This window comes from Bradyrhizobium sp. CFUWI (genome assembly GCF_056429085.1).
Genome location: NZ_JBWJZE010000010.1, coordinates 280,092 through 326,868, shown reverse-complemented (window position 1 = coordinate 326,868; position 46,777 = coordinate 280,092). Strand labels below are relative to the sequence as shown.

Annotated in this window: 40 protein-coding genes and 1 pseudogene (1 of these 41 running past the window's edge); 15 read left to right on the top strand and 26 right to left on the bottom strand. The window is 59.1% G+C overall.

Going from position 1 to position 46,777, the window contains the following annotated elements; all coding sequences use genetic code 11:
- Positions 1-517 precede the first annotated feature (517 nt).
- Both AC066S_RS23370 and AC066S_RS23365 read right to left on the bottom strand, forming a co-directional pair.
- Positions 518-901, bottom strand: coding sequence for a nuclear transport factor 2 family protein (locus AC066S_RS23370; RefSeq protein WP_135171768.1), 384 nt, complete (start codon positions 899-901; stop codon positions 518-520).
- 18 nt (positions 902-919) lie between these two features.
- Positions 920-1,348 (bottom strand): lipocalin-like domain-containing protein, encoded by a 429-nt coding sequence (locus AC066S_RS23365; protein ID WP_135171769.1) that lies wholly within the window; start codon positions 1,346-1,348, stop codon positions 920-922.
- A 283-nt stretch (positions 1,349-1,631) separates the two neighbouring features.
- Between AC066S_RS23365 and AC066S_RS23360 the strand changes: the two are divergent.
- Positions 1,632-2,668: pseudogene (locus AC066S_RS23360) on the top strand (IS110 family RNA-guided transposase).
- Between the two features lie 273 nt (positions 2,669-2,941).
- On the opposite strand, the gene AC066S_RS23355 reads toward AC066S_RS23360, so the two are convergent.
- Positions 2,942-4,639, bottom strand: coding sequence for a winged helix-turn-helix domain-containing tetratricopeptide repeat protein (locus AC066S_RS23355; protein ID WP_478270692.1), 1,698 nt, complete (start codon positions 4,637-4,639; stop codon positions 2,942-2,944).
- Between the two features lie 228 nt (positions 4,640-4,867).
- Between AC066S_RS23355 and AC066S_RS23350 the strand changes: the two genes are divergently transcribed.
- Positions 4,868-5,728 (top strand): alpha/beta fold hydrolase, encoded by an 861-nt coding sequence (locus AC066S_RS23350; RefSeq protein WP_135171771.1) that lies wholly within the window; start codon positions 4,868-4,870, stop codon positions 5,726-5,728.
- Positions 5,729-5,923: 195 nt separating this feature from the next.
- Here AC066S_RS23350 and AC066S_RS23345 read toward each other — a convergent pair whose 3' ends face one another.
- A complete protein-coding gene (locus tag AC066S_RS23345; RefSeq protein ID WP_135171772.1) occupies positions 5,924-7,486 on the bottom strand; it encodes a winged helix-turn-helix domain-containing tetratricopeptide repeat protein in 1,563 nt (520 codons plus the stop codon).
- 139 nt (positions 7,487-7,625) lie between these two features.
- Between AC066S_RS23345 and AC066S_RS23340 the strand changes: the two genes are divergently transcribed.
- Both AC066S_RS23340 and AC066S_RS23335 read left to right on the top strand, forming a co-directional pair.
- The gene (locus AC066S_RS23340; RefSeq protein ID WP_478270698.1) at positions 7,626-7,901 is read left to right on the top strand and encodes a DUF1127 domain-containing protein; all 276 of its coding nucleotides are present in this window, start codon (positions 7,626-7,628) and stop codon (positions 7,899-7,901) included.
- 222 nt (positions 7,902-8,123) lie between these two features.
- Positions 8,124-9,149: a methyltransferase gene (locus tag AC066S_RS23335; RefSeq protein WP_135171773.1), complete on the top strand. Its 1,026-nt coding sequence runs from the start codon at positions 8,124-8,126 to the stop codon at positions 9,147-9,149.
- A 274-nt stretch (positions 9,150-9,423) separates the two neighbouring features.
- Here the strand turns inward: AC066S_RS23335 and AC066S_RS23330 are convergent, their stop codons facing one another.
- The gene (locus AC066S_RS23330; protein WP_135171774.1) at positions 9,424-9,882 is read right to left on the bottom strand and encodes a cupin domain-containing protein; all 459 of its coding nucleotides are present in this window, start codon (positions 9,880-9,882) and stop codon (positions 9,424-9,426) included.
- 221 nt (positions 9,883-10,103) lie between these two features.
- On the opposite strand from AC066S_RS23330, the gene AC066S_RS23325 reads away from it, so the two are divergent.
- On the top strand, positions 10,104-10,679 hold the full coding sequence (locus AC066S_RS23325) for a c-type cytochrome (protein WP_135171775.1): 576 nt from the start codon (positions 10,104-10,106) through the stop codon (positions 10,677-10,679).
- A 405-nt stretch (positions 10,680-11,084) separates the two neighbouring features.
- Here the strand turns inward: AC066S_RS23325 and AC066S_RS23320 are convergent, their stop codons facing one another.
- The 7 genes from AC066S_RS23320 to AC066S_RS23290 form a co-directional block, all read right to left on the bottom strand.
- The gene (locus AC066S_RS23320) at positions 11,085-12,092 is read right to left on the bottom strand and encodes a methyltransferase (RefSeq protein ID WP_478270691.1); all 1,008 of its coding nucleotides are present in this window, start codon (positions 12,090-12,092) and stop codon (positions 11,085-11,087) included.
- 311 nt (positions 12,093-12,403) lie between these two features.
- Complete coding sequence (locus AC066S_RS23315; protein WP_167767834.1) at positions 12,404-14,173, bottom strand: adenylate/guanylate cyclase domain-containing protein; 1,770 nt, start codon at positions 14,171-14,173, stop codon at positions 12,404-12,406.
- A 217-nt stretch (positions 14,174-14,390) separates the two neighbouring features.
- Positions 14,391-14,867, bottom strand: a complete 477-nt coding sequence (locus tag AC066S_RS23310) for a hypothetical protein (RefSeq protein ID WP_347338990.1) — start codon at positions 14,865-14,867, stop codon at positions 14,391-14,393.
- A 666-nt stretch (positions 14,868-15,533) separates the two neighbouring features.
- Complete coding sequence (locus AC066S_RS23305; protein WP_135171805.1) at positions 15,534-15,911, bottom strand: hypothetical protein; 378 nt, start codon at positions 15,909-15,911, stop codon at positions 15,534-15,536.
- A 68-nt stretch (positions 15,912-15,979) separates the two neighbouring features.
- Positions 15,980-16,897, bottom strand: coding sequence for a fatty acid desaturase family protein (locus tag AC066S_RS23300; protein ID WP_478270690.1), 918 nt, complete (start codon positions 16,895-16,897; stop codon positions 15,980-15,982).
- Positions 16,898-17,814: 917 nt separating this feature from the next.
- Positions 17,815-18,207, bottom strand: coding sequence for a DUF4118 domain-containing protein (locus tag AC066S_RS23295; protein WP_135171791.1), 393 nt, complete (start codon positions 18,205-18,207; stop codon positions 17,815-17,817).
- A 411-nt stretch (positions 18,208-18,618) separates the two neighbouring features.
- Positions 18,619-18,813: a helix-turn-helix domain-containing protein gene (locus tag AC066S_RS23290; protein ID WP_135171792.1), complete on the bottom strand. Its 195-nt coding sequence runs from the start codon at positions 18,811-18,813 to the stop codon at positions 18,619-18,621.
- Between the two features lie 305 nt (positions 18,814-19,118).
- Between AC066S_RS23290 and AC066S_RS23285 the strand changes: the two genes are divergently transcribed.
- Both AC066S_RS23285 and AC066S_RS23280 read left to right on the top strand, forming a co-directional pair.
- On the top strand, positions 19,119-19,508 hold the full coding sequence (locus AC066S_RS23285) for an MAPEG family protein (RefSeq protein WP_167767827.1): 390 nt from the start codon (positions 19,119-19,121) through the stop codon (positions 19,506-19,508).
- A 198-nt stretch (positions 19,509-19,706) separates the two neighbouring features.
- Positions 19,707-21,023 carry a cation:proton antiporter gene (locus AC066S_RS23280; protein WP_135171794.1) on the top strand — a complete coding sequence of 439 codons (1,317 nt, stop codon included), beginning with the start codon at positions 19,707-19,709 and terminating at the stop codon, positions 21,021-21,023.
- Here AC066S_RS23280 and AC066S_RS23275 read toward each other — a convergent pair.
- On the bottom strand, positions 20,978-21,217 hold the full coding sequence (locus AC066S_RS23275) for a hypothetical protein (RefSeq protein WP_135171795.1): 240 nt from the start codon (positions 21,215-21,217) through the stop codon (positions 20,978-20,980). The genes AC066S_RS23280 and AC066S_RS23275 overlap by 46 nt on opposite strands.
- Positions 21,218-21,882: 665 nt before the next feature.
- Positions 21,883-22,500, bottom strand: coding sequence for a PAS domain-containing protein (locus tag AC066S_RS23270; RefSeq protein WP_347338989.1), 618 nt, complete (start codon positions 22,498-22,500; stop codon positions 21,883-21,885).
- 599 nt (positions 22,501-23,099) lie between these two features.
- On the opposite strand from AC066S_RS23270, the gene AC066S_RS23265 reads away from it, so the two are divergent.
- Positions 23,100-23,291 carry a hypothetical protein gene (locus tag AC066S_RS23265; RefSeq protein ID WP_478270689.1) on the top strand — a complete coding sequence of 64 codons (192 nt, stop codon included), beginning with the start codon at positions 23,100-23,102 and terminating at the stop codon, positions 23,289-23,291.
- 240 nt (positions 23,292-23,531) lie between these two features.
- Here AC066S_RS23265 and AC066S_RS23260 read toward each other — a convergent pair whose 3' ends face one another.
- Complete coding sequence (locus AC066S_RS23260; RefSeq protein ID WP_235885031.1) at positions 23,532-23,933, bottom strand: MarR family winged helix-turn-helix transcriptional regulator; 402 nt, start codon at positions 23,931-23,933, stop codon at positions 23,532-23,534.
- A 750-nt stretch (positions 23,934-24,683) separates the two neighbouring features.
- Positions 24,684-24,947, bottom strand: coding sequence for a hypothetical protein (locus AC066S_RS23255; protein WP_135168495.1), 264 nt, complete (start codon positions 24,945-24,947; stop codon positions 24,684-24,686).
- A 268-nt stretch (positions 24,948-25,215) separates the two neighbouring features.
- On the opposite strand from AC066S_RS23255, the gene nhaA reads away from it, so the two are divergent.
- The 3 genes from nhaA to AC066S_RS23240 all read left to right on the top strand — a co-directional run bounded on the left by nhaA (position 25,216) and on the right by AC066S_RS23240 (position 28,143).
- Entirely contained in the window at positions 25,216-26,556 is a 1,341-nt protein-coding gene (nhaA, locus tag AC066S_RS23250; RefSeq protein WP_135168496.1) for a Na+/H+ antiporter NhaA, read from the top strand.
- A 10-nt stretch (positions 26,557-26,566) separates the two neighbouring features.
- Positions 26,567-26,800, top strand: coding sequence for a hypothetical protein (locus AC066S_RS23245; RefSeq protein ID WP_135168497.1), 234 nt, complete (start codon positions 26,567-26,569; stop codon positions 26,798-26,800).
- A gap of 122 nt (positions 26,801-26,922) precedes the next feature.
- Positions 26,923-28,143, top strand: a complete 1,221-nt coding sequence (locus AC066S_RS23240; RefSeq protein WP_478270688.1) for a cytochrome P450 family protein — start codon at positions 26,923-26,925, stop codon at positions 28,141-28,143.
- An 80-nt stretch (positions 28,144-28,223) separates the two neighbouring features.
- Here the strand turns inward: AC066S_RS23240 and AC066S_RS23235 are convergent, their stop codons facing one another.
- The 4 genes from AC066S_RS23235 to AC066S_RS23220 all read right to left on the bottom strand — a co-directional run bounded on the left by AC066S_RS23235 (position 28,224) and on the right by AC066S_RS23220 (position 30,373).
- Positions 28,224-28,400 carry a KUP/HAK/KT family potassium transporter gene (locus AC066S_RS23235; protein ID WP_430644547.1) on the bottom strand — a complete coding sequence of 59 codons (177 nt, stop codon included), beginning with the start codon at positions 28,398-28,400 and terminating at the stop codon, positions 28,224-28,226.
- A 197-nt stretch (positions 28,401-28,597) separates the two neighbouring features.
- Positions 28,598-28,834 carry a hypothetical protein gene (locus AC066S_RS23230; protein ID WP_478270687.1) on the bottom strand — a complete coding sequence of 79 codons (237 nt, stop codon included), beginning with the start codon at positions 28,832-28,834 and terminating at the stop codon, positions 28,598-28,600.
- Positions 28,835-29,125: 291 nt separating this feature from the next.
- Complete coding sequence (locus AC066S_RS23225) at positions 29,126-29,191, bottom strand: transporter permease (protein WP_235885048.1); 66 nt, start codon at positions 29,189-29,191, stop codon at positions 29,126-29,128.
- Positions 29,192-29,890: 699 nt separating this feature from the next.
- Positions 29,891-30,373: an SH3 domain-containing protein gene (locus tag AC066S_RS23220; RefSeq protein WP_209311834.1), complete on the bottom strand. Its 483-nt coding sequence runs from the start codon at positions 30,371-30,373 to the stop codon at positions 29,891-29,893.
- 691 nt (positions 30,374-31,064) lie between these two features.
- Between AC066S_RS23220 and AC066S_RS23215 the strand changes: the two genes are divergently transcribed.
- Positions 31,065-32,891: a lytic transglycosylase domain-containing protein gene (locus AC066S_RS23215; RefSeq protein WP_235885032.1), complete on the top strand. Its 1,827-nt coding sequence runs from the start codon at positions 31,065-31,067 to the stop codon at positions 32,889-32,891.
- Between the two features lie 590 nt (positions 32,892-33,481).
- On the opposite strand, the gene AC066S_RS23210 is transcribed toward AC066S_RS23215, so the two are convergent.
- The 4 genes from AC066S_RS23210 to AC066S_RS23195 all read right to left on the bottom strand — a co-directional run bounded on the left by AC066S_RS23210 (position 33,482) and on the right by AC066S_RS23195 (position 39,139).
- Positions 33,482-35,719, bottom strand: coding sequence for an alpha,alpha-trehalose-phosphate synthase (UDP-forming) (locus AC066S_RS23210; RefSeq protein ID WP_235885033.1), 2,238 nt, complete (start codon positions 35,717-35,719; stop codon positions 33,482-33,484).
- Between the two features lie 595 nt (positions 35,720-36,314).
- Positions 36,315-36,638 carry a BA14K family protein gene (locus AC066S_RS23205; protein WP_235885049.1) on the bottom strand — a complete coding sequence of 108 codons (324 nt, stop codon included), beginning with the start codon at positions 36,636-36,638 and terminating at the stop codon, positions 36,315-36,317.
- Positions 36,639-37,382: 744 nt separating this feature from the next.
- Complete coding sequence (locus AC066S_RS23200) at positions 37,383-37,754, bottom strand: hypothetical protein (RefSeq protein WP_135168503.1); 372 nt, start codon at positions 37,752-37,754, stop codon at positions 37,383-37,385.
- Between the two features lie 749 nt (positions 37,755-38,503).
- Positions 38,504-39,139 (bottom strand): Crp/Fnr family transcriptional regulator, encoded by a 636-nt coding sequence (locus tag AC066S_RS23195; protein ID WP_235885034.1) that lies wholly within the window; start codon positions 39,137-39,139, stop codon positions 38,504-38,506.
- A 419-nt stretch (positions 39,140-39,558) separates the two neighbouring features.
- On the opposite strand from AC066S_RS23195, the gene AC066S_RS23190 reads away from it, so the two are divergent.
- The 3 genes from AC066S_RS23190 (at position 39,559) to AC066S_RS23180 (ending at position 45,237) form a co-directional block, all read left to right on the top strand.
- On the top strand, positions 39,559-41,544 hold the full coding sequence (locus tag AC066S_RS23190; protein ID WP_235885035.1) for a sensor histidine kinase: 1,986 nt from the start codon (positions 39,559-39,561) through the stop codon (positions 41,542-41,544).
- Positions 41,516-42,178, top strand: coding sequence for a response regulator (locus tag AC066S_RS23185; protein ID WP_135168506.1), 663 nt, complete (start codon positions 41,516-41,518; stop codon positions 42,176-42,178). The genes AC066S_RS23190 and AC066S_RS23185 overlap by 29 nt, the downstream gene beginning before the upstream one ends.
- A gap of 2,498 nt (positions 42,179-44,676) precedes the next feature.
- Positions 44,677-45,237 (top strand): Na+/H+ antiporter NhaA, encoded by a 561-nt coding sequence (locus AC066S_RS23180; RefSeq protein WP_430644548.1) that lies wholly within the window; start codon positions 44,677-44,679, stop codon positions 45,235-45,237.
- 458 nt (positions 45,238-45,695) lie between these two features.
- Here AC066S_RS23180 and AC066S_RS23175 read toward each other — a convergent pair whose 3' ends face one another.
- Both AC066S_RS23175 and AC066S_RS23170 read right to left on the bottom strand, forming a co-directional pair.
- Positions 45,696-46,508, bottom strand: a complete 813-nt coding sequence (locus AC066S_RS23175; RefSeq protein ID WP_478270686.1) for an aminoglycoside phosphotransferase family protein — start codon at positions 46,506-46,508, stop codon at positions 45,696-45,698.
- A 219-nt stretch (positions 46,509-46,727) separates the two neighbouring features.
- Positions 46,728-46,777: the final stretch of an ATP-binding protein gene (locus AC066S_RS23170; RefSeq protein WP_135168508.1), read on the bottom strand. 2,788 nt of this gene lie beyond the right edge of the window; 50 of the gene's 2,838 nt are visible here — the last part of the coding sequence; its start codon lies beyond the right edge, outside the window; its stop codon occupies positions 46,728-46,730.

Genomic DNA, 46,777 nt, shown 5'->3' with positions numbered 1-46,777 from the left:
AGCCTTGACGGCAGCACACCGGATCAAGCCTACTTCACCCCGCTGCCGCTCCGCACGGCAGCCTAACCCCGGCAGAGGCTCCACTTATCGACGCGGATATTCTGTTCAGACAACCGGGGCCAGCTCAGTAGACGGCGCGAAGCTCAACCAGGCTCTTGTAAGGAACGTGAGAACCTAGCCGGCGATGCCAAGGGAAAAGGCCCAAGCGGCCCCAACCGCAAGGCCGAAAGTACCGATGCGCCGGAGGGGGGCGGACTGCTCCGTAGTAGCGAGGAAGCGGCTGTAATGGTCGTGGAGCGAAGGGGGTGGGTCATCGACGATGAATCGGGCCAACTGGCAACGGGAGGAGCCCGAAGCTCAACGGAAGGCGGCAGCCTTCAATCGATGGCACGAGCCGGATGATGCGAGAGTATCAAGTCCGGATCTGTGAGAGGCTCAGGGGTGAAATTCCCTGGGCCTACTCGGCAACAGCCGACTCAGACTTTTCGAGAACGCTTCGATGTCACGGGCGCCTTCCTCAAAATACTAGGGCGCCCGGAAGCGGCGGGGGCGAACCGAAGAAACCCGCAATGCGGCAAATGCGACCATCACGATCAAACTCACCAAAATCACGTCCTTCGGCGGAAACTTGTCCGTCCGGCCCGACCATCTTCCACAAAAAATGGAATTTGCCGTGATGGTGATCGACGCCGCTAGCCAAGACAATCGTTGTCCTCGGCAAGCGCATTTGGAAGTCGGCGATATGCCGGATCAAAGCTTCCCGACCCACTACACTCGCGGTCGGGTCCTCATAAGCTCCATCCTCGCTCCAGGATATTTGCAAAAGGCGACGGCGCTCCGCTTCGTCGGCTTCTAGCCAAGCCGCCCCGTAAGCGCGGATAATTTCGAGTACATCGGTCATGCAGCCATCTCCCCCAGATCAGGCCCTTGTCCACGTAATAATGCCCCGCCCCATCCGGCCCCCAAGCATGGGGTTGGCTTGCTGAGCGGTCGTGATCGAAAGAGCATCGCCTTCCAGCTTGAAAAACCGGGTCTGCTCGGTGCCATTCCAAGCGGGGTGCCAAGCGAGATCGACATTGGTGATGAATTTGTCATCGCCTTCAGTCCTACAGGTGCCGGTGTAAGCCATCATGGTCTTGAAAAGCGCCGAGCCGTCAGCGTCTTCCTTCGGTGGCGCGCGATCCGCGCGCGTCAGGATCGCCATCACCCGTCCCTCACCGGTATGGATCATATAACCCGACGGGTTTGGGCCAAACACATCGGCGATCTCCCCCGTGTCGGCAGCTTCAAATTGGATAGATTTTAACTTCCAAAGGCCAACCAATGAGGCATGATTGCTTTGCGACATTGCCGCTTCCCTCTGAGTTTCGGCCCTGCGACGCGCACGGTTTGACCTGCTCGTCAGGGCACATGAAAGCTAGCCTTGAAAGTGTTATTTGGCTAGCGACGACCGTCCCCTCTGGGTCAATCGCGTCGGTCTGACGGTAAGCCAGCCACTTCCGGTCTACCCCCGGAAGCGGGCATCGTAACGGCCGCCCAGCATGTCTCAGAATGGGATGGACCGGCCGTGCTCCTGCCCCGAACCGCTCAGAGAGTGAGCGAGGGCCTAAGAGCACGAGGAGCGCACCGCCATGCCTTTCAAGACAGACACCGCAACCGTCCGCACGATTGGCATCGATACCGGCAAGAACACGTTGCATATGATTGGCCTGGATGAGAAGGGTACAATCGTTTTGCGGGAAAAGGTCGCTCGCGGCCGGATCGCCGCACGACTTGTAAACGTGCCGCAATGCCTGATCGGCATCGAAGCCGGCATGGCAACGCACTATGTTGCCCGCGAGCTAACTGCGCTTGGTCACGACGTAAAGCAAGTACCGCCGGCTTACTCTAAACCGTTCCGGCAAGGCCATAAGAACGACTTCCGGGATGCCTACGCGGTCGCCGAAGCCGTGCAGCGTCCCGCGACACGCTGCGTTCCAGTGAAAACCGACCATTAACTAGATCTACAGGCGCTCCATCGCGTTCGATCCCGCCTCATCCGCGATCGTGCAGCTGTGATCAACCAAATCCGCTGTTTCCTTCTTGAACGCGGCATTCCTGTGCGGCAAGGACTTCGCTTCCTGCGACGTCAACTTCCAGACCTCCTGGCTACACGTACCGACGTATTGTCGCCCCGTATGGTCAGGATTGTTGAGGACCTGGTCGGCGACTGGTCGCATCTCGATGAGCGAATCGAAAACGTGACGAGCCTTGGCGCGCGACGACGCGAGCTGTCGGCAGTTGATGACGGTTCCGGGTGTCGGCCCGATCATTGCAAGTGCAATGGTGGCTGCGATCGGCAACGGCACTGCCTTTGCAAAAGGGCGCGACTTTGCGGCGTGGCTCGGCTTGGTACCGAAGCAGATGTCCACGGGTGATCGTAGGCCGCATCACTAAACGTGGCAATCGCTATCTGCGCACGCTCTTCATGCAAGGTGCCCGCGTTATTTTGCTCAGGCCGGCAAACTGGGCAAAGCACAGTTTTGGCCGTTGGCTAACGGCCGCAGCACAACGCTTACATCATAACGTCCTGGCAACCGCACTCGCCAATAAGCTGGCGCGGATCACCTGGACTATGTTGGCGCAGGCACGCAGCTACGATGCGCGCGTCGAGCCAGGAGTGGCGTAACATCAGCGTGTTTGGGACCGCCGAGGGGATGTCCAAGGCTGATCCATCACGCAACGAGTAATGCACAGGTTCACCTGCCGAGGTCTGCGAGTTGGATTGAGGAGGTGGAGAAACGGTCTCGCCGTCGCATCCGTGAACTGGTGGCACTAGCGGCCTTTCAGGGCCTTTCTCAGAATGAGATCGGATGTGCGCGGATATCCATGATGGCCAGGAGCACAAACCCTCCGTTCAAGGGCCGGATACAGAAGCGCAAGACCAATCGTCTCCAGATCGTCAAATCCAGCTTGCAACGCACGGCCGGTCCATACAAAAGTGCCACAAGACGGACCTGTGGACGCCTCGAAGAAGATGACGAAACCGACCTTCACGCGGGCATAAAGACCGAAATCGAGCCGTCGGTCGGGCGCCCCCTATCCCGATTCGTACGCCGGATAAAGTCCTGGGGATATCTGGAGCGCATTGCGTGATGAAGTAGAACCCGCACCAATCAATCGGGAAGCCCAGCCTTGATAAAAGCTTCCATAAACTCGGCTCTGAGCTGGGGTGACCTCTCCAAGGCGGAGGCACGGCCGTCGATCGGCGCCATGCCGGTGATTGACGGATACACTCTGCCATCAGTCTCCGAGCATCATCCATGCGATCTGCACCCACATAGCAGAGGATTGCCTGCCCCATTCCAACGAGGAAGAATGGAGGAAATGCTCTGACTGCCCTGTCCGCCCAATCTGCTGCCTCGGCGTGTCGTCCAGCATTGTGATTTGCGAGCGCGATGCCCAGCATGGCGTTGTAATTGAAGGGATCGCGCGGACTCAGCATCATGGCGCGTTCGAAATCGGCAATCGCTTCATCCGACCCGCCATTCCAGGCGCGCAACAGGCCTCTGAAATTATAGGCGCGCGCGTAGTTGGGATTTGCAAGGATGGCGCGCTCGATCATTTCAGCGCCGCCATCGTAGGCGAGCTGGAACCAGAACAGGTTGAAGCCAACGACGCTTAGGGCCGCGGCATCGTCCGTGCCCATCGCCTTCAGCCGATCGGCAAGCCGCAGTAGCTCGGCGTTATCTTCGGCGACATCGCCGGGCCATTTGTTGGCGCGCCGCCACCCTAGACACGACGCAACACCGCCATAGGCGGGCGCGAAATTCGGATCAAGCGCGATCGCGCGCTTGAAGTCTTGCATGGCGGAATCATTGTTCTCGGCGCTGGTAGGAAACTCGGTATGGGGCAAGCCGCGATAGAACGCCGCAAAGGCATCGATGTTGCCGGCCGACCGCCGGCCTGCGCGTTCCATCTCGGCGCGATCGAGCTCCGGCGTGATCGCGCCGACCACCTGTCGCGTGACCTTGTCTTGCAGATCGAACATGTCGTCCAGCGCACCGTCGAAGCGATCCGCCCAAATATGGGCCGCGGTCCCGACATCGATCAGTTGTCCGGAGATCCTCAAGCGCGCCCCCGCCCTGCGCACGCTCCCTTCGAGAACGTAGCGCACGCCAAGTTCGCGTCCGATCTGCTTAATGTCGACGGTCTTGTCCTTGTAAGTGAAGCTCGATTGTCGGGCGATGACGAACAAGGACCTGAACCGCGACAGCGCCGTGATGATGTCCTCGACCAATCCGTCGGCGAAGTAGTCCTGACCGGGATCATCTGAGATGTTCTGGAACGGAAGCACGGCAATCGTAGGCTTGTCGGGCGGCATCGTCCGCATGGGCGTTGCATTTGAGTCGACCTCCCCATCGACTTCGCGAACAGCGCCCACGAAGCGGACACCCTTGCGCTGCAAGGTCTTGATCAGGCGCTGCTCGCTACCGCTATCGCCGATCGCCGCGCGTGCCGAATTGAGCCGAGTTGCCAGCGCCGCGTCTGTGACGACACGGCGTCCCCACACGGCGGCAATCAGGTCGTCCTTGCTGGTGACATGCTCGCGATTGCGGATGAGATACACAAGCAGGTCAAAAACCTGGGGCGCGATCAAACCGCTTCGGATCCGCGACGCAGCTCCCGCTTGTCGGTATCCAGCACTAAGTCCTCAAACAGGTAGCGCAACCGTCTGCTCCGATCGAACCTGGCCAAGCGGCCTGGATGTGCAAACTTAGCGGTTGAATAGGAAAAAGTAAGGGGTCGGAGAAGTGTCCGGACCGGACCTCCGTCATGCTGCAGGTGCGCTTCGACGCGCAGGACAGAGGATAGCCGGGAGATCCAGATGCTGTATGATAAGCACGGAGCTATCGATTATTGCGAGCAAGGAAAAGGACCGACCATTGTCTTCGTGCCCGGTTCCTGGGCGACACGGTCGGCTTGGGGCAACATTCTCGAGGCGTTGGACAACCGCTTCCGCACTGTAACCACCAGCCTGCCGGGGTATGGCGGCACACGGGAAAGCCGGATGCCGGCGAATTGCTCAATCGACCGGTCCTCGGAAACCGTCGAAGCGGTGATCCGTCGCGCTGGCGGCCCCGTGCATCTCGTCGGACATTCCTATGGGGCGCTGGTCTGCCTCGACCTCGCGCTCTGTGGGCTGATGCCCCTGATGAGCCTCACGCTGATCGAACCCGTGGCGTTCGGCCTTCTGCGCCAGGCAGGCGAGTTCTCGCTCCATGAGCAGTTCGCGACAATGCGCGATGACTGCGTGCGGTCATTCGAGGCCGGCGAGAGAGATGCAGCCCGGCAAATTGTCGATTATCTTGACGGCCCCGGACGCTTCGCTGCCCTGCCGCCTTGCCTGCGGGAGCAAATCATCACAAAGACGCCAACCCATATCCTCGACATGCGTTCGGGTTTCGATCCGAAGACGGAGTTGCTGCGAAATATCCTACTGCCGACCCGCGTTGTCCGGGGTGAACGAACCTCGCCAGCTCTGCGCAAGTGTGCGGATATCCTGAGCCGCGCATTGGCGAACGCATCGTTGCATACGATTGGCGGCGCGGGTCATTTCATGACGGCTACGCACGCCGCCGAACTGGCCGAACACGTTAGCGATCATGTCATGAAAACCGAATCCCTAGCGTGGGCCGACCTGAGCTTCGTTTCTCCCTTCGGGATTCCATTCCGGAACTCCACGTGAGCCGGATAGCCTTCTGCGCCGGTAACAGTTGCAAGTACCCGGCGTGAGGTCGCCTTTGGGTCAACCTGAGAAGTGCGGGCGCTCAACCGGCAAATCGGCTTTACGCCCAACACCGGACATGGCCTTGGATCGCGCAAACTGACGCTTTGTGCCAGAAGCGGTCATTCGATCACATCGTCCGTACCGCGCAGCGGGCTATTCGGGCAACCCTGCTTTCCGAAGACCCTCAATCAACAGCTTTACGTTTTTGCCGGCCCCCCGGGCGATAAGCGCCGATATTGTAAAGGCGGGATCGATCTCAAGCGCCCGCGCCGCCGCGTCGTGCGCCTCAGCGTCACGTCCGAGATGGGCGAAGGCGGACGCGAGGCAGCGGCAAGCTGGCATATAGGAGGGATTCTGACGAAGGGCTTTCTTCAATACGACGATGGCCTCGTCAAAGCGACCAAGCTCAATAAGGGCCACCCCAATGCCAAGAAACGTCATGTATAGCAGCGGGTCTACCGGGCTCATGCGAACGGCACGTTCAAAGCTCCGGATCGCTTCCTCCGGCAGCCCCGCAACTCTATAGACGTAGCCTCTGTTGTTCCATGTGCGCCATGAATTTGGGTTGAGCGCGACCGCCCGGTCAGCCATTTCGATCTCGGCTTCACTATCGCCGACCATGTACGCCGAGATTACGGCAGCCCTTGACAACGTGTCCGGATCACCATCGTCGATGCTCAATGCCAAACGAGCAAGCCGAACTGCTTCCTTGCGGTCGAACTGGGGATCGTTGGCATAGCCCAAAACGACGTTGCTCACATGACAGTCACCTGCCAGAGCCGCGGCAGAGCCGAACCGAGGGTCGAGCTCCAAGGCCCGATGAGCCAGCCTGATCGCCTCGGCGAACCCTTCGCGGGTCGCTAGGTAGTACTGCGGCAAAGCTCGGAGGAAATAATCATACGCGGTGAGGTTCTCCGGTCGCCGCCGCATCGCCATTGCAATTTCTGTTTGAAGCATCTTTGGCTCAATAGCCGAGACGACGGCGATGGTTACTTCGTCCTGGAGAGCAAAAACGTCGGTCAGGTCACGCTCGAATCTGTCCGTCCATAGATGCGCGCCTGTAACCGCATCGATCAACTGCCCTGTGATGCGAACTTTCCCCGACGCCTTCCGCACAGACCCCTCGACGACATAGCGCACGCCGAGCCTGCGCCCGACTTCCTTGATATCGACGGCTTTGCCCTTGAAGGTGAAACTCGAGTGACGTGCGATAACGAACAGAGACTTAAAGCGCGACAGCGCAGTGATGATTTCTTCCACCATGCCGTCGGCGAAATATTCCTGCTCGGGATCGCCGCTCATGTTCTCAAACGGCAGCACGGCGATGGAGGGTTTGTCGGGGAGCGCAAGGTCGGGTTTTTGAAGTTCTACCTGGTTGTCGGCAACTGCTGCGCCTGCCGGTTCCTGCGCTTCCCGGATTGCTCCGACGAAACGGAAGCCCTTGCGCGGTAGTGTTTTGATGAAGCGCTGTTCCTCGCCGGAATCGCCGATTGCAGTCCGGGCGGCATTCAGGCGGGTTGTCAGCGCCGCGTCGGATACGCTGCGCCCATTCCAAATGGCTTTGATGAGGTCGTCCTTGCTGACAACCCGCTCCCTGTTGCGGATCAGGTATTCGAGCAGGTCAAAAACCTGCGGTGTGATCGACACCGCATCCGCCCCCCGATGCAGTTCGCGCCGTTCCGTATCAAATGTGTAATCCTCGAAGAGATAGCGCAAGCTGCCATTCCTTCCCGGGGTTGCCTCTGTACTAGCGCATGAAGAGTAAGCCGCCGGTTAGAGAAATGTAAGCCACCAGTTAAGCGCGCCCGCGTATCTTGCGGCAACTTCTGCCTAGTGAACGGTCCAGACAGGACACATCCTCCAGACAGGACGCATCCTAATAAGCACGATCGGCGAGACCACTGAGCTGCGGCCGGTAACCGCAAGGCGGCAGGTCTACAGTCCTCTCGAAACATATTGGAATGCATTTCAGGAGTGGCGCAAACGCCGGAGATTCCTGGCCAACTTGTGCGACCTAAGTGACAGGGAGCTAATGGATATCGGTATTACGCGGCGAAATCGACTACCTCGCTTCGCATCGGGATTGCGATCCGCGAGGCGTCCTATCCGGCGAATGAATGTCGATATCTAGCAGCGATGGACGTTCGGAATGGTCACTACCAGAAGCGTCGTAGCGCAAATGCTGACTTCCGATATGGGTCAAGAGCGACGATTTCGCGATGTCCGCGTTGCCTCCGCTTTACCCCTGAAAGCCGACATTCATCGTAAGGTGCGGCATGTCTCAAAGGTGCCCAAAAGCCAAAGTAGCCAGTTCCTCGGCTAGCTGGTACACCATCTTTTTTGGAGATTGGTCATGGCAGTTAGTAAGTCGGACGACCTTCCGCCGCACGTTAAATTAATTCAGATGGGCCGGGGCTTTGTTGTCGCGAGAATAGTCTATGCAGCGGCCAAGCTGGGGCTGGCCGATCAACTCGCCCCCGGCCCGAAGAGCGCTGCGGAGCTTGCCGAGTCTATGCACGTGCATGCGCCTTCGTTGCACAGGCTGATGCGAACACTGGCAAACCTGGGTATTCTGACCGAGCGCACGGAACAGCGTTTTGCCCTGACCGAATTAGGCGAGGCGCTGAAGACCGGCGCGGCTGGCTCGGCACGATCATCCGTGATTTTTTCCGGCAGTCCGTCGTCTCAAAGAGGTTGGGACAATGTGGTTTATTCCATTGAGACCGGCAAACCCGGCTTTGAGAAGGCGCACGGCGAAACGTTTTTCGACTACCTTGGCCATCATCCCGAGGACGCCTCGCTGTTCAGTGAGATGATGGTCGGTATCCACAGTCAGGAGCCTGCAGCCGTCGCCGCAGCTTATGATTTCTCAGTCTTTGAAACTATTATCGACGTCGGCGGCGCGACCGGCAACATGCTCGCGGCCGTCCTCTCCCATCATGCCAGACCGCGCGGCATCCTTTTTGACCGGCCGCACGTTGTGACGGACGCTCCGACTTTGCTCGACGCCAAAGGCGTGAGTGATCGGGTGACGATTGAGGCCGGCGATTTCTTCAAGAGCGTCCCCACTGGGGCGGATGCTTACATCCTTTCGCACATCATCCACGATTGGGACGAGGATCAATGCCTGACTATCCTTGGCAATGTCCGCAAGGCAATGAACCCGGCCTGTCGTCTGCTCCTCGTCGAAATGGTGCTGCCCCTCGGCGACACCCCGCATCCAGGGAAAATGCTCGACATGACGATGCTCGTTAGTATGGGAGGTCAGGAGCGAACCGAAGTCGAATACGGGTCGCTTCTGACCAAGGCCGGTTTCCGGCTAACGCGGGTTGTCCCAACCAGCTCTGCGGCGAGCATCGTGGAGGCCGTGGTGGCTTGAGCGAGAGTGGATGTAGGACGTCCGTTGTGGGGTCAAAATCCGAAGAACTCAGGTTGAGTAAATCTGGTCCGCTCCAGCCCGGTGAGCGGACCTCTGTCGGATGCGGCGCAACTTCGCAAAGGGCCACGAACAGATATACAAACAGCTTGTCGGAATGCATGCTGCAAGGTGGCGCGCTGTTAAGCCCATCCGATCTGCAGTCGCCCTATTTTGCCAGATCGATGAGCCAGCAGCGCAGGGAGTAAGAGAAAGACCTCCTCTACAAATTCGAGCGTTATTGTTTGCGCGGATCGTCAGCTGGATTGATGTAATCGATGCCACCCGGTGCAACAAACTGAACTTGAAGTATCCCTTCTTCGCTTCCGGTCCAGGCGTAGTGCGCGTGTTTCGCGGGGTATACCCACAACGAGCCTGGCTTTAGCAGATCACCAGTCTTTTCGAATTTCTCACCATGGCTGCTTCCGACGGCGCCACTAATGACAGTAACCACTTCAGAATAGGGATGGGTGTGCGGCGGCATTTGGAAATTCGTTGGAAACTTGATGCGCAAGACAACAACGTCACCCGCTTTCGTTGGGTCGCCGACCAGAGTGGCAATCTGCACATCCTTTGGAAAGGCGGAATTCTCCTTCCATACGAGTGTGTCGGGCATTACCCGAACCTCGGTGTTTTGCGCGGCCGCCGGAATGGAGAGTGCGACCAAACTGGTTGCCATCAGAACTAATTTCTTCATGGCATATTCTCCAAGTTCTTTGCAGCAAGGGATGCAAGTCGCAATGCAGCGAACGTACGAGAGTGAGAGTAAGCTGCGCTGGGACGGCGCGTACGCCACGGAAACAACCTACCTACCCTTGCTAGAGAGCCATAAAGGCAGAAGTATTGACTTAACAGGCTAAATCGTGCCGTCATCAACGGACAATAGACTACTGATGCTCAGGTGCGCTATCATGCACCATGAGTAAGAAATCGCTGATCCTTGCTCTAGTCGCAGCTCTTGCCGCCCATGCGACGGGCGCTCTGGCCGATGTGTCGGCCGGGGAGAAAAAAGCCGAGCTATGTGTGAATTGCCATCGCGTGGACAACTCGCACAGCGCACCGCTGCTCGATGGGCTGCCGGCTGCCTATCTCCTTAAACAGTTCGCGTTGTATATATCGGGTAAGAGGTTCGGACCGGCTATGCAATCGAACCTAGCCGCTGCTTCGAGTGAAGACTTGCAAAGCATCGCTGATTACTTCTCCTCGCGCCCGCCCCTGCGAGCAGTCACCAAGATGACGGCAGATCAACAGACACAGGATGCCGGTTCGACGATGGCTCGCACTTTGGATTGTTCCGATTGTCATGGGGCGGATTATCGCGGGACAAAGGATGTACCGCGACTTGCGGGGCAATTGCGGAATTATCTCGCCTTCCAGATATCAAAAATGCAGCGCGATCACACACTACATCCGCCGATGTCGTCAACGGGACAGCTAATCCCGCAACCAGAGATCGAGGCGCTTGCGACTTATTTCGCAAGCTTAGAGCCATAGTCGGACGTTTTGCGCCAGCCGCCCCGCCATCTTGTCGCCAGCGCTCGTCAGCCAGGACGTCAAACTTTGAGTGAGACTGCCCACGTGTTCTACCGAGGACGACGTTTGGAATGGTACCGCTCCCAGTAATCGCCGTGCAATGACGATGCGTATTTCTGAGTGATTTTTCAGCGACTAAGGCGCGAGATATACCTTGTGGGCTAAAGACACCATTGGACGAGCATTTGTGGATCATGCTGGCAATTCAAAAGGACCGTTCAGGTTCTTGGTCCGCTCAGGGTCACAAGCGGCCCTTAACGAGATTGGGATGAAGGTGAGCTACGGGCCCTAAGCGGACCTCAGTATGTGAAAATGTATCTGAGCGTGCCTCTGCGGCAGCGAAGCAAAGTCCCACACTGGTTCGGCCTAGGTGGGAACTGCCTCGATGACTTGGAAGTTCGCGCCCGCACGAGCAGTGCCGCGCGTCTCGAATCCGGCTGTTCGGCAAAGCGCAGAATACTCGTCGTAGGTCCGTTCCAGCGCGCCGAGCATGACGAGCATGTTGAGGTCACTGAATTTCGAGTTTAGCCCCTCGTTCGGCGGCTCCACGACACGTTCAACGAGCAGCAATCTGGCGTCAGCCTTCATAGCGCGGCGGCATGTCTTCAGGATAGAAATGGCTTCTTCGTCGTCCCAATCGTGAATGACCGCGCGCATCACATAAGCGTCAGCCCCCTCCGGGATCTCGTCAAAGAAACTGCCCCCAACGATTTCGCATCTGTCGGCGACTCGATGTTGGCTCAGAACTTCGGTCGCATTACCGACCACGTGCGGCTGATCGAACAGCGTTCCGCGCAGGCTTTTGTGTGCGGCGAGAATTCCCGCCAGTAGCTGACCTTGACCGCCCCCGATGTCGGCGACGTGCCGGAAGCGACTGAAGTCGCAGGCGGCGATGATAGCTTCGATGGCTCCGCGAGAATTGGCCGTCATGGCTCGGTTGAAAATCGCATTCTCATATGGACGGGTGCTGCGATACGCCCATACGCTCTGACCGTTGAGATGCCGAAAGGCATTCTCGCCAGTGCGAACGCTGTGTTCAAGATGGCCCCAGGCCTGCCATGCATAAGGTCGGCCGACATATGCGGCCCACCCGTCGAGTGGAGTCGGCGAATCAGAACGAAGACACTCGCCCATCGGGGTGAGCGAAAACGTTCTGTTCTCGGCCTCATGGAAAACACCGGCTGAAGCCAGTGCCCGCAAGAGGCGATAAAGTGTCCTCGGATGGGATTCGCTGAGCCGAGCAAGTTCGTTACTGCTTAGCGGCCCGTGACTAAGATGATCGGCTATGCCGAGCCGGGCCGCGACGTGAATGGCCTGTGAAATTTGATAGCCATTGATCAGCCGCATAAGGTCCGAGAAAGCATTTGTGGTCATGGTCTCGTCTCCTTCCTGAGCTGGCCGACCGAAAAGGGGTCAGAAGCGGCCTTAACGAGATTGCCGTGAAGGTCAGCTACGGGCCAAAAGCTGACCCCAGTCGTTTGACGATTATCGGGTGCGAGAGATCGACGGACCTGTCCACGAGCAAACGCTCAAGAACGCTCTTCCCGCTCGCGATCTGTTCGTCGAACTCCCTGACTGAGTAGTCCTCACCACGCGGCTTATCCGAGGAATAGAACGCAATCCAAGCGGTAAGCCCGTCGCGACATGCTCGCGTGGAACATCCAGTAATTCGCCTTGTGGCATGGCTACGCCGGGAACCCTGCTTTGGTGTAGCCTTCTTTCAGGCGCTCGATATCAATGGCGCGGCGTAGTGGCGCAAGCGAAACCAAACCCGAGGCGGTCAGGGACGGATCGAGTTCCATCGCCTTCTTTGTTGCAGTTTTCGCCGAGACAACGTCGCCCGCCAAAGCCCTGCTGATCGCCAAAAGGCGCCAACCCACCATAAGATTTGGGCGCTCATCGATTATCCGTTGCGCGAGACGTGCCGCTTCCTCGAAGTTTCCCAAATACACATGAGCGAATGCCGAAATCATCTTTCCTTGAAGCATCGTCGGCTCACAAGGGCTGAGGCGCTCCCATTGGCGAACGTCGGCTAACGAAGATTGATGATCGCCCAACCATTGATGGGTCCAAGCGCTGTAACTCCAGCCACCAGCGTAGTTTGGGTTAATCGCGAGACCCCGCCTAATGCATTCTGCGGCAAAATCTAGCTCGCCAGCAAGATACCCAAGACAATGTCCGCCACGACACAGCGCTGTCTCGTCCGTCGGACCTAACTCAATGGCCCGGCGTGCAAGGCGGATAGCCTCCGTCGTATCTTGCGCGACATCTGCCAGCCAAAAGTTCTGCTTCTGCATGGCAAAGATTATTGCCGCCATCCCATACGCCGAGGAAAAATTTTGATCCAGGTCAATGGCCTTGAGGAAATGAACGAGAGCAACGTCGTTGCTCGACTTGGTCTGCTTCCAGTGTTCCGACAACCCTCTCCAATAGCAGTCGTAGGCGTGCAGGTTCGTACTCGGCTTTCGATTTGCGCGTTCAATCTCGGCAATTTGTACATGCGTCAATAATCGATTGAGAACACTTGTCGTTATTTGGTCTTGAAGTTCGAACACGTCGTGCAGTTCGCCATCGAACCGATCGGCCCAGATATGAGCACCGGTAGCGCTGTCTATCAGCTGACCTGTTATTCGTACTCGACCACCTGCCTTGCGAACGCTGCCTTCCAAAACATAGCGCACGCCAAGCTCTGAGCCCACTTTCCTAACGTCAACGGCTTTTCCCTTGTAGGTAAAACTTGAGTTGCGAGCGATAACGAAAAGGGTCTTGAACCGGGAAAGCGCTGTGATGATGTCTTCCACCACACCGTCCGCAAAATACTCCTGCTCTGGATCCCCGGACATGTTTTGGAACGGCAGCACTGCAATAGATGGCCTGTTGGGGAGAGCGAGCGCGGAGGGCGTCGCTTTGATGGGCGCGACACTCTTAGCTTCAGCAACGGCGAATACCTGCACCGGCCGGGCTATGTTTTTCAGGAAGACCTCACCTTTGTCGTCAAACGTGGTCTTAATGCGGTCGCGGATCTGGTCATGCACGGCGCGTGAGATAGAAATGCCACCGGGTGCAGCGATGCTTTCCAGCCGCGCCGCGATATTGATGCCGTCGCCCATTAGGTCTTCGCCCGTTACCAAAACGTCGCCGACATGAATGCCTATCCGCAGCCGCATCTTTTGGGCGTCATCGAAACCAGATGCCACTGCCTCAGTCTCTGTCTGGATTGCGAGTGCACAGGAGACCGCCTGAACCGCGCTGGCAAACTCCGCCAGGAAGCCGTCGCCCATGATCTTGAATAGGCGGCCGGAATAACGGTCAATATTGGCTTCGATGATGTCGCGCCGCAGCGTGCCCAAGCGCGACAGCGTGCCTTCCTCGTCGGCGCTCACGAGCCGGGAATAACCCACCACATCAGCAGCGAAGATTGCTGCCAGTCGTCGTTCAGCCCGTTCCGTGGTCAAAAGAGCCCCTGAAATCCAGAAGTCCGCCTTACTCCATTAAAGCATGGCGGAGCGCAATCGGGCTAGGGCCCTGAAGTCCGTTCCGGGTCAAGATGCGAAGAATTCAACCTCAGCAAATCTGGTCCGCCATGCCTCACTGAGCGGACCTCAACGAGGTGCGCCTCTACTTCGCTTAAGGGCCACAAGCTGCCCATTCGATGCTAACGCGTCACTGCGTTCACGGCGGCAGAATTGCTGCGACTGAGCCGACGGCTTCCCTGCTAGCGGCTGGCTGATAGGCTCGGACGAAAATGAAACGAGAGCTCACGGGTATATCCGCTTCAGGTCGACCGTCCTGCCCGATTAGAATTAATCCGGCGCCGCCGTTTGCCACATTCAGAATAATCGGCTCACCGCTCCAGGTTTTGATGGGGTCCATTCCGATGATGAGAAATTCGCCTATAGGTTGGTCGAAATATTGGATACGCAATTGTGGGCCAACCTCTGCCGCAGCAAGTTGAAAGCCGAGCTGCTGGACGCGCGCGTAAACGTTCGCCAAGGTCACGTTATCGGACGTGAACCCAAGCTGCGCAGGCGACAGATCGACGAGCTCCACATTTGTCTTCTGAGAGCTAACGGTGAACGTCGGCCGAGCAAGGACTTCGGCGGCCTGACCACCGACACTGCAGCCCTTGCTATCGAGCTCGTTGCGCAACTTAAGAGGGTCGGCGAAGGTACCTATTGTAATCGTCTTCCATGTCGCGACGTCGCGAGCGGACCCGATAGGCTGTTGGGACGCTGGGGCCGAGTGCGTCTTGAGCTTCAGTTGGTTCTGCAAGACATCGCGGGCTGTGCATTGAGCGGTCGCGTTGCCCGCGAAGAGAACGACGCAGGCAGCCCAGAGCATGGAAGCCAAAACGTAGCGGCAAATTCGCGTTGCGCTTGAATAGCCATTACCCGCCGGGCACCGGGCTCGGCTTCTGAAAAAAGACATGGCGGACAGCTTTTTCTGAAGCGTTGGACACAAAAAGCCCGCCTCCGAGTCAATGGGAAGAACGGAGGAAAAATGTCATCAACGAACATTCCCCCGACTTTGAAATGCGTCCGGAGGCGGGGCCTGTGGCTAGAAAGTATTCCAATTGCCAAAATGGCAGGTGGCAGTCCGTAAGCCTGGTGACCCACCCGCCCCATCAGCCCTAAAAGGGATGATGTCACTGAAAGGTAGCACTCAGAGCAAACCGACTCAACGCCAAAGTCGGCTTCGGGTCAAAGGCTGCCTTAGCCTTCTTCCAGAAGCGGGTCGGCTCACCTTCCCGAAGCGGCCGTCGCAGCGTCCTGAGCTGAGGTCAGTAACGGGCCACAAACGAAAGTACGCTGGGTCTCAGACTTGAGAGCGCGACAAGTCCAGCGTGAGGGAGACAACCACCAGCGTAAGAAGGAACAGAGCAAAGATCGATATTTTCACGCTTCGTCCCCAGTCGGTGACCGCCCGTGCCAACCACAAAATGGCGACCAGAGACAAGCAACCGGCGACACCGATGGCTGGGGCGTCCGGCTCGCGAGTAAGACCCAGCGGGAGCTTCAGTCCAATGTAGATCACGAACCCTGCCATAAAGATCGACCAAGCCATCCATCCGACCGAAAGCGCTTCCTCTAGCGATAGCCTTCGACCAAAGAACCACTGAGCGCGCGACACCATGAATGCAGAGGCGGCGAGCACGGCCGCAGAGACGATTCCTAAGTGTTCAGCAGCCGTCATGGCGTTCCTAGCGTGGAGTTGACTACATCTAGTTGTGCCAACCTAAGGGTTCGTTACTCTCGGCCATTTCACCCGGTGTGCGCTAGACACTCCCGCAACAAGCCAGTCGAGTAGCCGTGGGTGATATGCGCGTTGGCGCGGTACGTCTCGTCTCGCATCAGCGCGGTACTAAGCTTCGGCAGATTGTAGAATGGTACGCCCGGAAAGAGATGATGCTCGAGGTGATAGTTGACGTTGTGAGGAGCGAAGAAAAGCCGCTCCCACCAATAGGGGATGACGGTGCGTGTGCTGCCGAGTTCTTCTTCATAGTCCATGCTGCCGAAATGCTCTGCGACGCTGCGGATATAAAGGAACAAGAGGAACAGTGTCATGTAAGGCACAACCCAGTAGAGCAGGAATCCCTTCCAGATACCAAGCATGCTTATCAGCGTCGCCGCACCCAGATAGTATCCCAAACGCAGCAATCTATAGCGAGTTGTTTGCTTAGTTGCCGCAACTCTGGGCCAGATGTGGACCAAATCGCGCAGAGAGCTAACAGCGAGAAGGTAGCCCAAGAGGTTCAAGGACATTACCCAAGCTCTCTGCGGGAACGTAAAGGCTGTCGTGCCGAGCTTGGCCGCCCAGTCGGGGTCTCTGTCAGTGTTGGTGTGCTGATGATGCGCTAGGTGATTCTGACGATAGCCTTCTACGGTCGCTAGCATTGGCCAAGCGAAGAAAACATCGGCTATGGCATCGGCCGTTTTTCGGCTCTTGAGAAAACGGAAATGCGCTGCTTCATGCGTCAAAACACCCAACCCATGCATGCGGCCCGCAATCACTGCGGCCGCCAGGAGGTAAAACCAAACCACGCCAAAATAGCTGCTGAGGGCGATTGCGGAGGCAATCACAGCCCAATCCAGTGCGACGGCCGCGACCATCTTCCAGGGCTGGACGATCGACAGCTTCTTGAGGTTGTCTGAATCGATCGAAGCCCGATAAACATTCATGATCGCTCGCCCGTTCGCTTGGCTCGAACTCATTCCACCGCGGTGGCTGCAGTATTCTGTAAATATTTAACGTCGTCCGCAAGGTTCATTGTTTTCGCTCGAAGAATCGCTCCCGATTAGGTGGTCTCTTTCATGCTACCGGACCGACGTTGCTTGTGATCCAGGTACCTCCGTTATCTTTTTATCCCAGAGAGCCGGCCGCGGCTGGGTCCGTGGAGCTATGACCCTGGGAAATTTCCCAGATGTCAGGCCCGCAGAGTCCCGCTAAATGTCTCCCTGCAAGGTGCGGGAGCGGAACGGGGAGATGGAAGAACTAATTGCTCAGCTTGAGAAGTTCCGAGCGGAGGCAGGGTATTGTTCGCAGTTGGCCAGGACAGCACCCGACAGGCAGACGCGCGCATTATTCGAGCGGCTCGCGGAGGGGCTTAAGCAAATGATCCAGGACATCGAAACCACCATCGCGGCGCGAACGAAGCTGAGCGGTCGGTGGGAATAGCTGTATGGCCGGTCCCACGAGGAGCGGCAGGCCGTCCGCGAGCGCGTCGTCAAAAGCAGTGGGTCTCAAACCCGGCCGCGCCGCCATCTCCTTCATCACTCCAAGGAGCGGAAGCGCCGGAGGTTGTCCATCATGCCCTGCGGTGAGCTGGAGTGCCTTTCAGAGGTTTGCCCGAAGCTTAGGTTGGAAGCTTACCCTTCCCCTCCATTGTAAGCCGATCTCGCTCGGCTCAGTGCCCCTTTACTTTCGGCTGGATTCTAGAAAGGACGCCTCGGCGGAAAGCGGTCGAGATACCTGCGCGCTCAAGCTGGAGGATTCCTTGCGCTGGCGGCTAATATGCGAACGCATGTGCCGAGCGTGCGGGATTTTGCGTACGAGAACAAAACAAGAACTAGGTCGCGCGCAACTGAGCGGCCGCCGCTCAGATTGTCAGCTTGAAAGCTCGGAAGACGTCCTCCGAGGTCGCTGCCGGGGTGGCGGCCGCCGACAACCGCGCAGCGCCGAATGCGACCATAGGATTCGCGGCACCGTCGTCGGCGTAGGAATGCGAATCCAACGACCCCAGGTCCCGGCAGAGATCGGCGAAATAGACGAGCAGAACGCTCCCGAGGAAGAAAAGCTTGATGTCTTCGCAGGCTGCGGCACCGAGCGGACTGAACTCGAAGGCCGGCGGAAGAAAAGCCCACCACACCAAGGGCAACGTCACGACGGCCGCGAAGGCGCCCGCCGGCTTGCCTCCAAGGAATCCCGAGACCAAGACCGCAGGGAAGAAGGCGGCGAAAGCCAGTTCGAGACCCAAATCGACCAGGATCATCTGCGCCGCGACCGAAGCGAGGACGAGCAGTAGGCTGGCCGCGAAGCTGCGCCACGACCAGGGTTCGATCCGAGGCCATCGTTCCGGAAGAGTGACCGAGCTCCTCATCGACGCGCTCGCCGTCCTACCAGAAGTTACACCGGCGCGGCGGCCGAGGCGGCCACGACGGTATGAGCAGACTCTCAGTGCAAACACCGAGGGAGGCCATTTCATCCCGTGAGAGCGGCCTCAGCCGCGGGGCGTCGGCTGGGCCATCCTTCTCCCTGGGCGGTCCTAACGTTGCTTTCAGCAATTCTGCAAACCGCGTCATGAGTAGTGCAGAAAGCCTAACTGCCGCAAGCACCGTTCATTGTGCGCCGCCGCATCCTTGGCGCCGCAAGGCTCGAGCCTGGACGATGGCTTCCATGAAGGTCAAACTTCGTCGCGTTCATTCGCCCTGTCTGGCGGATGAAACCGGCTCTCTTTACGCTTGATCTCGGCCGCCCGCACCTCGACCGACATCTGCGTACGCCCGAGCTCTTCGGCGATTTCCGGCCACGATTTTCCCGACGCCTTCATCCGGAGCAGCTTTGCTTCTTCATCGGCAGACCAGCGACGGCGTTTCAATTTCTTCCCCAGATTTGCCGACTGCAGTCGCGCCGCAGGTCTCTTTGCAATCGACCCTGCTAATCTTGGCGCGTCGCGGCTATCAGTTTCAGCTCGCCAGGCGCTGATCCTAATGGATCGTTCTCCGCTGACAACCGCTTCCCGAGATCGCATGTCAGCCCGCGAGGCATTCAAGTGGGCCAAGCAGCCAATGCCCCCTTGCGGACATGCAGGTCGCGTGCCTTCATCTCCACCAAAAGCGTGGGGCTCGCCAGTATTGCGACAACGCTGCGCGAAATCCCTGGGCCGGATTGGAGTGCAAAGCAATGACGGGAGATCTATGGGCTTTAGTCGCGGCGATTTTGCTGGCTACTGTTCAGCTCACCCTTTCCAGTGTGCTGACACTACGCCAGCTAGGAGGCGCTTGGGTCGCCGGGCCCCGTGACGAATCGCGCGAGGTTACAGGTGTCAGCGGGCGCTTCGTTCGTGCGCACCGCAACCTGCTCGAGATATTTCCACAGTTTGTTGCCGCGCTGTTCCTAGTGCATGCAGCTCATGCTGATGGATCATTGTCCGTAGTTGGAGCTTGGGTGTTCGTCATTGCCCGTATCTTTTATATTCCTGCCTACGCGTACGCCCCCTCAGGTGTGCGGCCAATCTGTTGGCTTGCCGCACAGACGGGCATTTTCGCGATTCTGGCCGATCTCTTTTTCTGAACGCGGGCGGCGGCAGCACGCGTAGCGAATGCCACTTGATTGCGCTCCGTCCAAGGCAGGGGCTCGATCTCTCGCCGAAGAGGCAACGCTCTCTTCCAGCGATCACCCGATGCCGGAGGTGACTGTGGACGACACCTCCGGCCGAAAATTCCATTTGACTCCCCCGTGATAGGTTGCTTGAGCTAAGAAGGAGTTGTCGTGCTCTCGATCATGGACCTCGCCGCCGTGCTGCTGACGCTCTCGGCGCTATTCGGCTGGCTCAACCACAAATTCCTGCCGCTGTCGCACAGCGTCGGCCTTCTGGTGATGAGCGTCGTCACGTCGCTGATACTGATCGGATTGGACGCCGTCTTCCCAGGACTGCGCCTGCTCGACCAACTCTCGGACGGCATGCAGCGGATCGACTTCGCCGAGATCGTCGTCAACGGGATGCTCGCCTTCCTGCTCTTCGCGGGCTCGCTGCACGTCGATCTCGCCACCTTGCGCAGCCGGGCGGTCCCGGTATTCCTGCTCGCGGTCTTCGGGACGATCATCTCGACGGCAGTCGTCGGCGTCCTGTTCTGGGGCCTCGCCCGGCTGACCGGATTTCCCGTACCGTTCGCCTGGGCGCTGGTGTTCGGCGCGCTGATCAGCCCGACCGATCCCGTCGCGGTGCTGAGCACGCTACGCAACGCGAACGTGCCGAAGGAACTCCAGGTCGAGACCGAGGGCGAAGCGCTCTTCAACGACGGCGTCGGCATCGTCCTGTTCACCATCCTGCTGCGCTTTGCGGCATCCGGCGAGGGAGCGTCGGTTTCCGCGAGCGAGGTCGGCGAACTGCTGCTGCGGGAGGCGGGCGGCGGTATTCTGCTGGGAGTTGTCACCGGCTACGTCGCCTACCGCGCCATGCGCCTGATCGACGACTACGCGGTCGAGGTGCTGATCACCGTGGCGCTGGTGACCGGGACCTACGCACTGGCCTCGCACCTCCACGTCAGCGGTCCTCTCTCCATGGTCGCGGCGGGCCTTCTGATCGGCGACCGCGGGCCGCGCTACGCCATGAGCGAGCGGACGCAACGCTACGTGTTCGCCCTCTGGACCGTCGTGGACGAGATCCTCAACTCAGTCCTCTTCCTGCTGATCGGGCTCGAGACGCTGATCCTGCGTTTTGACCCCCGCACCCTTCTCGTCGCCACGGCGGCCGTGCCGATCGTTCTGTTCGCGAGGTTCGTCTCGGTGGGAGTGCAGCCGCTCCTGTTCGCCTGGACCCGCATGCTCTCTCTCGCCAACGCCCCGTTCCTGACCTGGGGGGGCGTACGCGGCGGCATCTCCGTAGCGCTGGCGCTGTCATTGCCGGACACGCCGGCGAAGCCGCTCATTCTGACGGCGACCTACGCCGTCGTTCTCTTCAGCATCATCGTCCAAGGATCCACGCTCGGGCTCGTCGCGAGGCGGACCGTCCGCTCCGGATCAAAATCGGATCCTTCAGTTCAGCCGGATATGACGTCGCCGTCCGCGCCCCGTGCGCGCCAGTAGCGTTGACGGAGCCGCGGCGCGATCAGCAAGGCAATCGCCGCCGACGCCACGACGCTGATCGCTATCATCGTCGGGATCGCCTCCATCGCATCCGACTGGATCGGAGTGAGGAGGATCACGACCATTCCCGCTCCGAACAGCACCGCCTGGACCATCATGAAGACCATGGCCGCGATCTGAAGTCTCACCGACATGGAAGCTCTCCCGACATGCACCTATCGGGACAACGGGCGCGGCTGCGGCGGGTTCCGACGAAGGTTCGGACCGGCCTAGGTGAGGGAAACAGTGCCGGTGGCCCTGTGTGACTTCTGGTCGCTGAACTGAATTTTGGGGCAACCTGCTTTGCGCTATCTACCGGGATGACCGACGAGGATACCCGCAAAGAACCATCGAAGCCTCCAAAGACGCCGCGCGCAAGCTCGGCAGATCGTCCAAGAATACATCGACGACCAGAAGGCGCTCATCAAGAAGATCCGTAAGGAGCAGTAGGCAGGCTCGGTCCAATTCAGATAGCCGCATGGGCTCGAAATGAGGGCCGCTCCGTCCCGCACAGCCGGCGCTGCCGCAGCGGCCGAGAGGCGGAACCCGGAGTGCCTAGGAGTCCGGGCGCCGCCTCGCCACGCATCGGCGCCGAAGCACTCGATGCAGGACAACCTTAGATCCGGCCCCGCGGTTCGCTTTGACGCATCGCAATTTCCGGAGAGGACCCTAGGTAATCATCCGCAATTCCGAAGGCGTCCTTGAAGGCGCATAGTCGGCGCATGCAGCGCCAAATCCTGTTCAAGTGCCCGCGCACGGGAATGAACGTCCAGCTTCCGCTGGACCAGGACGCGCCTGAGCCCGGGAAGCCAAAAGACACCTACGTCTCGGTGTCGTGCCCGGCCTGCATGTCTCTCCACTTCGTCAACAGCGCGACAGGCGCGGCTCTTGGCGGTCTCGCGGGCGATGCACCGTTGATCCGTGCACAGGACGCGACCTGATCCGTCACGTCCTCGACGTGATGCAGCAGGAACGCCAGCCGTTCATCCTGATCATAGATCGGCGAGTTGATCGGCTGCCAGTGACGCTCGGCGAAGGAGCCGTCCGGCTTCTGGATGTCGTAGCGTTGCACCGCCATGGCGTGGGCCCGGCCGGTTTGCGCCACCCTCTGGAGAGGGGCGAACAGATTGCTGACCCCGTCAGCGAGAGGGTCATCCGGATTGTCTGGAAATACCTCGAAAAGAGACCGGCCCACCACCCGGCCCGGGTCGGTCAGCGTCGCCTTCGCGTAGGCCATGTTGATGTCGACGATGCGCAGGCCGGGACCGGGGTCCAGCAGCATGTATGGGTGCGGCGAGTCGCTGAAATCCGAGAGATGCTGCTCCCGGAGATCGGACGGGTCGTCAGCCTTCCGGCTCGGCTGCCCGAGGGGATATGTTTGAGCTCCCACCTCCTCGGCCTGAAGTAGCGCCAGTTCGCGCCTGTTGGCAGCCAGCAAACGTCGGAGCGTCCGCTGCAGAGCAGGGTTCGTTCGTGTCGGCGAGCAGTTTCTCGAAGTTGGCGATGTTCTGCTCGCAGATGAATTTCTTCATACGTCGCCGGTAAAGAGGTGTGCCGCGGGCGAGTAATATGCCCGAGGATGTCGCCGCATGCCACCTCAACAGCGAAAGGGGGCATGCGCGGGCGCCGCGATAAACCGTCCCTCCGGAGCGGCGGGAGCGCGCCGAACAGCCCTCGCCCGATTGGAACAGGTGGATCTTCGGCCAGTTGGCCCGGTGCGGCGAAGTGTTGAGGAGCCTTGCGATGCTCGAAACGACCGACCTGCTGGTAAAGTGCCCCAGGTGCGACGCTTGGCCCATGTCCGTCTGCATTCGGAAGAGCACGTTCGCACAACCCGCGGTCGCCTTCCGCTGCCCAAAATGCGGCAGCGAAGAACCTGGGCGGCTCCGCCGTGGAGCCCCCTCGCTGGCCGGCGCGCAAAACGGCTCCGATGCGGCCTGAACCGCGGTCCTTGCAAACTGGTCGATGCGACCATTGACTAGCTTGCTCTCCGGCGATCGGGCCGATCTGCTTCCCTCCTCACGGGAGGATGCGGACATGAACATGTGGACCGGAGCTGCGATGCTGGCAATCGCAGCGATTCTCGTTCTCATCGGCCGCCCGAACAAGGCTGGCGAACATCCAAGATTGCTGCGATTTAGCGCGGCGATGGTGCTCTATCCGCCGATCGTCTTAGTTTTCATAAGTCTCGGCGCAGCGGCTGTCATTTCAGACCTGCTGACGAAATGACGAGACGCCTCAAAGGCTGATCATAAACCATGCACGGCAGGACCTACGCCAAGGCTGCCGCTTTGCGGGTAAGGGGGCCCGTTTCCCGTGTCACAGTGTCCTGTCAAGTGAGCTGGGTGTCGTTTGGTGCTCTATTAGCCTGTGTACCCAATACGCGGCTGGCCGCGTGAAGTCCGGTCAACGTCGAACAGCAATAGAAAAGCGGACGTCTCTTGGGGCGCTGAAGGGCCGGAAGCGGCCTCAACGTTTATGGCCTTCTCGACGTTCGAAATTGAAGCAAAGAAGGTCGACCTCGCCCTTAGCGATAGGTGCCCGAAAAAACCGGCAGGTAAATTCGGCCTGCATTTTGCCCGGAAGTTCGGGAGCCCTGCCCGCCAAAAAAATGCAGTCCCTACACGTGTCTGCATGGTGGGAGTGCTGAGTGATGTCCAAACCATCCAAGACCTGACGGAGTATGTCTCGAAACTTATTTGCACCAAGCTCAAGTCCGTAGATTGCATTCACAAGCGGCTTAATTGGATCGCGTGCCAGGATCCTCTCGCCTTGCGGCGTTACAACCAGAGTTACTGACCGTTTGTCTTTAGGAGAACGCCTGTGCTCCAAGTACCCCCTCCCCTCCAGATCCTTGACCATCTGCGACACGGTGGCCCGAGTAACGCCGACGAACTGAGCTAATGCGGAAGGGTCCGTGAGAACCGATTGGCACGAGCCAGAAACCGCAAGGCCATCCAGTCTCGATCACGCAATCCCTGTCGGGTATCATCAAAATGCCAAGTATTTCCCACCTGCACCAGCAGATCGACTGCTTCCCGAGCTGCCGTAATCATTCCCCACCCTGCTGACATGTCCCACTTCACGATCATGACGACAATTGGCGGTGCACGTCTAGCTGGGAGAGGTCAACACATACGTAGGTTTTGCAACCATGACTTGCGCGTCAGCAATAAATTGCAACTAGTTGGCCGTGAGAAATCAACGCGGCGACTGCACCCGAGGTGTGGCCCTTTTGGAACTGCATGCCGGTCGGAAAGCTTCACGTTCCAGGCGGCGACTGGATTGTAACCGATTGAGATAACCGTACCTGTACAGCTTCAGTCTGCCGGATGATGGGAGGGCCGGCCCGTCTCCTGGCGATCACACGCTTAAACCCCAATCCATGCAGGTCGAGCCCGCCGAGGATCGCATCGATCACATGGACCGCGATGTTCTCGCTTGACTAATCCTCCAGGCAGTTCGGCAAGAGCGTCAGCTGGGATCTGTCCCCGCCTTCAACGGAGCGTCCATCCGTATCCCTCGCATCAGGGGGCGCGAAGGGTCCGCCGGTAGATCACGTCCCCGTCGCTATATGCCATCAGAAGTGGAACTCAGCCGGGATACCATTCATCTAGCCCGTTACCGAAGGATGTTGCGGATGTGCCACGCCATGATCGCGGCATAGACAAGGATGGCGATCCCAATTCCCCAGGCCAGTTGAGGTGTGGAAAGCGTCGCTCTAGTTAAGAAATAAACGATCCCAAACAGGACGACGACACCAAGCAACGACGGCACATGTCTCATGCTCGCCAGCATGATACACCGACGCTTCGCAATCAATCCCGGAGGGACGGGAGTGATGCTGGCCATTACCGAAACAACCGATTGAGCAACGTAGAGCACTCGTCCGCCCCATGATCAGGGCAAGCGTGTCTTTTTCGCGGCGAATCGCGCGACCGCCGGGAGAACGGGTTCGGCGCACCGCTCCCCGCACCCTCAGAAAGTAGCTTCGCTCAGCTTGCCATCCGTGCAGCGGTCAGGTTCGGCGCAGACGAGCCGGGGACGGGTTGAATTGTCGATTTCGCGAGGTATAAAGGCATCGGGTGATCGCAGCTTGAAGCAGCGACAGGTTGAGCGATGGTCGGGCCGCCTCGCGGAGTGCGCGCGCCCTATGGAAAAGCCATCCTTTTCAGGAGACCTTCCACGTAGCCAACGACTGGCCGAACACGCCCTGGCGACGCTACAAGGATTCCTGCACGTCGAGGCCGTGAGCGGAGGCGTGCTGCTGCTCGCCGCCGCCTTCGCACTGGCCTGCGCCAATTCGCCGCTTGCCCGCGACTATCACGCCTTCTGGAACTTGCCGCTCACGATCGGCGTCGGTGAATTCCTGTTCTCGAAGTCGTTGCACTTTTGGGTCAACGACGGGCTGATGACGGTCTTCTTCCTGGTCGTTGGAATGGAGATTCGGCGCGAGATCCACGAAGGCGAACTGAGGAGGCTCGACCAGGCCGCCCTGCCGCTGATCGCAGCGGCCGGCGGCGTCGTGGTCCCCGCACTCATCTACCTAAGTCTCAACAATGACCCTGTCCGGAGCCACGGCTGGGCCGTCCCCACCGCGACGGATATCGCCTTCGCCGTTGGAGTTCTCGCTCTGCTGGGACGTTCCGTCCCGGCCAACGTGAGGGTCTTCCTGCTGGCGCTCGCGATCATCGACGACATCATCGCCGTGCTGATCATCGCCCTGTTCTATACGGAAGGCCTCGCCTTCAGCGGCTTTGTGGTCGCTCTTCTCGGCGGCTTGATGATTTTTGGCTTGCAGAGGATCGGGGTCGGCGCAGCGCCCATCTACGTCGTGCCGAGCTTTGTCGTCTGGGTTGGGTTTCTAGTCGCCGGCGTCCACCCGACATTAGCTGGAGTGGTACTCGGTCTAATAACGCCGGTCCGACCCACGCCGATGCGGGAGCTCCCCTTGGAAATGGCGTCGCGCGTGCTCAGGCAGTTGCGCGGCAATGACGCGGGGCAGAGAAAGGATCCGCACAGGCTGAAGCAACCTTTGCGGGAGCTCCGCGCGGCTCACCGCGAGATGCTGCCGCCCGTGTCGCGCGTGCAGATAGCGCTCCATCCATGGGTCGCCTACGTCATCATGCCCATCTTCGCTTTAGCGAACGCAGGCGTCGGCTTTACCGGTGCCGACCTCACATCATCCGCACATTTCGTGATGTGGGGCACCGCGTTGGCTCTCGCCGTTGGCAAGCCAATCGGCGTAGTCGGGGCCACTTGGATCGCGGTACGTCTCGGCTGGTGCCGGCTCGCCCCGGGCGTTTCATGGGGCGGGGTCTGCCTGGTCGGATTATTGGCCGGGATCGGCTTCACCATGTCCATCTTCATAGGAACCCTCGCGTTCTCCGACGAGACGTTGCTGGCAGCGGCAAAGCTCGGAGTTCTGTCCGGCTCGCTCATGGCCGCTACGCTCGGCCTTGGCTGGGGTCTCTTTCACGCTCGCCGCACCTGAGGCATTGCCGATGACCTTCAGAGCTCCGCACGTATCCTTCGTGTCCTTCTCCGTCGAAGTTTCAACCTCTGGAATCGTCCAGGTGATGATCATCGAGACGGATTTGCACCTGAACCCGCATCATCCTTCCTACAACCGTTCAGCGGTCGAGCGTCTGATCTCGGCCGCGCAGGACTATGCCCGCACCAACATTGAGGGGCCTTCTTCGATACGGGTCATCTCCACCCGAAGCGGGGAGATCTGATCATCACCATTCGAGCCGATCGGTCGCCGAGTCGAGAACCGCTCGGCACCTTCGCAACCCCGAGCTCCGAAGACGCGCGAAGCGCGCCCCGATGCGGCGCTGATGCAGAGAGAAAGACCGACATGCAAGACGAGCGGCAGTTCGACATCTTGTCTCCGGACTTCCACGCGAATCCTTTCCCCACTCTGGATCGCATGCGAGCGCAAGGGCCGGTGGTCGAGCTGAAATTACCCATCGTAGGCCGGACTTTGCTCGCGACGACCCATGAGAGCTGCGCGGCACTGTTGAAGAACAACCAGGATTTCGCGCGCGACCCCGCCAACGCCGGCAGCAGGACCCAGGAGCGGATATTGAGAGTCCTTCCCAGGACGCTCGGGCTTCTTGCGTCGAACATGCTGGGCCACGACGATCCGGAGCATCGCCGTCTCCGCGGACTGGTCGACAACGCGTTCCAGAGGCGCACGATCGCGACTCTCAAGCCGATGATCGTCGAAATTGCCGACCGGCTCCTGGACAGGCTGGAAGGAAGGCCGGAAGCGGATCTGATGGCCGAGTTCTGCCAGGACCTGCCGCTTTCGGTCATCTGCGCCCTGCTGGGGCTTCCGGAGAGGGATCACGATCGATTCAAGAAATGGCTGAGCGGACTGAAGGATACTGCCAATATTCTTGCGGTTCTCCGCGCCCTTCCCGGTGTGGTCAGCGTCGTCAGATACCTCCGGCGCGTCTCGCGACCCGATGGCGGGGCCAAGCCCGAGGGGCTGATCGCTGCGCTGCGCGAGGCGGAGACGAAAGGTCAGACGCTCAGCGAGGACGAAATAGTCTCCATGATCTTCCTGCTCTTCGGCGCGGGACAGGAAACGACGACGCATCTCATCTCGGGCGGGCTTTTCGCGCTGCTGACCAATGAGAACCAGTTGGCTCAATTGCGCCAGGACCCGGGCCTGATGCCGACATGTGTCGAGGAGTGCCTCCGCTACGTGTCCCCCGTGCAGATGACGAAGCCGCGCTTCGCGACCAGAGACCTGGAGTGGGAGGGGCGACGGATCCGGCGCGGCGAGATGCTCGCGGCGTTCCTTGCGGCCGCGAACTGCGATCCGGCGCGGTTCGAGCGGCCTCGCCAATTCGACATCACGCGCCACCCCAATCCGCACCTCTCGTTCGGCACCGGCGTGCACTTCTGCCTCGGATTCCAGCTCGCGCGTGCGGAGGCATCTATCGGGATTCAGCGGATCCTTGATCGCTTTCCCTACCTGCGGCTCGCCACCGGACCCGCAGAGATCAGGTGGCACAAGCGGCTTGGCATCCGGGCATTGGCGCGATTGCCGGTGCGACTGGCGGCGTAGCGGTGTCGCCCTAGGCGAGGGAAAGCGCTCCGGCGGAAGGAACTTTCGGATTGTGTCCGCCAAACTAGATCTGAGTCAGGTTAGATCGCCCCTTGCGCGCTGATCTCCAAGACACGGCCAGTCGGAATCCGAACATAATCCGCGGCATTACTCGCGCCGCAGGCGAGTGCAATGAACAGCCGGTCCTGCCACCGCGGCATTTCCGAGCGACCGGTTATCCTGAGCGAGCGCCGCGATACGTAGAACGAGGTCGACACGATCTCGAACTGCCATCCGGCCTTGCGCGCGATGGCGAGCGCCCGGAATATTCGGCACGTCCATGAAGCCGAAGCGTATCTTCAGGCGGAGAATGCTCTCGCTCAGCGACTCCATGTGAAACTCGTTCTTCGACCGAAACATGCGGAGTTTTACCTTCGAACTCGAGGGCCGGCATTCTAGGTTGTGCCATGGCCGCTTATCGCTTGCAGATGACGCGCGTCGTCCGGTAGCCGCACTTGCCACCTTTGGCCTCATATTCCGGCGCGGCCATGGTCACGAAATGGCGACACGACTTCTTGGCGATAGCCGTGATATCGCCATTGCAATCGACGAAGTCGGTGTGATGCTTGCATTCCTCTTCGTGCTCGCCTTGGCAAACCAGGAGGTCACTCCGCCGCCCAACAACATAGTGAAGCGCCGTCCAGATGAACATTGCCACAATCCCGAGCAGAACAGAAATCGTCACAACCCGCGCAAGTCTCGTCAATTCTACTCCCCAACGTGCAAGTAGTGGTCCAAATCTGCACCGCCTCTCGCGTGAGTGAACCAATGAGCGGCGCGGCCAGCAGGCAATTGGAGACATCGGAGCCCAGGTGCGAGCCCCGATGCAAGCCAGAGGGCCTGCAGCGCACACTATCATTGAGCAACTCTTTAGAACAAACAACATCTGTAAGGTGAGTGGACCTTGCGGTATGGCATCTGACAGAATGTTCTTCGAAGCTCTTCAACTGAAGAAAATGACGGTGATCACTACGAACAATGGAAGCAATATTCCGCCAGACCAGCGCATGTAGCCGAAGAAGCTCGGCATCCGGGATGCCTCGTTCTTCGCAGACGGGGAACAGACGTGTCTGGCTTGCCAATTCGCCAAAGTCCGCTGGCTATCACCATCTTTCGCTACGCATGTAAGGGCTTGTCTCGGAAATCAGTCTGGGATCGGTATCATTCCGATATCCAGCCAAGCAACTTCTCTGGACGCAGCCGTCAGCGCGTTGAGGCTTCGCATGATTGATCCACCACATCGCGATTGCCGCAATTACCATCGTGATCACTTGGAGCTGCAACCTTTCCATTCCTATGAACCTGTAAGCCGCACATCAGGGGCGCCGACCGCTACCTAAGCAAAGGCATAGTCGGCTTCCCATTCAACTCTTCGGGGCAGCTCCTGGCTCCCTCTGCTTTCTCAAGTTCCATCGCTTGGTTCGCAATCGAAACCAGTTGGCCGCAAGGAAGGAGGAGACCATTGTTGCGGAAATCGACGGAAGCGCGAAGCGGCTGGTTCAAGCAAAGGTTGCAACAGTAGCAATTCAAACAATACTCGTCGCAACCACTCAGAAGAAGCGCACCCCTGCCGTCAAGGCAAGTAACAAATAGCCGCGAAGCTGCGGACGCCGGCGTTTCTTGGTACGTTTCCGTTCCGACGAAGTCCCCCAAGGCCTGCGATACGGATGGCTGCGATGCGCCGATCGGTCGTGCGTTCTTTTGAGCGTCAAAACACTTCCTCGGGGTACACGCCCCAAAGTCTGGTTTGTCGAATGTAACCGGAGAAGGTTTGTGCTCGGGCATAACACCAAAGGCCAGCGCACGTATCTACCGTAACAAGAACGCGCGGCTCGACGATCGCCGTGACTGTTGAGTTAAAACTGGAATTATTTCGAACACGCACCGGCTTGGCTGCTGACCACGGAGCGATCAGTGCGGTCCTCCGACCGGACAGCAATGCGGCCAGAATCCAGCCTTCTTGGCCATCGGCATCGCGAATGCGTCGCCAATTGCCGAACTCCGCGAGGATCTCGACGGGTAGATGGCGGCGAACGAACGTCCATCGCAGCGGGTAGTCGACACTCGGCCCAGCGCGGACGTTGGCCGGCTTGCTCTTGACCGAGACGAAGCGGGGTATCGGAAGGCCGCTTCGGGCGCCAAGCTCGGAGCCTGACGCAGAGCCGGCCAAACATCCAAGCAAGATCGACACGAGAACTACTTCGGCCCCAATCACACTTCGCAAACGCCGCGGATCGCGCGACTCCCATTTGAAACTTCTTGATCGTCCTGACGGGTTCAAATGCCGGTCCTTCTCCTGATGATGCAGAGAGGCTTGCGACGATCGAGAAGAGTCCCGAGGATGAGATCCCCGGACGGGCCCCATCTGAATCCTCGCTGCCTGCCCCGAAAGACTGCATACACGGTGCGCGAGCGAATTGAGATCGAGTTTTGTACGGTAGAGCACCAAGGGCGCGACGAGATCGAAAAAGTCGGGCGCTGTAGTTAACCATCCTTGCAGACTCGCCAAGCTTATGCCGTCGTTCGAGATTTAATTCGATCGCTCCAGGCTTCTCAAAATCCAACCAGACCTTCATGCCGCAGATGCCTTGCCTTGGCTTCATCCGAGTCTCGTCCTTGGCGTGCGTGGCGCTGCTGGCGGCTGGTTCGGCAGCCATCGGCTTTCCGAAAGCGCATGCTGATGTCCCTGATGCGATCAGCCGGTTTCTCTCATCGACAAAAGGGGCGTCGCGTTCCCGGATCGTTGCGAGACTTCGCGGGTCCAGCCTTCGAGGTCGAGGCCTCTTCTCGCTCATCCGACGGGAGATGCACCGTCCGCAGCAGGCCTCGGCAGCTTGAAAGAGACAATCCGTCTTGCCCGTCAGGGGAGGGCGGAGACGGCGATGGAACGCAGCGAGCGAATTCGCGATCGTGCGAGTCGAAAGCTGGCGAAGTGGGTGATCCTGCGTTCCAATGACGATGCGATCGACTTTGATCGTTACGCCTCATTCATGCGCGCTAACCCGTCGTGGCCTAGCCTCGATCTGTTTCGAAGACGTGCAGAAGCCAGGCTCTGGTTCGACCGGCGCGAGCCCGGAACCGTTCTGACGTTCTTCTCGCGGCGGGAACCGTTGGGACCGCTGGGCAAGCTCGCGCTTGCACGGGCATTGTCGGAGCGTGGCGGTCAAGCCGCGGCCCGAAAATACGTCCGCTCCGCCTGGCACAATGGTTGGTTCTCCTCGCCGTTGGAGGCGCAGATACTGGTGCGGTTCGGGCACCTCCTCACGGCCGCCGATCACAGGGCCCGCATGGATTCGCGTCTTTATGCAAACGACATCATCGGAGCCTTGCGTGCGGCGAACCGCCTCACCGCTGCCGACCGTGCAATTGTGAAGGCGAGGGCAGCCGTCATCCGAAACGCCAAGACCAGCAGCGCCTTGCTCGACGCGGCGTCGCTGACGGCAGGCGCCGATCCCGCCTTTCTTTTCACCCGCATCCAGTGGCTTCGGCGCAACGACCGCATTGAGAAGGCTGCCCAGCTGTTGCTTTCGGGCGGCCCTCGCCTATCCGTTGCCGATCATGCCGACACATGGTGGGTCGAGCGCCGCATCCTGGTGCGCCGACTGCTGGACGATGGCAAAGTGCAGCTCGCTTACCGAATTGCCCGCGATACGGCTTCCCCTTCCAGAGAGAGCCTCCGTGTCGATCAATCGTTTACGGCGGGCTGGATCGCGCTACGATTTCTGAACGACCCCAATCTGGCCGCACCGCACTTCGCGCGCATTTCTGGGAAAACGACCCATCCCACCTCGCTCGCGCGCGCGGCATACTGGCTCGGACGTGCCGCAGAGGCGGGCGGGCACAGCAAGAAGGCGCGCGGCTATTACGCAGCCGCATCGCGACGCGGCTCCGCCTATTACGGCCAGCTGGCCAGTGCCCGATTGGGCTATCGCGACCTTTCGCTACCTCAACCGCCAGGCCTTGGTCCGAAAGAACGCGCAAGATTGTCCAAAAATGATCTCGTCCGCGCCGTCGAGTTGCTCTACGCGACTGGCAACAGCGATCTGGTGATCCCGTTCGTCGCCGACGTAGGCCGTACGGCCGACATTGGCCTGCTGGCCTTCATGGCAGAAACCGTCGCCAAGCGGCGGGATGCACGCGCAACCCTTGCGGTCGGCAAGAGTGCCCTCGCGCGTGGCCTTGCCCTCGATCGGTATGCATTTCCCAATTTTGGCCTGCCCAACTATGCCTCCGTCGGATCGAAGGCGGCTGCAAGTCTCGTCTACGCAGTGGCGCGGGCAGAAAGCGCCTTCGACAGGCGCGCACAATCCGCGGCAAAAGCCTCGGGATTGATGCAGGTGACGCCCGCAGCAGGCCGTACGATTGCCCGTCGGCTGGGTATCGCGTTCGACCGCGGGCGGCTGCGAACCGATCCAGCCTACAACGTGCAACTTGGATCAGCCGAGCTTGCCGATCTTCTCAAGACGTATGATGGGAACCACGTCCTCGCCTTGTCGGCTACAATACGTGGGCGCGCCAAGCAATGGATCGCACGCTACGGCGATCCTCGTGATCCGACGGTGGATGTGATCGACTGGGTCGAGCGTATTCCTTTCACCGAGACGCGCATTTACGTGCAGCGGGTGATGGAGAATCTTCAGGTTTATCGGTCGAGCTTCGACGAGCGCGCGCCTCCTGGCATCGAAGCGGACATGCCAGGTGCTTACTAGGGATGGGCCGCTTGTCATTCGGAGACGACCGCTTGCACAAGCGATGATCGTGCCTACCCGGCATGCGCGCTAATCCGCTTTGTACGCTACCATCGGCGCTCGGAAGGTTTCGACAATCGTGCCTATGCGTGAGGTGACAGGCATTGGGGATTCCGAGGATATTCGCTGCCCAGTGTAATCAGCAGCTGGTTCGCTCGGGGCGCGTTCTATTTCTATGTAGAGATGCCCTCCCACCAGCATAATTCCTGCGCACTCAAGCGCTAAACACACCGCAACGAGATCCCGATAGTCTTGCATCCGTCACGACCCTGTTGACAGAAAACGCGTCAGTTCCTTGCTCCTGCCGAATGGATCAATTCAGGCCCGAGATGAGACCGGCAGCTCCGAGACCCATGAACGACAGAACTATTGGAAGATGCAGCACCAGCGCGGCGTCAAAACGCACAAATCTTGGATGTTGCGCCCTACAAGCTTTCAATTGAGCAACAAAAACTGATCCGAGATCGTGCAATCAGGCTGTCATCTCCGAAAGAGGGATCGGTACGTTTTGGTACGGCATATCTTTGGGGTCGGCCTCGATCGGCCGTCGATCAGCTTGGCCTCAAGCCAAGATGAGCTTTGGTCGCCAGGCTAAGGACACGCTCGCGCGTTCGACTTTTCGCCGCATCGAGCAAAATCGCGCCCGCCCAGCGATAGACGTTATTCTCCTTGATCTGTTGCCGCATCAGTCTCATCCGTTCGGCCTGCTCTTCTACGGGCATGCTGAGCGCCCGATCGATTGCCGATGCCATCTCTTCCGTATCGTAGGGATTGACGATGAGTGCCTCCGACAGTTCTCGCGACGCCCCGGCAAAGCTTGACAGGATAAGAACCCCTTCATTGTCGTCTCGTGAGCTAACGAACTCCTTTGCGACGAGGTTCATTCCATCATGGAGGCTGCTGACGACGCAGCTATCGGCGCCTCGGAACAGCCGGAACACGTCGGCAGGCTCATAGTGCATTGGGACCAGATGGATCACATCTTGCCGTCCATGGTGCCGTTCGTTTATCTCCGCAGCGAGGGCCTCTGCTTCAGCCTGCAGCTTGGCGTAGGCGTTCAGCTTGCTTCGTGTTGGCGCCGCAACCTGGATGAATGCAAGCCGATCCCTCCACGCCGGATTTCGTGACAGAAGCGCATCGACAGCTCTCATGCGGTCAAGGATGCCCTTTGTATAGTCGAAGCGTTCGACACCGACGATGAGACGTGTACATTCAGTCAATCCGAATTGCTTGATGAGGTCCGACCTGCATTCAGCCGCCGGCGGCAGCTGCCTCAGCTCTTTCGGCGGCCATTCGATTGAAATTGGGTAAGGCCTTATCCTGGTTTCGTGACCTCCAAGACTTACCGCTTGCAACTCGCGTTCGATTCGGCTTTCGACGAAGCGATCGACACCTTCTATGAAGTTGTTGCAGTGAAACTGGGTGTGAAAGCCCACGATGGTACTTCCCAGCATGCCTTCGATGATGTCTTCCTTCCAAGGGCAGATGCCGAACGTTTCGGCATTCGGCCATGGTATATGCCAGAAGGTTATGATCGTCGCTTTGGGAAGACGCCGGCGGATCATTCTCGGAGCAAGCGCGAGGTGATAGTCCTGGACCAACACAACAGGATCGTCAGTGCGCGCCTCGGCCACCACCGCATCGGCAAACCTCTGATTGATTGATTGATACATTTGCCAATCGCTGAGCCTGAATGTAGGACGCACGAATACGATGTGGCACAAGGGCCAGAGCCCCTCGTTGGCAAAGCCGTAATAGTAGCCATCTTGCTCTTCCTCAGAGATCCAGATGCGCCGAAGGACATAAGCCGCGGACGACTCGGGAACTTGGATTCTGTCGTGCTCGTCGACCGTCTCGCGGTCCGCGCTGCCGCTACCATGCGCGATCCAGGTGCCGCCACAGGCCCGCATAATTGGTTCCAGGGCCGATACCAAGCCGCTCGCTGGTCGCTGTACGACAATCCCCTTTTCCAAGGCACTATGATTATGGATGTATGGCTCCCGGTTTGACACGACGAGAACGTTGGCCCCGGGGAGCGCGCCATGAAGCACTTCTTGCAGCGATTGAGGTGTCCAGTCGATTTGGTTCGTGAGTGGAATGTGTTCGGCGTCGCGCAGCAGCTTGTGAATTTCGCGATCGATCGATGAGCCCGTGATTGGGGGCGGCCCGTTCTCACCGCGACGCACTTCCTCAACCGCGCGCTTCAGGGAGTCCATCCACCGTCGCAACATCAGGACAGCGAAGATGATCGTACCGACGGTAAGAACCAGCACGACGCTCGCCAAGGCGGCAAGCAGATAGGCAAGCACCTGACTGGATCGGGCTGCTGCAAAGCTAAGATCGGTCAAAATGACAAGGTAGGAGCGGCCAGAGTTGCTGGAGACTGGGAATGCCGCGACGAGAATGCGTCTGCCGCCACTTATGATGCTGGCGAAACTTTCGTCCTCTGACTTAGCCAACTTCTCGCATGAGAAGTCCGTCGGCATCTCCGGCGTTGACGCCACCAACCCACCTCCCTGATCGCAAAAGCCGACGGCAAGAATCTTCTTGTCGAGCGCGACCCTCTTGAAGAGGTCCGAAAGTCGGTTCCAGGCTCGGTCTTCCACATCGCGATCGAGCAGCGGCTGGATGGCGTTGAAAACCAGCCTCGACCTTGCCTCGACATCGCTGCGGGACCATTGTTGTACGATTCCCCCTGTAAAAGGCGAGATACCGAACGCTACGATCGTAGCGACCGCGATGCCGAAGACACCGTAGCGAAGGAGATCCTTGTATGAAATTGGTATCACTATGGCTCAACTTGATCGTTCGCGGCCAGCTGCCTGGGCACCGTGGCGACGCTGCCTACGCGCGAAATGAGTGTCTGGCTCAAAGCGAGCGCACCAGCATTTCTTGCGCGCTCCGAATCACACGTGCGGGACGACGCTGTGGAGAACTCGACATATATGAACGCCGCCCTCAGTCTTCATGTTCGCTTGGGAGCTGCTCACTTGGCTCCGCTCGAGGGCGCGTCTTGTTGCAGGCGAGGCAGACCGCACGTGCCACCTGCGCTCCTGCGACAGCCAGACGTTCATGCCGGTGAGGCGTCTTCTCATCGCACGAGGCGCAGTATGCCTGCGGATGAGCGCAGACAGCCGTTTGCCATGATTTGATCCGCATGATGCCCCCCGCGCAATATCTATTGCGGGCCGCTCGTCAGCAAGCATCAAACGGTCAGACGAATTGGCTACGGTACGACAGCGTACGGTATTTCGTCGCGCGGCAGTTCGACCGCGGCTTTCACGCAAATGCCCCAGTCCGCGTTAGCAGGAATGACAATGGCGGATGGCTCGCAATAACGGGGACTGGGCCCCGGACGTTCGGTCGGCCGGGGCCCAGTGATTGTCAGGGACAAGGATGCCGCATTCCGTCGTATCCAAGATACGTTCCAGATGTCGGATCGTACGAGCGATACCGCTGCGAGCAATATGCGTTCGCATTTGCCTGCGCCTGACTATTGGCGATTGCGCCGCCAATCACAGCGCCTGCTGCCAAGCCGCCCAGCACCGCCGCGCCAGACCCATAGTGGTGCCTATAGTGGGGCCTGTGCCAGCCGCCCCAGCGATGTCCCGTGTGCCTATGCCAGGGCCGGTATTGCACCTGCTGGACTTGAACGTCCTCAGGAACCGCGCTTGGTGCAATCGGGGCGGCGAGGACGGCAGTACTCATGGCCGCCGTCAACGCCGTCACCAGTGTTACGCTTTTCATCAATGTCATTGAGAGATCCCTTCTTCTTTCGGTGAGATGTAACGATGGGACCCGACCGACGTTCCGAGAGTGAAGCGGGCATTCGAAGTCAAATGGTCGCAACAGATCACTCGCTGATAGTTTCCTCGCGGGTGTACTCCAGCGCGAAGACGAACCTTGTACGTTGGCGTACCGTAGGGACCAGGAAGAGATTGCCTCGACTTCATCCCGGCGCCACTTCCGCGTTTTTGGCTCGGTACTCTTTCAATGCAATTAGGCTGACGAGGTGCGGTATTCATTCGAACTCGTCATCCGATTGCGAGAACAAATCGTGCGACTACGTCCATCGCAAACGCTGCTGCGAAATGTCGAAAGAGGGCGTCACGTGTCCTAAACCAACACTTCAGGAAACATGTGTTCGCCAGAAGGGCGCCAGTGTCGTTGCACCTGAAAGGACCGGAGCGAGACGATCCATCCGTCGCCTCCCAGACATGTCGACGGGCAGCACCGTCACTGCGAGCAGTCCGATCGATAAGTGCGCAGCGGAAAGCGCCGTTCAGGGGGAGGACGGTTCTGTCAATCTACAGGCACTTTCCAGGGGATGCCCTGCGAAGCTCATCGCGCGCCATAGGGGCAGATTTCGCGCTGATGTACGCCCCCGAATGGACAGCCGAGCGCAAAAATCGCCGGGTCATAGCGTAAGGCATATGATTACTGCTGGCAGGGCTAGTCCTTTCGAACCCTGAAGGCATCAGAAAAAGCCGGGATGCGATGCGGACTATTGTGAATGATATGCGTGATGGGGATCAAGTGCCGAGAGTACGCTCTAGCAAGACAATCAACCACGGGCCGCAGTTCGGTCCGTGGGGCAAAGGCGTAACCTCCTGCCTTAACCTCCAGGAAGCCGTCCTTGCGGAGAGAAGTCAGAGCGGCTGCCATCTCGGCCCTGCTCGCGTAAAGTCGAGCAGCGAGAGCATTTACATCCCAGCGCTCAGCGGGCCGCTTGTGGAAAAACAAGAGGGCTTCAAGTTGCACCACCGAGTGAATGTAGCGGCGCACCAACTCCTTGACCTCGTCGGGCAGCGTTTCATCAGACATATTCGACCTCAGCCAGTACGGCCAAAGCTGATCGATTCAGAATGGAAGTTCAAGATTACTCTCATATCGCCCCAAACATGCCGGCCAGAAGGCAGCCGACAGGCGGCGTCACCTCAGGTGACACCGCCTCGATGAACAGTGATGAAGTATGACCGAAGCCGGCCTCAGCACTCGAATTCAGGCATCATCTTCAGCTGATCCTTGTTCGCGTTCAGCACCACATGATCCGGATACCAGTTGGCGCTTCGTTGGCCTACGCGTTGATGAGCTTCCCGTCGCGCTCACCGAGTTGGCGTTACCGGTCTGGCCGGAACGCCCAGCATCATTGTGGACGCGAGAATGCAAAGGGAATTCCTCATAAGATAACACCTAATGTCATTGGATCTCGTCAGCTCATCGAAGGCACGGAAGCCTTGTTGCTCGAATTCCATATGCTCCTGCGAGGCATTTATCCCACCAGCTTGATGCGGCTGCGCATCTTTTGACGAAGCATTGCACGCGTGACGGAAGGGTTACAAACAATGAACACGACCATAGCGATTATGTCGTCCCTGGTACGATCGCAGCAAGGGTTCTCGTAAGCCGCAAGAAGCCGTTGAGCTTCCTCCAAGGCGGCCACCAGAACCTCGCTATCGCTTCGGACCTTGGTCTCTTGCGCTAACATTTCGCTCTCCACGCCTGCCAATCTGCTCCATAACCGGGCTCTGTTCGCTGCCGAAAATAAGAATAGCAGCCGTCGGGACTACCGCTCACGAATATGCGATCGGGAGATGCGACGCCGTACAATATCGGTTGTGGGCCGACAGGATGATACCCTGACATTCGCAAGCCATCCCTTTCAATCTGGCAACGTCCGTGATGGTCATGCCGGCCCTGCGGGATCTGATCACTCCCTTGTGCACGAGGTCTCCAACAGCGACGGTAATTCCGGCACGTCTGACCGCAAGGGCGTTCGCTATGTAGCTGTGCGTGAACGGGACTTCTGGAGATCCGAGCCTGTCACTCGCAACTACGAGCCATCGCGCAAGGCGTTGGTGCAGAGAGTGTCGCGAATTGCAAGCCGCCAGCTGTGAACTATGGATCAGGATCGCCTGAATATATCCCAGGACGATCTTTTCAAGCTCGGCATCGCGCTTAATCAGAGCAATCAGCACACTCGACTCGATCCGCAGCGCCTGCCCCGCCAACCGCACAGTACAGCGGTGCGGCGACGTCTGCATGCCGAGGACCAGCGGCACGCCAACAAAATCTTTCATCCCTAGTGTGTGGATCTCTACCGGCAGACTGTCGCCAGCTCGCGTCGTGACGGAACACCCGCCGGACTCGATGAAATAGCCGTATCGAAGAGGAGTGCCGCGGTCGTAAAGAACCTGACCTTTGCTCAAAGACACTCTCTCGCACCTTTCGAGCAAACAGCGTTGCGCTGGGCCCGACAGGCGCATGACGATTTCGTTGCAGGTGAGGCCACAGCAGCTCTCACCATATGCGTTTCGCTTCAGGAAGAGCGCGCTATTTTCGCTTAGCAGCGGCCGTGTCGATGAATGTTCCATACCGAGCCCAATTCTAGACCGTGCCAGTGATTGTCTGTACTATGGGATGAAATGCGGTCCCCTGGCAGTCGGGGTGACCGACCTATCTTGTCGGGAAAACCCTGACGCGTGAGAGATCCGACGGAACGTCGAGGAAGTGCGGAGACGTGGGCGTTTGGTTATCGCATTTAAACCCAGGGGGAAACGAGGCAGGGGCTTCGGCCACCGGTCGCGCGGCACGCCGCCCCCTGGTCCTCGTCTTCATTGCAGCTGCGATGCCTCTTGCGCTGTTTGCCGGTTGGGTCGTGTTTCTGAATGCGCAACAGCAGCGCAGGGATTCGCAGGCAGCCGCTGTCGAAACGTTAGATAGTGTCGTGAGCCGACTGGCCTCGGAGATCGGTCTGCAACTCGAGATCGCGGAAACCATTGCGGCTTCTGCCACGCTCGATAAACCCAACCTCGACGCCTTTTATCGAGAAGCCGCGCGGGTCAACGAAGCTCGGCCTCTTTGGCAGACGATACAGCTCGTCGATCCCGACGGAAATCAGGTGCTTGACGTTACCCGTCCTCTTGGAGACGAAATGCGGGCTACCACCGACCGCGAGAATTTCGAGCAGATCCTCAAGACGCGTAAGCCTGCCATCGGAGGGGTAGGACCGCGCGGTCGGGTCACCGGTAAGAGAGTCGTTGCCGTGAGGGCTCCGGTTGAACGCGATGGGCGGTTGAAGTTTGTACTTACTGTGGCATTAGTTCCTGATGCGATAAGCCAGATATTGCAGAGCGCAGGAGCTCCAGCAGGCTGGGTCGGGTTCGTCGTGGACGCCAAAGGCAACATCGTCGCTCGCACAGCTGGCGAGCAATCGGAGCTTGGGCAGTCTGCCAGCGAGACTGTCCGCCAGGCAATCGCCGGAGCACCGGAAGGAAGTTACGTCAAAACGACATCGTCGGGTGACCAGGTCGACTCGATCTACAAACTCATACCTGGAACGAGCGGCTGGTCCGTCCATTTCGGGATACCGACGCAAGAACTCAACGGTCCTGTTCAGCGCTCCGCCATCTTTCTTGCAGGCGGCGGCATCCTCAGCTTCTTGCTGGCTCTAACATTGGCTTGGTATACGATCCGTGACATCTCGTTGCGTCGACGCGAGCAAGAAGCACAGGCGGCCTTGGCCCTCAGCGCCAGCGAAGAGCGACGCAGGCTCACGATAGATGCCGCGGAGCTGGGCGTATTCAGCTGGGACTTCAGGACCAGAGAAGCGCTCGTATCACCTCGCGCACGGGAGATGCTTCAAGTTCATGGATCGGCCTCCGACGGAGATACAATTCTCGGCTTTGATCGCATGCTGAACGGCATTGATCCGGCCGACCGACAGCGCTTTGAAACCTCACTGTTGAGTTGCCGTTCGGGAAACGTGGCGGTGGTGGATTTTCGAACCGTGCCACCGCGCAGCCGATGGTTGCGTGCGAGTGGGCGATTGTCTCGGCTGGATGACAAGAACTTGGACGTCGTGTATGGAGTCATTCTGGACATCGACGAGACAAAGCGAGCCGAGCTCGAACGGCAGCAGCTGCTGCGACGCCTGTCGGAGGCCGAAGAGAACGAGCGTCGGCGAATTGCAAGGGAGCTTCACGATCAGATCGGTCAAACGGTTACCGGCCTTCTTCTCGGCCTGAAGAATCTTGAGCAGTTTCTTGGAGCCAGCAGCAAGCGCAAGCTCGGCTTGGAGAAGCTGAATTGGCTGCAAGGACTTGCGCGAGAGATCGGACGCGATATCCATCAGGTCGCCTCGGATCTGCGACCGACGGCCCTTGATGATCTGGGCCTCTATAAAGCATTGGAGGCATTCTGTGCGGAGATCAGCCGCCGGTTCGGGATCAGCGTTGATTTTCAGTCTCTTGGCAGAAAGGAACGGCTTGGCCAGGATATTGAGATTGCCGTCTATCGCGCCGTCCAGGAGGCCGTAAACAATGTCGTCAAGCACGCCCGTGCACGCAACGTGAGTGTGGTCATCGACCGCCGCACAGCGGAGCTGAGGATCGTTGTGGAAGACGATGGGAGCGGGTTCGACTTGCAGGAATTCTTGCTTGGCGATAGCCGCCATTCCAAACTGGGCCTATCCGTGATGGAAGAACGCCTTACGTTGTTGGGCGGATCTCTGGCGATCGAGTCTGAGACGGGCCACGGCACCTCTCTCTTCATGAGAATTCCGGTGCCAGCAGAGGAGATGGGCTATGTGCCCGATCCGGATCACGTTGACTGATGATCATCCGCTTGTTCTGGCCGGGATGAAAGCCCTGCTCCAGGACGTTGAGGACATTGAGATCGTAGGCGAAGCGACCGACGGGCAGACGGCGTTGGACGTCATTCGTCAGACCACTCCCGACATTGCCATCCTGGACATCTCGCTTCCGGGCCTCAGCGGCCTCGAAGTCGCCCGCACAATAGCGACCCAACTCCCACAAGTTCGATTGTTAGCTCTGACGGTGCATGAGGACCATGCCTACGTTCAACCCATGCTGCAGGCCGGAGCACGCGGTTATCTGTTGAAGCGGTCCGCGGCAGATGAGCTCGAACGGGCGGTACGCGCGATTGCCAGCGGCGGATTGTACCTAGACCCGGCGATCGCCGAGAAAGCCATTCCTTCGCCATCCGGCGCTCATCCATCCGCCGAACCGACAACGAGCGAACTGACACCCCGCGAGAGTGAGGTTCTCCGGTTCATCGCTCAGGGATTCAGCAACAAGGAAATCGCTGGTCAGCTAAATATCAGCATTAAGACCGTCGAAACCTACAAAGCCAGAGCGGTCGAAAAACTTGGGCTCTTCACGCGTGCCGACATCGTTCGCTACGGCGTCGCACTGGGTTGGCTCAGCCGCCAGGCGAAAGAGCTCTGAGCAACCCTGATCGACGCTGACGAGGCGAACTCGCCTTTTTGCGCGCGGTCCCCTCCGCCGTCAGGAATATCCCGACAGGTGGCGTCAAACTCCTGACTATCTTGCGATGCGCTGCTCATAATCATTTGTAGACGTGAAGCAACTAGCCTTGCTGGACTCTGGATGAGAAACGTATTTTTTCGAGCGCGCGCCGGCCGAAATGTTTTTGTGCAGTATCGGAAACTGCCAAGGATTGCAGCCTCCCCAAACTCACGCTCGGATGCTCGCATAGCGAGGATTGCGGCGTGCGTATACCTGGCCTGTCTGCTGCTGTCGGCCTATGCGATTGCTTGAGCGCGACGGTCTTGAGCCACAGACCCAAGCGAAGCATTACCAAATTTCCCGCTGGCATAGACGCGCAATCGGCTGGAGCTTATCTGATCATGCGTGTCGTCCTGCTGCTATTGTTAATCGTAATCCCTCTGACCGCTCTCGGCCTCGCAACGTTGGAGATTGCGGCTCGGCGATTTTCGCAACGACTCAAACGCCAGCTGCCGATCTAGGCGAACATCCCCAAGGTCGAGTAAAGGCGGATCGCGATGTTGCGAGCTTGTCATGCTCGAGCTATGCAACATTCGTATTATTTGGGTGTTTGCGCGACGTGTAGTGGCCGTATGCTGGAATGCCCCAGGGGCCGGTCAGTTGCATTTGTATCTGCCCCGCGTAGCCGCTGCTCGGCCTGCGCCTTCGGGCGTGAGATTCATCGCGATCGAGTGCCGAGCCTCGCTTCAGAAAGAGGTCTCGCTCGCTACGCCTACTGAATGCCCCCCAGCCCGTGATTATGTTACGCGCATCGCGTCGGAACGAGAGCACTCCAGGCTATGTACGTTATTGAGAAACAAGGCCCTTGGTTCCGGCGTTAGGCTGAGCGGTTTCTTCTTTTCGGAACCGCGTGCGAGGCTGTCTAGAAAATAGAACTCTTGCAAGGCTCAAGTATCTAGAGTCATTCAAGGAAGATCCGCGTGTAGCCAGAGTTCATGTCGCACTCCGGGGTCAGGAAAATCCCGACCTCGTGAACCATTCTCCCGACTAAAAGAAAGTAGCTGTTTGCTGTCTTATTCAGTGTCTTCACCATATTCGGCAGCATGCGGAAAACCACCACCATTCCTGCCGGAAGTTTAGTCGGCTGATGGCGCTCCGGGAGCAGGCAATGCATTCGTCACACGCTCTGAGGCGGCCCGTCGTCGGCAAGGCGACGAAGAGGCCTGCCGATATTTCAGCCGTACTGGTGCTTTCCGCGATGATCGTCACGGGGTTCGTCGTCAAAGGAACGGTAGCGAACCACCGCGCGCTCGTTGCTTCCAACATGCCGTCGCCTGTTTTAGGTGCCCCTGCTGGGCAGGCTCAATGACCCGCTTTGACTTCCCGCCATGATCAGAGAGCGAAATTGCCGGACAGAAGCACTGCTCAGTGCCGCCAAACTCGTGAAACGGCCAATTTTGCCGCCAATATTCACTGGGCTCGCCGCTGTCGCGGTGGCTTGGACACTATTGGAAATTCTCACAGAGCTGGATGGCGTCAACTTCGGGCTTGTGCTTGGCCTCTGCTATACCTTGACTCTTGCTCTCGCATCTCGACGAGAGAAACAGTTCCAGGACGAATTCCGGCGTGAGCTTGAGCGACTTTGCCGGGACAGATGAGCAGATGACTCTTAAGCTGATGTAGCTTGTCGTCGCATCAATCGAACGCGTCACGACGCTCGGCGAATGCTCACGATAAACAAGCAGACCGGAATTGCACGCCGACCCAATCGACTCCAATCATGGGGAAGTTGAGCAGGTTCCCCGCGTCAGTTCCTGGATAAGCGAAAGAAATTGGAAGCGAGGCGGCCCCAGAAGCCTAATGGCGAGACGGCTGAGCAAATGCTAGGAGCTGTCGCGACTGAGGCGTCATGGCATTACTCCTGCAAAAGCAGTGATTGCCGTTGTGCTGCTGCGGGCGCGCGGCCCACTCTCCCTTTTCATCCACCCACCGACGCCCATTTTGCGGCGGAAACAAAAGAGCGGTGGCCGCCCATCGAAAGCAAAGAAAGCACCGCCGACCTGCCTTCCAACGCGACCTGGTCCAGCCAAGGCAGATTTGAGGGCCTCCTTCTCTAGAGCAGCTCGGGCTGACCGCACAAGGCGGGTTGGAAGGGCCCGTTTCTCGTCTTTCTTCAGCGCCGCCGCACCCGTGCCAAGGCAAGGGAGTAGACGCCAACGCGACATGGTATCGCGCCGATGGCCCCTATCTCAACAGCCATCGGAGACGAGTTCAGCGCGCCACTCGTGCCAGCCCCTCTTGAATTGCGCCTGAGCGGAGCCGCCTCCTCGCAAGCACGAGGGTTAGATTCGGCGCACACGAGCGGGCGAGAGGTTGAATTGTCGATTTCGCGAGGTATAAGGGCATCGGGTGATCGCAGCTTGAAGCAGCGACAGGTTGAGCGATGGTCGGGCCGCCTCGCGGAGTGCGCGCGCCCTATGGAAAAGCCATCCTTTTCAGAAAACCTTCCACGTAGCCAGCGGCTGGCCGAACAAGCCCTGACGACGCTACAAGGATTCCTGCACGTCGAGGCCGTGAGCGGAGGCGTGCTGCTGGTCGCCGCCGTCTTCGCACTGGCCTGCGCCAATTCGCCGCTTGCCCGCGACTATCACGCTTTCTGGAACCTGCCGCTCACGATCGGCGTCGGTGAATTCCTCTTCTCGAAGTCGTTGCACTTTTGGGTCAACGACGGGCTGATGACGATCTTCTTCCTGGTCGTTGGATGGAGATTCGGCGCGAAATCCATGAAGGCGAGCGGAATTCCTATTCGGCGCACTGCGGGAAGGGACCTCAGCCGCTCTCGCTTGCAAACCACGTCACGTCAGCTGTTTCACGCCCGAGGTCGGTGCTTGGCTCAAGGAGCGTCGGATCAGCCGCGTCGCTGCGGACCCGGCGCGCGGACCTGCCGGGCGGGTGGCCGGGACTGCATTATTTTCGGCTGCATGGAGCGCCGCGCATTTACTACTCCGCCTACGACGGGGCATACCTTGGCGCGCTGAAGTCAGGGCTCGGTGCTGCATCGTCGTCAGGCGAGGCCTGGTGCATCTTCGACAACACCGCCGCCGGCGCCGTGCTCCAGAACGCACTCGACTTGCTTCCTTGAAGGGCCTGCCTTGGACGGCGGGCGGGCCACCCGGGTTAGTACGGACTTTAGGGCCACCGGCCGTTTTGAAATCCCTCCTCAGGCAATTCTCCGAGAGGATCAAGCTTGCCGCAAACGAAGCTATCCTAAAGGCGCATTTTGGCAAGCCATAAACCCAAAGGCGCATGGCTTTCTTGAGTCAAAGAGACCGGCTATGGCCCATCGCGTCGGTTCGTTGGGCCCGCCGTCACGTCCGAACCTAAGCGTAGACCAGACCTTGGTCGAGCCGGGCTGAAACCGTGCCGAATGACCAAAGGAGACGCTGAGGCGGCGCTTCGACAGGCCACTTCGGCTCGCGCGCGCGACCAAGACGGTTCAGTCTTGCGAGCGCAGCCCTGCTTCGATGCGCTGGATCAGCCGCTCCCGCAATGAAGGCACCACGTTTCCAAGGACGACGAAGGTGCGGACGATGGGCAGATACGGCTCCATGGCCGCCGTCAGTTCCGCGAGCGACGTGCCGGCCAGCCGCGCGTATTCGGATTGCGCCGCTGCATTGGTCGCGCGCGGACGCTCCGGATTGTCGGCGATTTCCGGCGCGAGTTCGGACAGGATGACATGCAAGAACCCGAGGTCGAGGGCGGCGGGCCCGCGCATCGCGAAGGACCAGTCGACGAGCTTTGGGCCTTCCGCCGTCATGACCACGTTGCCGGGACTGAGGTCGCAATGGCAAAGCCCGTCGCCGGGCGGTAGGCGATCAATCAGTGCGAGGACATCGCTGGCGAGGTGCTTCGGGACCATACCGTCGTCGTGCCGCAACTCGCTCTGCATATACTCGCGCATCGAGGGGGCCTCCGGCGGCGGGGGCGTCTTGTGAAGAGACATGGCCAGAGCCGCGATGATCGCGCCCGCCTGTTCGAACGTCACCGCGCCGGTCCGCGAGAGATGCCACAGGGTCGGTCCGTCGAGGCGCTCCAGCACGATGCCGAAGCGCCCGTCCAGTGTCATCTCGCCGAACACCTCCGGCACCGGGAGGCCGGCGGCGCGCACGGCGCAGATCATGCGCACCTCGTGCCGGCCGAGCAGATGAGAGATGCCGGCCTTGAACAGCTTCACGACCTGACCAGGCGCCCAGGCGTAGGCTTCGGAGAAGGCGCCTTCACCGATCTTTTCCCCCAGCGATTCCTGCATGCTCGTCCTCCGTCGTGCGGAGGAAACACCGGTGGCGAGCAAAAAGGAACCCCTCTTTCAAGCAGAGCCCTTCGTTGGTCCCAAGTCCGGTTGTGGCCCGCTGCTGACCTTGGCGCTGATGAGGCCGGTGGGTGTTTAGGGTAGACCGGACCAGCCATTATGCAGCGGCGAAGTCGCAGTTTGACCCGAATCGGACATACCCTCAGAAGACGCTCGCCGTCAGTCGGCGACTTGCCTTTCGAGCTCGTCTAACAAGCCTCTAGCAGTCT

What these genes read in the sequence shown, in the direction of transcription:
- AC066S_RS23370 (WP_135171768.1), bottom strand. Translation starts at nt 901, where the DNA reads ATGACCGATGTACTCGAAATTATCCGCGCTTACGGGGCGGCTTGGCTA.
- AC066S_RS23365 (WP_135171769.1), bottom strand. Translation starts at nt 1,348, where the DNA reads ATGTCGCAAAGCAATCATGCCTCATTGGTTGGCCTTTGGAAGTTAAAA.
- AC066S_RS23350 (WP_135171771.1), top strand. Translation starts at nt 4,868, where the DNA reads ATGCTGTATGATAAGCACGGAGCTATCGATTATTGCGAGCAAGGAAAA.
- AC066S_RS23335 (WP_135171773.1), top strand. Translation starts at nt 8,124, where the DNA reads ATGGCAGTTAGTAAGTCGGACGACCTTCCGCCGCACGTTAAATTAATT.
- AC066S_RS23330 (WP_135171774.1), bottom strand. Translation starts at nt 9,882, where the DNA reads ATGAAGAAATTAGTTCTGATGGCAACCAGTTTGGTCGCACTCTCCATT.
- AC066S_RS23325 (WP_135171775.1), top strand. Translation starts at nt 10,104, where the DNA reads ATGAGTAAGAAATCGCTGATCCTTGCTCTAGTCGCAGCTCTTGCCGCC.
- AC066S_RS23320 (WP_478270691.1), bottom strand. Translation starts at nt 12,092, where the DNA reads ATGACCACAAATGCTTTCTCGGACCTTATGCGGCTGATCAATGGCTAT.
- AC066S_RS23305 (WP_135171805.1), bottom strand. Translation starts at nt 15,911, where the DNA reads ATGACGGCTGCTGAACACTTAGGAATCGTCTCTGCGGCCGTGCTCGCC.
- AC066S_RS23300 (WP_478270690.1), bottom strand. Translation starts at nt 16,897, where the DNA reads ATGAATGTTTATCGGGCTTCGATCGATTCAGACAACCTCAAGAAGCTG.
- AC066S_RS23295 (WP_135171791.1), bottom strand. Translation starts at nt 18,207, where the DNA reads ATGATCCTGGTCGATTTGGGTCTCGAACTGGCTTTCGCCGCCTTCTTC.
- AC066S_RS23285 (WP_167767827.1), top strand. Translation starts at nt 19,119, where the DNA reads ATGACGGGAGATCTATGGGCTTTAGTCGCGGCGATTTTGCTGGCTACT.
- AC066S_RS23275 (WP_135171795.1), bottom strand. Translation starts at nt 21,217, where the DNA reads ATGTCGGTGAGACTTCAGATCGCGGCCATGGTCTTCATGATGGTCCAG.
- AC066S_RS23265 (WP_478270689.1), top strand. Translation starts at nt 23,100, where the DNA reads ATGAACATGTGGACCGGAGCTGCGATGCTGGCAATCGCAGCGATTCTC.
- nhaA (WP_135168496.1), top strand. Translation starts at nt 25,216, where the DNA reads ATGGAAAAGCCATCCTTTTCAGGAGACCTTCCACGTAGCCAACGACTG.
- AC066S_RS23245 (WP_135168497.1), top strand. Translation starts at nt 26,567, where the DNA reads ATGACCTTCAGAGCTCCGCACGTATCCTTCGTGTCCTTCTCCGTCGAA.
- AC066S_RS23240 (WP_478270688.1), top strand. Translation starts at nt 26,923, where the DNA reads ATGCAAGACGAGCGGCAGTTCGACATCTTGTCTCCGGACTTCCACGCG.
- AC066S_RS23230 (WP_478270687.1), bottom strand. Translation starts at nt 28,834, where the DNA reads ATGTTCATCTGGACGGCGCTTCACTATGTTGTTGGGCGGCGGAGTGAC.
- AC066S_RS23215 (WP_235885032.1), top strand. Translation starts at nt 31,065, where the DNA reads ATGGAACGCAGCGAGCGAATTCGCGATCGTGCGAGTCGAAAGCTGGCG.
- AC066S_RS23205 (WP_235885049.1), bottom strand. Translation starts at nt 36,638, where the DNA reads ATGAGTACTGCCGTCCTCGCCGCCCCGATTGCACCAAGCGCGGTTCCT.
- AC066S_RS23200 (WP_135168503.1), bottom strand. Translation starts at nt 37,754, where the DNA reads ATGTCTGATGAAACGCTGCCCGACGAGGTCAAGGAGTTGGTGCGCCGC.
- AC066S_RS23190 (WP_235885035.1), top strand. Translation starts at nt 39,559, where the DNA reads ATGCCTCTTGCGCTGTTTGCCGGTTGGGTCGTGTTTCTGAATGCGCAA.
- AC066S_RS23185 (WP_135168506.1), top strand. Translation starts at nt 41,516, where the DNA reads ATGTGCCCGATCCGGATCACGTTGACTGATGATCATCCGCTTGTTCTG.
- AC066S_RS23180 (WP_430644548.1), top strand. Translation starts at nt 44,677, where the DNA reads ATGGAAAAGCCATCCTTTTCAGAAAACCTTCCACGTAGCCAGCGGCTG.
- AC066S_RS23175 (WP_478270686.1), bottom strand. Translation starts at nt 46,508, where the DNA reads ATGCAGGAATCGCTGGGGGAAAAGATCGGTGAAGGCGCCTTCTCCGAA.